Raw genomic sequence first — 55,159 nt, forward strand, 5'->3', positions numbered from 1 at the left:
ATACAGGCTCCACCTTCTCAGGAGTTGGAGCCTCCGACAAACCCGGGGCGGTTCAGTGCGATCTGTCGATCAAGCCCGTGAAGCGGCCGGGGGACGCGAAGCGAGCCGTAAATAGCCGGGCCAATCTCGTGTTCTACCTACCCGTATTCATAGCCTGCGCGCTGTTCATCTGCTATGGTGTCGTCCACGACTGGTACTCGCCCCCCAAATTACCTGGAGGAGCTAGCTCGCGCGCTGGCGGAGCAGTATCCGGCTAGTCCGCCGGAGCGGCCGTACAAGGGCCTGTTCTCGCCACCCCCGCCGCCGGCTCTGCCGCCCATGGGGTTGTTCGGCAGGACGCCGCCAGCTCGGCCCGCGTTGGGGCTGTTCGGCGGGAGGTCACCCCAGACGCAAATGGGTCTGCTGTCCGGCCTGGCGTTCCCGTCGCTGCCCAACCCAACGCGCTATCGCCGGAGGTCGCTAGACCGGCGGCACTCGCCCTCAAGGAGCGGCGGGTGTTCTACTCGTTTCACTATGCGGACGTGAATCGGGTCAACCAGGTGCGGAAGTCGGGGCAGATCAGGCCCAAGGACCGCGAGCGCCGCAAGACGGTGCAGGACCGCAGCCTGTGGGAGAACGTCCGCAGCACCAATGAGCGCTACCTCAAAGACTCGATTAACAGGAACATCTTCGGCACGTCGGCGACATGCGTTCTCACCGGGCGGGACACCTGGGCGCGTCCTTGGGTCAGGTATGAGATCGCGCGCAGCCTCCTCAACGGCAACGGCATCTTCGCCGTTCGCATTCACGGCGGGATCAGTCTCGACAATCAGAAGGACCGGCTCGGCGAGCATTACCGCCGCCTGGGGATCGAGTTGGTCGACATATATCGCGATGGCGGCCTGTCTGGCACGACCGTACACGGCCCGGCTTGCAGGCGCTGTTCGAACATGCCTTGCGGCCCGGTGCCGGCATCACCGAGATCGGCTGCTACAGCTTTTCGCGGCTTTTCCGTGACCATTATCTACTCGAGCATTACCGCCGGAAGCTGAAGCGCGCCGGCGTACGCATCGTAGCGATCACCCAAGAGGTCGGTCAGGATGCCGAGGGCGACCTAGTTCGCTCTGTGCTGTCGAACTTCGACGAGTACCAGTCTCGTCAGACCGCCAAGTTCACCCGCGACACCATGAAGCGCAATGCCGAAGCGGGATTCTGGAACGGCGCCGTGCCGCCGTTCGGCTACACCGCTGAGGTTGCCGAGATGCGCGGTCCCAAGGCCAAGAAGCGGCTCGCGATCGAGCCGTCGGAAGCGCTCATGGTGCAGCAGATCTATCGCGTGAAGCGGATCGGCATCGGCCAGGGACCGATGGGCTACAAGAAGATCGTCTGCCATCTCAATGCCGGCGGCGCGACATTACGTGGTCGGAAATGGCACGTCTCCAACCTCCGCGACATCCTGACGCGGTCGACCTATCGTGGCATCCATCTCTACGGCGTCCATGACATCAGGAACGGCGTCAAGCGGCCAGAGAACGAGTGGCAGAAGGTCGCCGTACCGGCCATCATCTCCGAAGCTGAATGGCTCGAGGTGCAGGCCGGGATCGCCCGCAACGCCCGGCACATCACGGCACCTACGTTCGTCTCCGGCCCAACCATGCTTGCCGGCATTGCCAAGTGCGGCCACCCCGAATGCGGTCATGCGTTGACGATCGCAACCGGCAAGCGCGGCCGCTACCGCTATTACCGCTGCTCGCGCAATCGACGTCGCGGCGAGACCGCTTGCCAGGGCACCAGCATCCGCGACGAGAAGCTCGAGACCATCGTCATCAATGCCATGGCCGAGCGGCTTCTTCGACCCGAGCGGCTGCAGCGGTTGCTGACCAATCTGCTCGACGAAAGCTCCTCGGCAATCCGCGAGCGGCAGGCGCATCTCAAGGCGTTGCGGACCGAGCGGACGCGCGTCGAGGGCACGATCCAGAATATATTCGACTTCATCGAACAGGGCGTGGTCAGCCCTCGCGACACCGACTTTACCACCCGCCTCGCCGCCCAGCGCACTCGCCGCGCCGATTTGGAACAGGAGATCGTGCTGGTCGAGCGGCAGTTGTCAGCCACCGATCGCAGCGTCACGCCGGAGGCGATCGGGCGGCTCGGCGACGTCATTATCCGCAGCTGCGATCGGATGACCCCGTACTCCGGCAGGGCTACGCTCGTCGATTCATCGACAAGGTGGTGCTCGCGCCGGACATCATCACAATCAGCGGACCGATCAAGCCGCTCGAAATCGCCGCCAGCGGCAATCCCGAGTACCAGGCACCCACGGTGCCCTCTCTTGACCGGAAGTGGTGCCCCCGAGAGGACTCGAACCTCCGACCTGCGGTTTAGGAAACCGTCGCTCTATCCGGCTGAGCTACGGGGGCTTGGGCCGATTGCTAAAGGGCTGCCCGGCGGCGGTCAACACGGCCGGCCGGCGGATGGCCGGGCTCCCGAGCGGGATCAGCCCTTCTTGAGGGCGTCCGCCTTGTGCGCTGCCTTGCCGCCCTTATCGCTCTTCACGATGTATTGCGGGTCGTCCTTCGACGCGCGCACGGTGTGGCTCTTGATCTTGGTGTCGCTCGTCTGCTTTTCCTCGACCTCGCCATGCGCGGTGCCGCCATGCGAGCTCCAGCTGACCTTGTCGCCCTTCTTCAGTTCCTTGGCCACCGCGTATTCTCCGTTCGGAGAAACCGAATCGCACGCTCAAGAAAAAGGCTCCCGGCCTGAGCCGGGAGCCTGATTACCTAGATTGCGCTTGGGTCAGAAGCGGAAGCCGGCGCCGATCCCGTAGCGCCGCGGCTCCAGCGTGAAGGCATTGGTGAACAGGCCCGCGGACTGATCGGTAACGTACAGGCCGGTGATTGCATTGTTGTCGAACAGGTTCTGCACGAAGCCGCGGACGTAGAACCGATCGTTCGGCGCGTTGAGCTGCACCTGGGCATTCACCACCGCGAAGCCCTCGATGCGGTTCACCTGACGGTTGAACACGCTCGCAAAGTAATCGCCGGTGTAGGTCAGGTCCACGCGCGGCACGAGCGTGTAGCGGCCGATGTCGGCGGTGTACTGCGCGCCCGCGCCAAACTTGTATTTGGGCGATTGCGGCAGCTGGTTGCCGAGGATGCTGACCGGCACGCCGATGAAGTTGACGGTGACGGGAAATGCGCCGGTAGGCACGCCGAACGCGCCACGCAGCCCCGTCTGTAACGCGAACAACGGATTTGCCGTCCCGTTCGCGAGGGCGGCGGGCACCGTGCCCGTGGCGAGCTGGTTCAGCGTGCTGCAGATCGAGAACGCGCCCGTGTTGTTCGTGCCCGGGATCGGGGTGGGCGCCCGGAGGCCGAGCCCGAGCGTGTTCACTGCGCCGACGAATGCGTTGCTCAATGCCGCGCTGCCATTGTTGGCGGTCACCGCGCAGTTGCTGCCGTTCTGCAGGTCCTTGACGACGACGGCATCGGCGCGGCCGGCGCCGGGATCCTGCGGATCGACGAAGGGCGTGTCGGTCTTGATCTTCGTGTGCAGGTAGCTGAAGTTCAGATTGATGAGCACCTGCCGCGCCGGCTTGATCACCGCCTCGGCCTCGGCACCGTAGATTTCGGCGTTGATGTTGTCGTCGACCGCCGTCTTGTCGATGATCCGGCTGATCTGCAGGTCCTTGTACTTGTAGTAGAAGCCGGTGAGGTTGAGGCGCAGCGTGCCGTCCAGGAACGTGTTCTTGCTGCCGATCTCGAACGCATCGACCTGCTCCGGGCGGAACGCCGTGGGCACGGTGGAGCCGGGCAGCAGCGGCGGGTTGATGCCACCCGACTTGTAGCCCCGCGAGTAGGATGCGTAGAGCAGGTTGCGGTTGGTGATCTGCCAGTCGAGCACTGCGCGGCCGGTCACTTTGCTGAACGACGCCGAGGCCAAGGCATAGGGCTGGACGCCGGCCACCGACGGGTCGGCATCGAATGTCGCCAGGAAGGCGGGTGCCGTATAGGCGTTGGTCGTGTTCAGCGGCACCGGCGAGCTCAGGATCGACGTCTTCTGCTGCGTGAACTTATCGTCGTGATTGTATCGCGCGCCGAGCGTCAGTTTCAGATTGGACGCGAAGTTGACATAGCCCTCACCGAAGAAGCCATATGACTTCAGATGATAATAGGCGCCGTCATTCTGATAAAACGGCGAGGCGAGATAGGCGCCCGCCGTATTGCCGGCGCCCAGCGCCGTGGCCGAACCGAGAATGCCCGACGCATAATCGAGGCCGAAGGAGTTGACGTAGTATTCCGTGTTGCGGACCCTATAGTCCAGATAAATGCCGCCGAGCAGGAAGTTGAACGGCCCGTCGAGCTTCGAGGTGATGATGCCCTCCGCCGTCCACTGCTTGCCTTGGGCCTGCGAGCGGTCGAAATCGAGGCTGTTCGGCGCGCAGATCGAGTGGCCGCCGTAGACGCCCGTGCCGGTGGGTTCGGAAGTCGATTGACAGACGCTGCTGGTGTTGCCGTTGGGCAGCAAGTCTTTGCGAACCGTCGCGAAGCCCGGCCCGAGCGCGCCCGACCCGGCCACTACATTGAACGTGTTCAGGCCGACGTTGCCGGCGAGCGAATTCTCGACGCTGATATTGTAATCGTTGGTCGAGTCGGTCGCTCCCTCGGTATAGCCGCCGTCGATCTTCAGCGTGAAATGGCTGCCGAGCTCCTGGTTCAGCGAGCCGAGGATCTGCTTCTCGTCGGTCTTGAATCGCGGCAGCGAGTCGACGCTGACGGTGCGCAGGTCGGTCGGGTTGACCACGCCGGCATAGCCGTCCGGTCCATAGACGCTCTGCAGCCCGAACGAGGCGATCGTCGCGTTGCCGGTAGCGATGCGAAGGAACTCGTTCGACGACAGCGTGGAAGCGAAGCTGGCATTGCCGTTCGTTGTCTCCGTCGCCAGCCGGTCGGGCAGGCAGCCCAGCACGCCGGTGGGGTCGCGGTGGCAGAGCTGCTTCTGGATGCGCGAGCGGTCGTCGTCTTCCTTGAAGTAATGGCCGACGATGTCGATCGTGGTCGACGACGTCGGCTCGAAGCGCAGCGAGCCGCGCACGTCGAACTGGTTGCGGCCGTCGATCTGGCTGTCGGTGAAGTTGTTGTGCGTGAACCCGTCGCGATTCAGGTAATAGCCGGCGATGCGGACGCCGAGCTTGTCGCCGAGCGGGATGTTCAGCATCCCCTTCACGCGAATGCTGTTGTAATTCCCGTACTCGACATCGCCCGAGGCATGGATGCCGGACAGGTCGGGCTTGGCGGTGATGAAGTTGACGACGCCACCGGTCGCGTTGCGGCCATACAGCGTGCCCTGCGGCCCGCGCAGCACCTCGATGCGCTCGATGTCGAAATACTCGTTCTGGAAGATCGGCGAGCCCAGCACCGGCACGTCGTTGACGTGCACCGCGGTCACCGAGTCGCACGTCGCGCCGACGCACAGCTCGCCGACGCCGCGGATGGTGAACACCGACGACGACGTGAAGTTCGACTTGGTGAAGGTGACGTTCGGCAGGTTGAGCTGGAGGTCGCTGGTGGTGTTGATCTGCTGCGCCTGGAGCGCCTGCGCGTTGAACGCGGTGACCGCGATCGGCACCTGCTGCAGCGTTTCGGCCTGGCGCTGCGCGGTGACGACGATGTCGGCGATGCCGGTGTTGCCCTGGCCGGCGGGATTGTCGGCGGCGTTTTGTCCGCCCTGCGTGCTCGCCTCGGCGCCCGGCGAGGTCTGGGCGGGAACGGTGCCGGGGGTCGTCTGCGGCGCCGACGCTTGCGCGTAGGCCGGGGCGCTCGCCAGCAGCGCGAGCGTGGACGTCGTGAGCAGCGCAACGGTCTTCATATGCATCCTCTTCTGGGTCGCGCCGGTCTTGCACGCCGGCGTCGCGGCAACCATGGTTCGAGCACGGGGCCTAGCGCCGCGCCGAATCATGCGTCAACGGGCTTTTCTCAAGCACGATCGCCCTAGCGACGGGATGTTGCGCGAATGAAACAGTTGCAGATCAGAACTGACCCTATGACCGGCGCGTGCCGTAGCGTCACCGGCGCCGGGCGATGAGCGATCTGGTCGAGCCCGCGCCGGCGCAACCGATCCCGGCCGACGTGACGGAGGCGATCAGGACGCTGATCCGCTGGGCCGGCGACGATCCGACTCGGGAGGGCCTGATCGACACGCCGCGCCGCGTCGCCAAGGCCTGGAAGGAATATTGTGCCGGTTACGCCGACGATCCCGCGCGCCATCTGGAACGGGTGTTCGAGGAGGTCGGCGGCTATGACGAGATCGTGCTGCTGAAGGACATCCCGTTCCAGTCGCATTGCGAACACCACATGGCGCCGATCATCGGCAGGGCGCACATCGCCTATCTGCCGCGCGATCACGTCGTCGGCATTTCCAAGCTGGCGCGCGTGCTGCACGGGTTCGCGCGTCGCTTGCAGGTGCAGGAACGGCTGACGGCGGAGGTCGCGGACTGCATCTGGACCGCGTTGCGGCCGATCGGCGTCGCGGTGGTGATCGAGGCGACGCACGCCTGCATGACCGCGCGCGGCGTCCGCACGCCCGGCGTGGCGATGACGACCAGCCGCATGATGGGCGTGTTCCGCGACGACGAGCGCAGCCGCCGCGAAGTGCTGGCGCTGATGGGCTGCTGACCGTTGCGCGTGCTCGTCACCGGCGGGGCCAGGCGGCTCGGCGCCGCGATCGTGCGGCGGCTGGCGGCGGACGGGCACCGGGTGGTGGTCCATCATGGCCGCTCGGGCGAGGCGGCAGCCGCGCTCGCGGCGGAGGTCGGCGCGGCGGGTACGGTGGGCGGCGACCTGGCGGCGGTGGAAGCGATCGGCGACCTCTGGGCGCGCGCGTGCGAGGTGGGCGGCGGTCCGATCGAGGGGCTCGTCAACTCCGCGTCGCAGTTCGAGGAGGACCGGCCCGAGACCATCGACGTCGCGCTCGCCGCGAGGTTGTATGCGGTGAACTGCACCGCGCCGGCGCTGCTGACCGCGGCGCTGGCCGGGCAGGGCAGGGGCGGCGCGGTCGTCAACCTGCTCGATCAGAAACTCGCCAATCCCAATCCGGACTTCTTCTCCTACACGCTCGCCAAGGCGGCGCTGGCGCAGGCGACGGTGCTGATGGCGCAGGCGTTCGCGCCGGCGGTGCGCGTGAACGCCGTCGCGCCCGGGCTGGCGCTGCCGAGCGGCGACCAGAGCGCGGCCGAGTTCGACGCGGTCGCGCGCCGCAACCTGCTGCAGCGGCCGGTGGGCGCTCCGGCGATCGCGGACGCGGTGGCGTGGCTGCTTGCGGCCGACAGCGTCACCGGCCAGACGGTCTATGTCGACAGCGGCCAGCGGTTCGTGAAGAGCGGGCGCGACGTGATGTTCGAAGGACGCGGCCTTGGCTGAATACACCACCATGCTGGAGGGGCTGGAGGTGTTGATGCGGCTCGGCATCCATCCGCAGGAGGCCACACCCCAGCGTGTGCGATTGTCGGTGTGGCTGACCGCCGCCTATCCGGCGCCGCCCACGGCCGACCGGATCGACGAGGTGCTCGATTATGATTTCGTGCGCGCCGGCATCCAGCGGCTCGCGGCGGGGAAGGGTTTCGCGCTGCAGGAGACGCTGTGCGAGGCCGTGGCGGCGCTGTGCCTGGCCGATCCGCGCGTGATCCGCGTCCGCGTGCGCTCGGTGAAGCCGGACGTCTATCCCGACGCGGCCGTCGGCTGCGAGATCGAGCGGCCGTGAGCGCAACCGTTGCCGAGCCGTTATGATCGAGGTTGTCTTCCGGCAGCGCAACGTCATCTATGCTGACGTAATGCGGCAGATCATCTACGAAAGCGTCGCTACCGATCGGTCTGCCGAGGACATCGCGCCAGACATCCTGCGCTTCGCGCGGCCGGAAAACGGCTTGAACGGCGTCACCGGGCTGTTGCTGTTCGCCAACGGACGCTTCCTCCAGGTGCTCGAAGGGCCGGAGGAGAGCGTCAGCCTCACCATGGACCGCATCCGCGCGGACCCTCGCCACCGCGACATCGCGATCCTGGCGGACCGGCCGATCGAGAAGCGCGCCTTTGCCGACTGGGGGATGGCCTATCGCGACGAAGGCCACCCGGCCGACCTGCTCGACGACCGGCTGCGGTTGATGGTGTCCGGCGCGCCGCCTGAGATCGGCGATCACTTCAGGCGCTTCCTGCACGCGTAGCGGGCGATTCTGCCAAACTGCCTCGGCCCAGTCGCGATGACTGTCGAGCACTGTAGTGTTGGCCGACGCCGCCCGATACCGGGCCCGGTCTCCGCCGGGGAAGCAGTGGGAGAGACCGCTGGCTATTGCCGCTCGAACGCGGCGTTGATCACCAGCACCGTGTCGTCGGACACCATCGGCACATATTTGCTCACGCCGAAGTCGGAGCGCTTGAACTGCAGGCGGCCAAGAAAGCCGATCGACGCCTTCTTGCTCATCGGGTTGGTCGCCACGCCGAACAGGCGGGCGCGGATGATGGCCGGCTTGCTGACGCCGTGGAGGGTCAGCGTGCCGTCCACCTGCACGGTGTCGGCCGTCAGCGCGGTGACCCTGGTCGACCGGAAGGTGGCGGTCGGGAACTTGCCCGCATCGAGCCAGTCGCCGCTCTTGAGCTCGTCCGTCAGCTTGGCGCTGGTGGTCTGGACGCTGGCGACGGGGATCGAGACGCTGAGCGTCGTCGCGGCGAAATTGGCCGGATCGGCGGTCAGCGTGCCGCTCGCGCCGGAGAAGGTGCCGGCGAACGGCGAGATGCCGAGATGGCTGACGCTGAACGTCACCTGCGTGTGGTTGGGCTCGACGGCGTAGGTGCCGGCCTTGACGTCGGCAGGGCCGCCGGCGCCGTGCAGCGGCTGGTCCATCTGCGCGAGCGCCGGGGCGGCGAGGAGCAGGGCGGCGGCGAGCATGGGGCGCATGGGCGAAGGTCTCCTGATAATGCACGCGTTCTGGCCCGTGCGCCGGCCGGCGTCAAACGCCCGGGCGGCAACGCTGGGTTGCCGTTTACCGCCTGAGCCGTTCGATCAGGTCGGGCGCGCCCGGGTCGACCCGCGGCCAATCGGCGGGAGGCTGATGGCGAAACCAGGTATATTGGCGCTTGGCATATTGCCGCGTCTGGCGCTGGGCTCGCGCCAGCGCTTCGGCGCGGGTGATCTCGCCGGCGAGCATGGCCGCGATCGGCGCGACGCCGATGGCGCGGCGGATCGGTGCGGCGGGCGGCAGGTCGGGCCGCGCGAGCAATGCCGCCACCTCCTCGACCGCGCCGCCCGCGAACATCGCGTCGAGCCGGGCGTCGATCCGCGCGAACAGCGCCGCTCGATCGGGCAGGAGGATCACCGGCCGCAGATCGACGGTGGCGGCGATCCCGCCTGCCCGTTCGGATTGCCAGGCGGCGAGCGGTCGGCCGGTCGAGCGCACCACCTCCAGCGCGCGGGCGATGCGCGCGCTGTCGGCCGGCGCGAGGCGGGCGGCCGCGGCCGGGTCCTCGCGGGTCAGCGCGGCAAAGGCGTCGGCGACCGGCAGCGCGCGCACGGCGGCGCGGGCGGCGGGGTCGATGGGCGGCACCGGCGCGATCCCGTCGAGCAGCGTGCGCAGATAAAGGCCGGTGCCGCCGACCAGGATCGGCCGCCGGCCCTGCGCCGTCGCGGCCGCGATCGCGTCCGTCGCCTCCGCCGCCCAGCGCGCGGCGGAATATTCCCCGTCCGCGCCGTCGACGTGACCGAACAGCAGGTGCGGCGTGCGCGCCTCGTCCGCTGGCGAAGGCCGCGCCGTCAGGATGCGCAGGTCGCGGTAGACCTGCGCCGAGTCCGCATTGATGACGACCCCATCGCTCGACTCCGCGACGTCCAGCGCGCACGCCGACTTGCCGCTGGCAGTTGGCCCTGCGATGAGCGCGACGGTCGGGAGGGCCATGTTCACAGCAACGCTCATAGCAGCCGGCGCGCTCTCCGCAGCCGATCTCGATGACGCGGGGAAACGGCTGACGGCTGCCGGCTGCGCGCCCGGTCGGTTCGCTTGGCTCGACGAAGGCGGCGCGGCCGACCTCCCTTTCGCGGCCGAGCCGGCTGCGGCTCGCGCAGCGCTGGCCGGTGTGGTCGCGGCCGATGTGGTCGTCCAGCCCGCCGCCGGGCGCGAGAAGCGGCTGCTCGTTGCCGACATGGATTCGACCATGATCGGCGTCGAGTGCATCGACGAGCTCGCCGACTATGCCGGGCTGAAGCCGGCAATCGCCGCGATCACGGACGCGGCGATGCGCGGCGAGCTGGATTTCGAGGGCGCGCTCGATGCGCGGGTGGCGCTGCTGCGAGGCCTCGACGCGGGTGTGATTGAGCGGTGCCTTGCCGAGCGTGTCCACTTGACGCCAGGGGCTCGGACGCTGGTCGGGACGATGCGGGCGCGGGGCGCGCGGTGCGTGCTGGTATCGGGCGGCTTCACCCGCTTCGCCGAGCCGGTGGCGCGCGCGATCGGTTTCGATCGGGCGGTCGCCAACGAGCTGCTGATCGAGGACGGCCGGCTCACGGGCGCGGTCCGCAAGCCGATCGTCGGCGCGGCGGCCAAGCTGGAGACGCTCCGCGCGGAGGCCGCCGCGCTGGGTATCGGCCTGGCCGAGACGCTCGCGGTCGGGGACGGCGCGAACGACCTGCCGATGATCGCGGCGGCGGGACTCGGCATCGCCTATCATGCCAAGCCGATCGTCGCCGCGGCGGCGGGCGCGCTGATCGACCGGGGCGACCTGACGACGCTGCTCTGGGCGCAGGGCATCGCGCGCAGGGATTGGGTGACCGGCTAGGGGCCGGTGACGATGCAGGTCAGGCGCGCGCGGGTGCACGCGGACTGGGCCGCGGCCTTGCTGGGGAACCCGGTCGCGACCAGCCGGGTGATGCCCCCCGCGTCGGGATAGCTCGGCGTCGCCGCGCCGAGCTTGCCGCCGACGCGGTTCCACAGCGCCTCCGCATTGCCGCGGTCCCGGAACGCGCCGAGCTGCGCCTTCCAGCCGCCTGCGGCGGCGCCGGCCGCGAGCGGCTTGGGTGTCGTCGGCGCGGGAGCGACGGACGTGGCGGCGACGGCCTTGACCGGCGCGGCGGGCGGCCGGGCGGCGGTTCCTGCCCTCGGCGTCGGCAGAGGATGCGACGGCCGCCCGGGTCCCTCGCCCGGCGGCGTGGCGGCCACGGTCGCGCCGCCTGGCCGCAGCGGCGCGCGCGCGGCATATTGGCGAGCGAGCGCCGTCCCGTGCTCGCGATCCGCGGCGGTGACATAGCCGTCCATCTGCGTCAGCGTCTCGGACGCGGACGGCAGCCCCTGCTGCGAGGCGCGCGTCACCAGCGCATAGGCGCGGGGATAGTCGCGCGCGGCCCCGCCATCGCCGTTGAACAGCATCGTGCCGAGCACCAGCTCCGCCCGGCGCTCGTCGCGCGCCGCCGATTTCTCCAGCCAGGGCATCGCCTCCTGCCGGCGGCCCTCCTGGAACAGCGCCAGGCCGTAATTGTCCTGCGCCTGCTCATGTCCCTGCAGCGCCGCCTTGCGGAACCAGCTCTCCGCCAGCGCGGGGTCGACCGGCACGCCGCGCCCGAGCTTGTAGGCCTGGCCGAGATTGAACTGGGCGTCGGGATCGCCGGCGATGGCGGGCCCGCGCCATTCCTCCACCGCCTTCCTGAAGTCGCCGCGCGTCCAGGCGTCGACCCCCGCCTTCACGTCGGCGCCGGCCGACGCGGCCACCACCGCCGCTACGGCGCTCGCGATCAGCAGCCCGTATCGCATCGCCGTTCCCTTCCTGCCCTCGGCGCGATCATGCCGCTGGGACGCCGCCGGGCGCAAGCCGTTAACCTGTCTTTAGCCTCGGGCGTGGCAGGCCGCAGCGGCAGAGAAGGGGAGTTCGGGCGGCACATGCGCGTTTTGGCGTTGGCATCGCAAAAGGGGGGCTCCGGCAAGACGACCTTGTCCGGCCACCTCGCCGTGCAGGCGCACCTCGCGGGCCAGGGCCCGGTGGTGCTGATCGACATCGACCCCCAGGGCTCGCTCGCCGACTGGTGGAACGAGCGGGAGGACGAGCAGCCGGCCTTCGCGCAGACCACCGTCGCGCGGCTCGCGGCCGACCTGGAGGCGCTGCGGCAGCAGGGATTCAAGCTGGCCGTCATCGACACGCCGCCCGCGATCACCATGGCGATCCAGAGCGTGATCCAGGTCGCCGAGCTGATCGTCGTCCCGACCCGCCCGTCGCCGCACGATCTGCGCGCCGTGGGCGCCACCGTCGACCTGTGCGACCGCGCCGGCAAGCCGCTGATCTTCGTGGTCAACGCCGCGACCCCCAAGGCGCGGATCACCAGCGAGGCCGCCGTCGCGCTGTCGCAGCACGGCACCGTCGCGCCCGTGACGTTGCACCAGCGCACCGATTATGCCGCGTCGATGATCGACGGCCGCACTGTCATGGAGGCCGACCCGAACGGCAAGTCCGCGGCCGAGGTGGTGGCGCTGTGGGGCTATATCTCCGACCGGCTGGAGAAGAACTTCCGCCGGACCGTCTTTTCCGTGCCGCAGGCGCCACAGGCGGGCTTCGGTCAGCGCGCGGCCGGCCCGATGGGCGGCGGCTTCGGTCGCCGGGTGGTGGGCTGACGATGCTGGGCCAGGCCAAGCCGTTCGCGTCGCTGTCGTCGACGCTGCTGGCGCGCAAGGGCCAGGCGCGTCCGGCGATGCGGCCGCAGGGGTTCGCCAGTCTCGCGCCTTCGCCCGAGCGGCTGGATGATCTGGGCTGGAACGACATGGGCTCGGAGACTTCCGCGCCGACGCCGATCGCGCCCGCCGTCGCCCCCGCGATCGAGCCCGCCGCGCCGCCCGTGGTGGCGCAGCAGGAAGCGTTGCGCGAGGAGTTCGAGAGCCCGGTGGCGCCGGCGGCGGCGGAGGCGCCCGGCGTCGTGCAGAGCGTCTCGGTCGCCACTGCCAGCCGCCTTCAGCGCGAGACCGCGCACAAGGGCCGGGCCGCCTTCACCCTGCGGCTCGATGCCGACCGCCACTTGCGGCTCCGGCTCGCGAGCGCGCTGGCGCACCGCTCGGCGCAGCAGCTGGTCGCGCATGCGCTGGACCGCTTCCTGACCACGCTGCCGGAGGTGGAGGCGCTGGTCGCGCAGCTGCCGCCCACGCCTTCGCCCAAGGGGAAACGCTGATGAAGGGCAACATCGCCTCGCTGGGCGCGATCGCGCTCGCTTATGGCGGCATCCTGCTGATGTCCGCCGCCGAGACGCCCGACCGCCCGCAGACGGCCGAGATGAAGGCGGCGACCAGGGCGGCCGGCAAGGCGGCCAAGGCGCTGCGGGCGCATGACGTCGCCGCGGCGGTAGCGGCGGCGGAGACCGCGGTCGGGCTGGCGCCGACCCGTGCCGACTTCCGCATGATCCTCGGCCAGAGCTATCTCCGGGCCGGCCGCTTCCCGTCGGCGCGCCAGGCGTTCGCCGACGCGCTGCATCTCGACGGCGGCAACGGCCGCGCGGCGCTCGACCTCGCGCTGACCGAGATCGCGGCGGGGGACTGGCAGCGCGCGCGCGGCACGCTGGCCCAGCACGCCGAGACGATCCCCGCGGGCGACCGCGGGCTCGCGATGGCGCTGGCGGGCGACACCGCCGGCGGGGTCGCGGTGCTGACGGAGGTCGCGAAATCGTCCGCGGCATCCGTGCAGGTCCGACAGAATCTGGCGCTCGCCTATGCGCTGGGCGGACAATGGGGGGTGGCGCGGATGATCGTCGCCGCGGACCTGTCGCCCGCCGACGTCGACGCGCGCCTGGAGCAATGGGCCGCCTTCGCGCAGCCCAAGGCGGCGTCCGACCAGGTCGCCAGCCTGCTCGGGGTGCATCCGGTCGCCGATGATGCCGGGCAGCCCGCCGCGCTGGCGCTCGTCGCCCCCGTCGCAACGCCGGCCGTAGCGGTCGCCGCGGCCATCCCGGTCCATCCGCCCGCGCCCACTGTGGTCGAAGCCGTTCCGGCCGCGCCCGTCACGGCCATCGCGCCGGCCAAGCCGCCAATCGTGTTCGGCGCGCGCCGCGAGGTGGTGCAACCGCTCGCCGCGCCGGTGATCCAGCAGGCGGCGAACGGCTACAAGGTGAAGGTGCAGGCCACGCGCGTGGCGGCCGCCAGGGTCGTGACGACCGGACCCGCGATCGCGTCGGGCACGTGGTTCGTCCAGATCGGCGCGTTCGACAGCGCCGGCGTCGCCAAGGACGCCTGGAGCCGCGCGCAGCACCGCTACGCCGCGTTCAAGGGTCACCAGCCCAATGGCGCGACCTTTCGCAGCGGTTCGGCGACATTCTTCCGTCTGTCGGTCGGCGGCTTCAGCCGCACTGCGGCCGATCAGGCCTGCCGTCAGTATCGCGCACGCGGCGGCGTCTGCTTCGTCCGCTCGACCGCCGGCGACCAGATCGCCGCCTGGGCGAAGCCGACGAACGCCCGCCTGGCGGTGGCCGCTCAGGCCGTCACCGCAGCCGCGCCGCGCGGGCGTTCCTGACGCCTAGACTTCGCGGCCGCCCTTCCACAGCCGCAGCACCTTGCCCTGAACGGGCAACCCGTCGAACGGCGTGTTGCCGGCCAGACCCGGCAGGCTATCCGCCGCGATCCGCCAGGGCGCGTCGGGATCGAACAGCAGCAGGTCGGCGGGCTGACCGGGCGCGAGCACGCCCGCGTTCACGCCCAGCACCCGCGCCGGCTGGGCCGCGAGCAGCTGGAACAGCCGCGCCATCGTCACCACGCCGTCGCGCACCAGCGTGAGCCCCAACGCCAGCAGCGTCGCCGCGCCGGCGGCGCCGGGCGCCGCATCGGCGAAGGGCAGCCGCTTCGCCTCCGGCCCCTGCGGCGCATGGCCCGACGCGAGCACGTCGACCGTGCCGTCCGCCACCGCGGTGAGCGCCGCCTGCCGGTCCGCCTCGCTGCGCAGCGGCGGCGACAGGCGCGCGAAGGTGCGGAAATCGCTCATCGCGATGTCGGACAGCAGCAAGTGGGGCGGGGTGATCCCGCATGTCACCGGCAGCCCGCGCCGCTTGGCCGCCCGGATCAGGTCGAAGCCGGCCGCGGTCGTCACCTGCCGAAGGTGCAGCCGCGCGCCGGTCTCCTCGGCCAGCAGCAGGTCGCGCGCGATCGCCAGCGGCTCGGCGGCGGCCGGCGCGGCGGGGAGCCCCAGTCGCGTCGCGGTCTCGCCGGCGGTGGCGACGGCGTGGGCGGCGAGCCCGCCATCCTCGGCATGGGCGATAACCGCGAGGTCGAGGTCGCGTGCGTAGCTCATCACCCGCGCCATGACGCCGGCATCGGCGATCCACCCCGCGCCGGTGCCGATGGCGCGTGCCCCGGCGGCGCGGCAGGTCGCCATCTCCGCCAGCTCGCGCCCCGCCAGCCCGCGCGTTGCCGCGGCGATCGGGTGGATCCACAGATCCGGCTTGCCGATCAGCGCGAGGCGCTGGACCGCACCCGGCTCGTCGAGCGGCGGCGCCTGATCCGGCATCGGCGCCACCCGCACGATGCCGCCGGCGCGGCACGCGGCGCGGTCGACGGCGAACACGCCCAGATCGACGATCGCCGGCGCCAGATGCCGGGCGCGCGCGTCGATCGCGTCGGCGGGCAGATCGATCGCGCCGACCGCCGCGATGACACCGTCCTCGACCAGCACGCCGCCGGTCACGACGCCGTCGGGCGTGACCAGCCGGGCGTTGCCGATCGCCAGCCTCACGCCCAGCCCGCCACGCGGCGCGTCCGGCGCGTCAGCACGTCGAGGCACGCCATCCTGACCGCGACGCCCATCGCCACCTGCTCGGTGATCGCCGATTGCAGGTGATCGGCAACGTCCGAGTCGATCTCCACACCGCGGTTCATCGGCCCGGGGTGCATCACCAGCGCGTCCGGCAGGCGGGCGAGGCGCTCGCGCGTCAACCCCCAGCCGAGCCGGTATTCGCGTGGCGAGGGCACATAGCCGCCGTCCATCCGCTCGGTCTGCAGCCGCAGCATCATTACCACGTCCGCGCCGTCGAGCGCGCGATCGAAGTCGGTGAAGGCGCTGACCCCCATCGCCTCGATCGCGGTGGGCAGCAGCGTTCGTGGCGCGCAGACCCGCACCTCGGCGGCGAGCGCGGTCAGCGCCAGGATGTTGGATCGCGCGACCCGGCTGTGAAGCAGGTCGCCGCAGATCACCACGCGCTGCCCGGCAATGGCGCCGCGCCGCCGGCGGATGGTCAGCGCATCGAGCAGCGCCTGGGTCGGGTGCTCGTGCCGCCCGTCGCCGGCGTTGAGCACCGCGCCGTCCACCTTGTCCGCGATCAACCGCACCGCGCCGGAGCTCGCGTGCCGGATCACCAGCACGTCCGCCTGCATCGCATTCAGCGTCTGGGCGGTGTCGATCAGCGTTTCGCCCTTCGTCACGCTCGATTGCGCGGCATGCATGTTGACGACGTCGGCGCCGAGCCGCTTGCCGGCGATCTCGAACGACAGCAGCGTCCGCGTGGAGTTCTCGAAGAAGGCGTTGATCTGCGTCAGCCCGGCGAGCCGCTGATCGGCGGCAGCATGCGGGCGCGCGGCCCAGCCCTCCGCCTCATCGAGCAGGAAGGCGATCTCGTGCGGCTGGAGGCCGTCGATGCCGAGCAGGTGCCGGTGCGGGAAAACGGCGGCGCCCGAGATCATGGCGGACGGGCGGTGATCCGACAGCGGCATCAAGGCCGCGGCGTAGCGGCGCGACGAGGCCTGCGCAACCGGCGCGCCTCCGGACGGTTGTGGCCGTGAAAATCCAGGGAGTTGGGTCATGGCGGAAGGCAATCGGCGGCAGGTTTTGGCGGGGGCGGCGGCGCTGGGGGCGGCGGGACTGGCGAGCGCGGCGGCGGCCGGGCAACGGCCCGCCGACGCCCGCACCGCCGGCCCGATCGCCCCCGGTCGGGATACCAAGCTCGCCGGCAAGGTCGCTTTCGTCACCGGCGCGGCGCGCGGGATTGGTCGTGCGATCGCGGTGGAGCTGGCGGCGAACGGCGCCGACGTCGCGATCTTCGACATCGCCGGCCCGGTCAGCCCCGCCTCGAACGCGAAGCCCGCCACCCCCGCCGATCTCGCCGAGACGCAGCGGCAGATCGAGGCGACCGGCCGCCGCTGCCTTTCCATCAAGGGCGACATCCGCAAGATCGCGCAACTCCGCGCCGCGCACGACCGGGTGCTGAAGGAGCTCGGGCGCATCGACATCGTCGTCGCCGACGCCGCCATCCAGCGCTGGAAGGAGCTGCTGGAGATGGAGGATGCCGACTGGTACGACACGATCGACAACAATGTGAACGGCACCGCCAACACCGTCCGCGCGTTCGCGCCGACGCTGTGCGGGCAGAAGAGCGGCCGGTTCATCCTGCTCTCGTCGATGCAGGGCAAGCACGGCACCGGCGGCGCTTCGTCCTACTCCGCTTCCAAGCACGCCATCGTCGGCTTGATGAAGTCCGCCGCCGAGGAGTTCGGCAAATACGGCGTGACGGTGAACTGCATCCTGCCCGGCCTCGTCGACACCGCGCTGACCCGCTACCCCGCGCGCTGGAGCCACCTCCTGGGCGAGACGCAGGACAATCCGCCCAAGAACCCGAGCGAGGCGGAGACCTGGAACAATCGTGCGCCGCGCGTGCCGCTGAAGGTCGCGTGGCTGCAGCCGGAGGACATTTCGCCGATGGCCGTGTTCCTGGCCTCCGACGCCAGCGCGATGTGCTCGGGCGCCAATTTCGAGGTGACGGGCGGCGACAGCGCGCAGGACGTCTAGGCGTTCACCAGCGCGTCGATCGCCGCCTGCAGGATGTGGGCGGCGGCGTGGCTGTCGATCCGCTCGGCGCGCTTGGCGCGGCTCATGTCCTGCGCGATCAGGGCGCGCTCCGCGGCGACGGTGGACCAGCGCTCGTCCCACAGCAGCACCGGGCCCAGGTCCGCGACCTCGCGCGCGAAGGCGCGGGCGGATTGCGAGCGCGGGCTCGCCGAGCCGTCGAGGTTCAGCGGCAGGCCGATCACCAGGCCCGCGACGTGCTGACGCGCGACGAGGGCGGCAAGATGCTGCCGGTCGCGCGTGAACTTGGTCCGGCGGATCAGCTCGGCCGGCGAGGCGAAATGCCATCCCGCGTCGCACAGCGCCGTGCCGATCGTCCTGGTGCCGAGGTCGAGTCCCAGCAGCCGACCGCCCTCCGGCAGCGCGGCGCGGTAATCGGCCGCGGAAAGCGTGATCATCTCTCGATCCTCCCCGGCACGGGGAGGGGAACGGCGGCGCGAAACGGCGTGGTGGAGGGGGGCCCGATCTGGCCGATCCCCTCGTGACCGGACCCTCTCCACCACCGGCCTCCGGCCGGCGATCCCCTTCCCCGGGCCGGGGAGGAGCTAGCGCGTATCATACGCCGCCAGCCGCCGCGCGGCATCGGCGCGGATGTTCGCCCAGAACAGGCTGTAGTCGTAAACGTGGTAGTTGTTGCCCGGCAGCACATACTGGCCAAGGTCGGGCGGCGCGCCGATCAGCAGGAAGCCGCGCGCATCGCACCGCGCCGGCACCCTGCCGGGCGCGATCTCGGCCGTGCTCAGGTCCGCCGACGGAAACAGCGTGCCGAGGTTCGCGGAGGCCGGTGCGCCCCCGCCCGCCGTGCCGGTGAGCGGGTTGGTGCACAGGATCGGCGTACCCATCCTGCTCGCGCCGGTGAAGCCGGTCGTCGCATCGAAGGTGTCGACGATCAGCGATGGGTCCGCCGGCTCGGCGAAGCTCTCCCAGGAAAGGACGCACCCGGCCTGGTCGGGTCGCGTGCAGGCGGGCAGCCCGAGCCGCGGCAGGTCGGCCGGGATGGAGATCGGCCAGCCGACGACATAGGCGGCGACCACGCGGCCGAGCAGCGGCGTGCCGGCGATGCGCTCGCGCAGCAGCCGCTCCAGGTGCAGCGCGCCTTGGCTGTGCCCGGCGAGGATGATCGGCCGGTCCGGGCCGATCGCCTTCAGGAACGTCTCGAACGCGATCACGACGTCGCCATAGGCGACGTCCAACGCGCGCCCGCCGTCGGCGCGGTTGGTCAGGAATGCGCCGAAGCTCGCCTGGCGGTAGCGCGGCGCCCAGACCTCGCCGACGTCGTTGAACACGCTCGCCTGCCCGCGCAGGAACACGCCGGCGCGCCAGTTGGTCGTCGCATCGTCGAGCGGCGCGTTCCAGTGCTGGCCGCCGATATAGCTGGTGGGGTGGATGAAGAAGACCGCCGCGCGCGGCTTCGCGCCGGGCTTGTAGCCGGCCGGCGCCCAGCGGCTCGGATCGTTCGCCACGCCAGGCCGCGCCAGCCACATCTTGGGATCGTCGTAGGCGGAACGCGCGAGCCCCGGCTGCGCCTGAAACGCCTCCTTCGGCACCAGCCAGTACCGTACCAGATCGTTGCCCCAGATCCGGTAGACGAAGGCGGCCGCGATCACGAGGACGATCAGGACGGCGATAGCGTAGAGGAACTTGCGGGCCACGCCCGGGCCCCTACACGGCGCAGCGCCGGGGCAAAAGCGTTGCACCGCGCCGACCCGCTCTGCTAGCCGCTCGGACATGTCCGTCAACACCGACACCGTGAACAAGGTCGCGCGGCTCGCCCGCATCGCGCTCGCGCCCGGCGACGCCGAGCGGCTGGCGCCCGAGCTGTCCAACATCCTGGGCTGGATCGAGCAGCTGGGCGAGGTGGATACCGCCGGGGTGGAGCCGATGACCGCCGTCATCGCCAACCAGCTGCGGCTGCGCGACGATGTGGTGAACGCCGACCCGCTGACCGGCGGCGGCATCCGCGACGAGCTGATGGCCAACGCCCCCCAGGCCGAGCACGGCTTCTTCACCGTGCCCAAGGTGATCGAGTGATGACCGCAGGTCGGTATGCCATCATCCCCGCACCGGCGGGCATCCAGGAGCGGACAGCGTGACCGATCCGACCGATCTGGGCGTGGCCGCGATCCGCGACGGGGTGCGGGCGGGCGAGTTCTCCGCGCGCGAGATCGCCGACGCGTTCATCGTGAAGGTAAGCCGCGCCAAGGCCCTGAACGCGTTCCTGGTGGAAACGCCCGAGCACGCGCTCGCCGCCGCCCGCGCCGCCGACGCCGCCCGCGCTGCGGGCGAGCCGCTGAAGCCGCTGGCCGGCGTGCCGATCGGCATGAAGGACCTGTTCTGCACGCAGGGCGTCCCGACCACCGCGGCGAGCCACATCCTGGAGGGCTTCACCCCGCCCTATGAATCGACGGTGTCGCAGAAGCTGTGGGATGCCGGCGCCGGCATGCTGGGCAAGCTGAACATGGACCAGTTCGCGATGGGCTCGTCCAACGAGACCAGCGCGTTCGGCAACGTCGTCTCGCCGTGGCAGCGCAACGACGGCAGCAACGCCCCGCTCGCGCCCGGCGGCTCGTCGGGCGGCTCGTCGGCGGCGGTGGCGGCGCGGCTGTGCCCCGGCGCGACGGGGACGGACACCGGCGGCTCGATCCGCCAGCCTGCCGCCTTCACCGGCATCAGCGGCATCAAGCCGACCTACGGCCGCTGCTCGCGCTGGGGCGTGATCGCCTTCGCCTCGTCGCTCGACCAGCCGGGGCCGATGGCGCGCGACGTGCGCGACTGTGCGATCCTGCTGGAGGCGATGGCGGGATTCGACGCCAAGGACGCGACCTCGCTCCAGCTGGAGGTGCCGCGCTGGGAACGGGGCTTGTCGGGCAATCTCAACGGTGTGCGCGTCGGTATTCCCAGGGAGTATCGGGTCGACGGCATGCCTGCCGAGATCGAGGCCCTGTGGCAACAGGGTATTGACTGGGTCCGTGACGCGGGCGCTGAAGTGGTCGAGGTCTCACTCCCGCACACCCGCTACGCATTGCCCGCCTATTACATCATCGCGCCCGCCGAGGCTTCATCCAACCTCGCGCGCTATGACGGCGTGCGCTACGGCCTGCGCGACCTGCCCGACGGCGCGGGGCTGCAGGACATGTATGCCGCCACCCGCGCCGACGGCTTCGGCGCGGAGGTGAAGCGGCGCATCCTGATCGGCACCTATGTGCTGTCGGCGGGCTTCTACGACGCCTATTACACCCAGGCGCAGAAGGTGCGGGCGCTGATCGCGCGCGATTTCGAGCAGGCGTGGGACGAGTGCGACGTGCTCCTCACACCGACCGCGCCGTCCGCGGCCTTCGCGCTCGGCGAGAAATCGGCCGATCCGATCGCGATGTATCTCAACGACGTATTCACGGTGCCGTCGTCCCTTGCCGGCCTGCCGGCGATGAGCGTGCCCGGCGGCCTCGACGCGGCGGGCCTGCCGCTGGGCCTGCAGATCATCGGCAGGCCGCTCGACGAACAGGCGGTGCTGAACGCCGGACTGGCGATCGAGGAGCGAGCCGGGTTCACGGCACGGCCGGAGGCGTGGTGGTAGACGTTGGTTTCGGCAAGTGTTACCACCGGTAACACCCTGGAGGGCTATATGAACGCGCCGGTTCGCTGGACCACGACCAACATGACGAGCAAGGGCCAAGTGCTTATTCCCAAGGACGTGCGCGACGCGCTCGGGCTCGTGCCTGGCAGACCCGTGCAGGTCGGGGTCGAAGAGGGCGGCTCGGCCGTATTGGTACGCAGCGGCGAACCCGCAAAAGAAACGTCGGAGGAGCGCAGCGCTCGCATCATGGCGGCGTTTGCGCGCGCGTCTTTGCGGCATCGCACTGGTCGGTCGACAGAGGAGATCATGCGTGAGCTACGTGGCGACGAACTGCTCCCGTGATCTTCCTCGATACAAACGTGCTCGTTGATCTGCTCGAGCCGCAAGATAATCCTGAGGCTCTCTGGTCCAAGAAGGCCGTCGCTGATCAGGCAGGCGTTGACCGCCTGGCAACCAACCTGATCGTGCTGGCGGAACTCGCAGGCGAGCTGGCCTAGCCCGATGAAGTGGAGGAAGCACTGGTAGCCGCCGACGTAAGCCTGGTGGAGATGGACGTCGCGGCCGCTTTGCGCGCCGCCGCCGCGTTTCGGGAATATCGGCGTCGTGGGGGTTCCCGGCGTACGATTCTGCCCGATTTCTTGATCGCCGGTCACGCGGTCGCGCTCGGCGCAACCTTTGTCACGCGGGATCGTCGCCTCGGCTCCTATTTTCCCGATCTGACCCTCATCACGCCCGAGACGCAGCCATGACCGAGACCAGCTATCGCATCGACGGCGCCACTGGCGCGTGGGAGGTGGTGATCGGGCTGGAGGTCCACGCCCAGGTCACATCCCAGGCCAAGCTGTTTTCCGGCGCGGCGACGGCGTTCGGGGCGGAGCCGAATACGCAGGTGTCGCTGGTCGACGCCGCGATGCCCGGCATGCTGCCCGTGCCCAACCGCGAGTGCATCCGCCAGGCGGTGCGCACCGGCATGGCGATCGACGCGCAGATCAATCGGTGGTCGCGGTTCGACCGCAAGAACTACTTCTATGCCGACCTGCCGCAGGGCTATCAGATCAGCCAGCTCTACCATCCGCTGGTCGGCGAGGGGCATGTGGACGTCGCGCCCGACGAGAAGCAACCCGACGGGATCAAGCGCATCGGCGTCGAACGCATCCATGTCGAGCAGGATGCGGGCAAGCTGATGCACGATCAGCACCCGACCCGTTCCTATGTCGATCTCAACCGCTCAGGCGTTGCGCTGATGGAGATCGTCAGCCGGCCGGACATGCGTTCTCCTGCCGAAGCAGGAGCTTACCTCCGCAAGTTGAGATCGCTGCTGCGCTATGTCGGCAGCTGCGACGGCAACATGGAGGAGGGCTCGATGCGCGCCGACGTCAACGTCAGCGTGCGCAGGCCGGGGGGCGAGCTGGGCACGCGGACCGAGACCAAGAACGTCAATTCGGTCCGCTTCGTGATGGCGGCAATCGAACATGAGGCGCGCCGCCAGGTCGACCTGATCGAGGGCGGCGGCCGGGTGGAGCAGGAGACGCGACTGTTCGATCCGGACCGCGGCGTCACCCGCTCGATGCGTTCGAAGGAGGACGCGCACGACTATCGCTACTTCCCCGATCCCGACCTCCTGCCGCTGGAACTCGACGAGGCGTTCCTCGCCGATTGCCGCGCCAGCCTGCCCGAGCTGCCCGATGCCAAGCGGCGGCGATACGAGGCGGCGGGGGTGACGCCCTACAATGCCGGCGTGCTGACTGCCGAGGTCGAGACGGCGCGCTGGTTCGACGCGCTGCTGGCGGCGGGTGCGCCGGCGGGGCCGGCGTCGAACTGGGTCACGGGCGAGCTGTTCGGCGCGTTGAACCGGTCGGGCAAGGGGATCGAGGAATCGCCGGTAAGCCCTGCGCAAGCCGCGGAATTGCTGGCGCTCGTCGTGGACGGCACGCTCTCCGGCAGCCTGGCCAAGCAGGTGTTCGAGCTGATGCTGGAAACGGGGGAGGGCGCCGTCGCGCTGGTCGAGGCGCGCGGCCTGAAGCAGACCAGCGACACCGGCGCGATCGAGGCGGTGATCGCCGACGTGCTGGCCAAGAACCCCGGCCAGCTGGAGCAATACCGCGCCGGCAAGCAGGCGCTGTTCGGCTTCTTCGTCGGCCAGACGATGAAGGCGATGGGGGGGAAGGCCAATCCGGCGGTGGTGAACGAGCTGCTGCGGACCGCGCTGGGGTGAGGCGCGCAGCGACCGGCGCTGGTCTTCTCGCCATTCTGGCGGCGGCGCAGCCCACATCCGCTCAGCTATATCAGATCACCCCCGTCAGCTTCGACCTGAGCGCGGGCGACACGATTGGCGCTAAACGCTCGGGTAGCTTGTGCCTGCCGGCCGGGGCGGTCGCATGGCGTGAGGCCAAGCCGGACACGGTCGACGCGCGGGAGGCGGTGACGCAGGCGGCGCGGAGCGCCGGCCTGAGCGTCGGCGCCGTGGACAATCCGTTCGAGGAGGGGGTGACCGGCTTCGACCGGGCGATCCGGGTGCGCGTGCGCGGGTTGCACGTCACCGCTTGCGTGCCGCCGGGCGGGATGGGTCGGCTGATGAACCGTTCGCACGTGATCAAGGGCGATGGCGTGATCGCGATCGAATGGCGCGTCTATGTGCGTGGAACGGACGATCCCACCATTACGCGCCGCACCTGCACGGCTTTCGCTTACCGCGGCGATCCGGGCGCACTGACGGACATGACGCTGCTGGCGCTGCGGTCAGCCACGGCAAAGTTCGCCGTCAGCCTTGCGGCGGGAGGGAGCGGCCCGCCGGTGATCGAGGATGACGCCTGTGCCCGCTTGCGGGAGAAGGATGGAATGTCGTCGCAGCTGTCGAAGGATTGAGCATCGACAGAGGAACGGCTGCGGGCCAGGCCCGTGCCGTCGGTCGGTCAGGCCCTGCCGAGCAGCTGGCCGGCTCCGCCTTACTGCGCGTCGACGTCCTGATTCTTGACCTCGCCGCCGGTGCCGGCGTTGCCGCTATAATCGCCCGTGGCGGTCATCGGCTCCGGTTCGGTGCCGCCTTCGCCGCGGGTGACCGCGTCGCTGCGCGCCTTCACCGCCTGCTCGATGTCGCTGCGGGCGTCGTCCTCCTGCGTGGCGGGCGGGCTGTCGGGGGTCTGGTCCATGCGGTCCTCGGGAATGGAGTCGGGGTGCGGGTCGCCCATGATTCAGATCTCCGCCGGCTGGGCGGTGCCGGGATCGCCGGCGGGTATGCCCGGTGAGGGCTGGTCGACATCGGGACTTGGCGGGCTGATTTCCGGCAGCGGACTGGTCGTCGGCGCCGGGTTGGGATCGATGGCCGGGCTTTCGGGCTGGGGCTGCGTCGCCATGGGAAGCTCTCCTTTGCGCCCCCTCAACGCGCCGCCCACGCGCGCGGTTGCCTCGCCCGCCCGCTCTCGCCTATAGGCGCGCGTTCACGGCGGGTCCGTTCTCTCGCGGGCGTGGCGGAATTGGTAGACGCAGCAGGTTTAGGTCCTGCCATCGCAAGATGTGGGGGTTCGAGTCCCTTCGCCCGCACCAGTCCCGCCGCGGCGGCGGGAACGTCCGGTATCAATCACAGGATCACACCACGCCCATGCAGACGGTAGAAACGGTGAACGAGGGGCTGAAGCGGGCCTACCAGCTGACCATTCCCGCGCGCGAGATCGAGGCGCGGGTCGAGGGCGAGCTGAAGCGGTTCGCACCACAGGTGCGCATGCCCGGCTTCCGCCCCGGCAAGGTTCCGGCGAACCTGGTGCGCAAGATGCACGGCCCCGCGCTGATGCAGGATGCGCTGAACAGCTCGATCCAGCAGGGCGTGCAGTCGCTCATCACCGACAACCAGCTGCGCCCGGCCACCCAGCCGGCGGTCGAGCTGGGCGAAGGCTATGAGCCGGGCCAGGACGCGGCGGTGACGGTGACGCTGGAGGTGCTGCCGCAGGTCCCCGCGCCCGCGATCGACGCGCTGAAGCTGGAGCGGCTGACCATCCCCGTCGACGAGGCGGCGGTGGACGCGCAGCTCAGGAAGTTCGCCGACGCGCAGAAGAGCTGGGACGATGCGGGCGACAAGGCCGCGGCCCAGGGCGACCTCGTCACCATGGATTTCGCCGGCAAGGCCGGTGGCGTCGCCTTCGAGGGCGGCACGGGCACCGACATGGCGGTCGAGATCGGCTCGGGCCGCCTGATCCCCGGTTTCGAGGATCAACTCGTCGGCGTGCGCGCGGGCGAGGCGAAGCAGATCGCGGTCACCTTTCCGACCGACTATCCGGCCAAGGAGCTGGCGGGCAAGGACGCGACGTTCGATCTGACGATCAAGTCGGTGCAGACCGCCGGCGAGAGCCGCATCGACGAGCAGCTGGCGAAGAACCTTGGGCTGGAGAGCCTCGACCAGCTGCGCAACCTCGTCCGCGGCCAGGTGGAGCAGGAGGGCAGCGGCCTCACCCGCACCTACATGAAGCGCAAGCTGCTCGACCAGCTCGCCGCCGGGCACGATTTCGAGGTGCCGCCGTCGATGGTGGAGGCCGAGTTCAACCAGATCTGGGCGCAGCTGGAGCATGAAGCGACCCATGAGGCCGATCCCGACGCCGCCCGCGCCGAGATGGAGACCGAGCGCGAGGATTACCGCCGCATCGCCGAGCGCCGCGTCCGCCTGGGCCTGCTGCTGTCCGAGATCGGTCAGGCGAACGGCATCGAGGTGACGAGCCAGGAGATGAACCGGCTGATCGCCCAGGCGTCGCAGCAATACGGCCCCGAGGAACGGCAGCGTTTCGTCCAATATATCCAGCAGGAGCCGATGGCCGCGGCCCAGCTGCGCGCCCCGCTCTACGAGGACAAGGTCGTCGACTTCCTGTTCGGCAAGGCCGAGATCACGGACCGCGAAGCGACGCGCGAGGAGCTGGAGGCGGCGATCGAGAGCGAGGACGGCTTCTCGACCGGCACGCACGTGCACGACCACGATCACGATCACGATCACGATCACGCGCCCAAGCCCGAGCGTTCGGCCGAGGCAGCGGCGACGGCGGATACCGAAGCGGCTTCGGACGAGGTGACCCCGGAAGCGGCTGCCAAGTCCGCGCGCGGCAAGAAGGGCGCCGCCGCGACCGAGGGCGACGTGGAGCAGCCGGCGGCCGATGTCGCCCCGCCCAAGCCGAAGCGCGCGACCAAGCCGATTGCCAAGGGCGCCAACGCCAGCGTTCAGACCACGCCGGCCGACGAGACCCCGGTCGAACCGGGCTCGAGCGAATCGGAGCCGAGGCCGCGCAGTCGCAAGGGCGCGCCGGTCACTGCCGAGACGCAGGTGCTGGAAAGCTCTCCCGTCGCAGCTGAGGCGGCAGCAGGAGCCGAGGCGGTCGGTGCGCCGGTGAAGAAGCCGCGGCCCAAGAAGGCCTAGGCTGACGTGGGGCGGTGACCCAGGCCGAAGCTGCCGTCCCGCGCTGCCGCTCCGCGTTATACTCCCGGTGATCGCCGTCCCAGGCGCACTGCCGTCTGCGCCGGCCCGCGCCGCGTCAGCGCGATGGTGAGGGCCCCGAACGCGAGCACCCAGATGGCACGCGCCTGGTAGCGATCGTGGGGCGTGGACAAGGCGCCGCATATCGCCACGTCCAACAGCCAGCCCGCGATCAGGACGACCCCGTATTGGCTGACGGTCGCCAGTCTGGTGTCCTTCACCAGCCAGATGATGCTGATCAGGCCCGCCAAGCTCCAGAACGGGATCAACAGCTCCGTCCATCCTGTCGGCATCGTTCCGCGCGCGAAGCGGCTGCTGAGCAGGCCGGCCTTTTCTGCGGCAGGTAACTTCGCGGCACCCTCCTGAGCATCTTGTCGGTCGTCATTGTTGAATTCAGGTAGGCGCCATGAGGCGAACTGGCGCAGGATCGCGGCCCCGGAGCTCTGCACGACCACCAGCGGCCGATCGATGACCACCGCGCCAACGAAGGCCGCTTGCTCGCCGGCCAAGGCGCGCTGCTCGCGCGTGGCTACCGCGCCGAACACGCCGGTGGCCCGATCCTTGCTCCACAGGAACGAGTCGCTCGGCAGGGGCAGGCGATCGCGGTAGCGGCAGAGATGGAATTGTGCGTGTCCGCAATGTGACGCCAGGAAATCGAGACCCGGCCCGTCTTCCACCAGTCGCGCCGTGATGAACGGCGGTCGGATGGGGGAGGCGCCGGTGGTGCTGGTCACGACCGCGGCGAACGCGACCTCGCCCAGCAAACCGACCATCGCCGACGCCGCAACCGCCATGGCGCCGGGTCGCCAGCGCCGCAGCCCGAACAGGCTGAGAACGAATGCCGCAACAGCAAGTCCGAGCAGCATCAAGGCGTGGCTGCTGTGCGCGAGGGCGGCAAACGCGGCGATCGCAATCCAGAACGCGCGCCCGATCTTGGTCTCCCGGCCCCAGCCGACGATCAGGGCGGTCGCGGCGACGATGAGGGCGCCGGTCAGGAAGTCAGGCATCACCATGCTCACGAACCAGGACAGCGGCGTCAAGGCCAGACCTGCTGTCGAGATCGCCGCGGCGGCGGCGAAGCGGCGCTCCTCCCGAGGATCGACGAAATGGCGGATGAAGCCGATGATGACCGCTCCCGCGAGCAACGCCTGCAACGCGATCGTCAGCCAGAAGGAGCCGGTGAGCGCGCCGGTATAGGCGATCGCTCCGTAGAACACGGATCGACCGAGCAGCACGGGCTTCGGCTGACCTGCCGCTGATGCCGGGCCGGGAGGAGATCGCGTCGGTGCCCCCGTCGCCGCATCGCTCGGGCGCCGTGCGATCGACAGGACGTCGGCATTGCTCCAGCTGGTTCGGTGGTCGGTCAGCCGAACTACCGCCGCGTCAACGCCGCGGACGTAGGCACCGGTGTCGGGAAAGAAGAAGGGATAACCGTTGACGATCGCCGGCCACAGCAGCACCAGCCCGAGCAGCGCCAGCGTGAATTGCCTTGGCCGAAGCGGCGCGATCGCACTCTGCCCCACGTTTACCCCCGCCAAAGGCTTGGTTGAGTATAGCCGCTGAGCCAAAGGCACGATAGCACCCTCGATCGCGCCGTCCCTGTCCGAACCATCGGCTCGGCATGTTCCGGCCAGCTAATCCTAAACAGTGGAGGAAAGATCAATGGCGGCGGCCCGTCTTGGTGAAGCAGCGAATCTCCTGGACGGCTTGTCGATCGCCGTGCTGCTGCCCTGCTACAACGAGGAAGCCGCGATCGGGCAGACCGTAGCCGGGTTCCGCGCCGCGCTGCCGAACGCGTCGATCTATGTCTACGACAACAACTCGCGCGACGCGACCGCCGCGCGCGCGCGGGACGCAGGGGCGATCGTGCGGGCCGAGCGCGTGCAGGGCAAGGGCGCGGTGGTGCGGCGCATGTTCGCGGACGTCGACGCCGATATCTACGTGATGGCCGACGGCGACGCGACCTATGACGCCGCCTCCGCGCCGGCCCTCGTCGCGCGCCTCCTCGACGAGCGGCTCGACATGGTGGTCGGCGCGCGGGTGACGGAGGCGGACGCTGCCTACCGGCGGGGGCACCGGTTCGGCAACGCCCTGCTCACCGGCATGTTGGCGCGATTGTTCGGGCGCAGCTTCACCGACATCCTGAGCGGCTACCGCGTCTTCTCGCGCCGCTTCGTGAAGAGCTATCCGGCGCTCTCCACCGGGTTCGAGATCGAGACCGACATCTCGGTCCATGCGCTGGAGTTGCGCATGCCGGTGGCGGAGGTGGAGACCCCCTATTTCGAACGGCCCGAGGGCTCGGCGTCCAAGCTCTCCACCTATCGCGACGGCTGGCGCATCATGCGCACGATCATGACGCTCTACCGGATCGAGCGGCCGCTCTTGTTCTTCGGGGCGATCGGGGCGGCGCTGGCGCTTCTCGCGGTCGCGCTCGGCATCCCGCTCGCCATCACCTATGCCCGCACCGGCCTGGTGCCGCGGCTGCCGACCGCCGTGCTCGCGACCGGCCTGGGGATCGTCGCGGTGCTGTGCGGGTTCGCCGGCCTGATCCTCGACACGGTGGTGCGCGGCCGGCGCGAACTCCGGCGGCTACTGTATCTTCACCATCCCGCGTCAGGACGGGATGGGACATGACCGACACGATGGTGATGATGAAGGAGCCGCAATCCGAGCGCGTGTCGGCGCGGCGCAACGCGGACCGGCCCGCGCCCGCCGAGCTCGTGGTCGTCGTCCCCACCTTCAACGAGATTGCCAATGTCGAGCGGCTGGCCGACGCTTTGGATGGGGTGCTTGCGGGGATCGCCTGGGAGCTGATCTTCGTCGACGACAATTCGCCCGACGGCACGGCGGAGCGCGTGCGCGAGGTCGCGCGGCGCGATCCTCGCATCCGCATCGTCCACCGCTACGGTCGTCGCGGCCTGTCGAGCGCGTGCGTGGAAGGGATCATGGCGTCCGCCGCGCCTTACGCTGTGGTGATGGACGCCGACTTCCAGCATGACGAGACGATCATCCCCGCGATGCTGCGCCTGCTGCGCGGTGGTACGGCCGATCTCGTGGTCGGCAGTCGCTATGCCGACGGCGGCAGCCTGGGTGACTGGTCGAAGGGCCGCGCCGCCGCCAGCCGCACCGCGACCTGGATGGCGAACCGGCTGACCGGCACGCCGATCAGCGATCCGATGAGCGGCTTCTTCGCCGTCCGGCGCGATGCCTTCATGCGATCGCTGCCGCGGCTTTCCGCGATCGGCTTCAAGATCCTCCTCGACATCGCCGCCAGCGCGCCCGCCCCGCTCAACGTGGCGGAACTGCCCTATGTCTTTCGCAACCGCCAGCATGGCGAGAGCAAGCTCGATACGCTGGTGCTGTGGGAATATCTGGAGCTGCTGCTCGACAAGCTGGCCGGGCGCTGGGTGCCGGCGCGGTTCATCAGTTTCATGCTGGTCGGCGGCTTCGGCGTGCTGGTGCATTTCAGCGTGCTCCTGCTGGCGTTCAAGGGGCTCGGGATCGGTTTCGCGGAGGCGCAGGGCGCCGCGACGGTGGTCGCGATCTCGAACAACTTCTTCCTCAACAACCTGCTGACCTATCGCGACCGCCGGCTGCGGGGCATGCGGCTGTTCTGGGGCTGGGTCAGCTTCAACCTGGTCTGCGCGACCGGCGCCGCGGCGAATATCGGTATCGCCGACTGGCTGTTCGAGCGGCCGGTGAACTGGATCGTCTCCGCCTCGGCGGGTGCCCTGATCAGCGTGGTGTGGAATTACGCGATGTCCAGCCTGTTTACCTGGCGCAAGAGCTAGGCGCCGGCGGGCGCGGCGCCGATGCCGGCCCGGCCTTGAAAGCCCGTGCGGGACAGGCGATGTAGCGACCCTAAGCAAGGACGCCCTTACATGCCCATGGACCACCTCGATATCGTCAACGGCCTGGTGCCGATCGTCATCGAACAATCGAACCGCGGCGAGCGCTCGTTCGATATCTTCTCGCGTCTGCTGCGCGAGCGCATCGTGTTCGTCACCGGCGGGGTCGAGGACGGCATGGCCAGCCTCATCACCGCGCAGCTGCTATTCCTCGAGTCCGAGAACCCGAAGAAGGACATCTTCATGTACATCAACTCGCCGGGCGGCGTCGTCACGGCGGGCATGGCGATCCACGACACCATGCAGTATATCCGGCCGCGGGTCGGCACGGTCTGCATCGGTCAGGCGGCGTCGATGGGCAGCTTCCTCATGTCGGCAGGCGAACCGGGCATGCGCGTGGCGCTGACCAACAGCCGCATCATGATCCACCAACCCTCCGGCGGGGCGCAGGGCATGGCGGCGGATATCGAGATCCAGGCGCGCGAGATCCTGCGGATGCGCCACGATCTGAACACGCTCTATTCCAAATACACCGGCAAGCCGCTCGAGGAGATCGAACGGGCGATGGACCGGGACAAGTTCATGAGCGCGCACGAGGCGAAGGATTTCGGGCTGATCGACGAGGTGTTCGACAAGCGACCGGCCCCGACCGACGAGCTGGCGCAGGCGGCTTAACGGCTATCTTCGCTTTGCGACCTGCTAAGGCGCGCGCCGCCGCCGGCGAGCAGGTCGGCCGCGGCGAATACCAAGATGGGATAAACCAGATAGGTATAGCGCTTCACCGGTTGGAAGGGGGCGCTGAGGATCAGCATGGCGCCGATCATCACGGCTGGATAGAGCCAGTGCGGTCGTCGCCGCACTATCGCGAGGATGATGGCGAAAGTGCCGGTAAACCCCACCAGCTGGGCCAGAAAGGCACGGCCCGCGGCAAAGCTGCTCCTGCCGAAAACCGTGAATTGCCATTCTTCGGGCAGCAACGTCTGGCGGATGTGGAGCAGGAAAAGATATAGGGTATCTAGTGGATGTGCCGCCATCCAGGCGCGCGTTTCGTCGCGCAACTGGTTGGCGTAGGCAATCTCTCCACCTGCCTGCATCATGGCGCGATAGGCGCCCGCACCGACTGAGGGGTGGACCGCTTCCAATCGCGCCATGAATTCGGTCGCGCGATCCGCAGGGGCCAGGGCTCCCGGGTATTCAGCGATTGCGAGCTCCAGGCCGGCATTGCTACGCAGTAGTACCGGCGCGTGCATCACCCGCTCGTTGCGGATGGACCAGGGAATGAGCAGTGCTGCCATGGTCATGCCGCCGCTCACGGCGGGCACCCAAAAATTTTGCCATGCCAGATGCTGCAGGCAAAGAAGTGCGATCGCGGCGAGGCTTGCGAGTCCCAGCGCCGGATTGACGCAGAACAGCGCCCCCCCGAGAGCCCCGAGACGGCCGAATGCCCCACGCGTCGCCGCGGCCGCCCTGATCGCGAGTAGCTGGTCGAGGACGAGTGCCGCCAGGCAGGCCGCAAGACCCCCCTCCCATACGCGAAAGTCGACGCTTTCCTGGGCAATATAAGTGGGAGCGAGGCAGCCAAATGCGAGCCCGGCGACGCGGGCCCAGCGCGGTGTCCCGAGCCGGCCGAAGCGCGGTACAGAAGGAGATAGGTGGCCATGGCGAGTCCGACCGCCCACACCGCCAGGATCGCTTCGGCTACCGGCGAGCCGATCCCCAGCAGGCGATAGATGCCTCCCGCCAGGAGGGGCATTGTCGGCAGGAGGTGTGCCGTTGGTCCCTGACCAAGACGGTAAGCGTCGGCGAAGCCACGACCGGCGCCGACTGCGGAGGCGACACGCATGGCTTCGCCCGTGGCGCCGCTGGTCGCACGGCTAGCAGCGAAGGCGATTCGCTCCACAGCTCCGGCAAGCACCAGCGCTGCGACGAGCCAATATTTCCTCTCGCCCCTTATGATGCGCATTGCCACGCCCCCCTTTGGCGCACCCAATCCAGTTCTCCACCCCATTCCAGGACATCGCATACGACCGAGTTTAACCGACCAGCCGCGTCGCGGCCCGTCAAGAGCGTGCCGCGACGATCGGTGACCTGGCAACGGTCGTCGGTCGAGCGTTTACCCGCTAGTGGCTTGTTTAAGGGTCTGTGCCACGACATATTGCGCATGGAACCAGTGGCTGCGGCAATGCCGAAGCGGCCGAATGATCGGATTGAAGGTGATCACTGTATGACCAAGCTGACTGGCGGCGATTCGAAGAGCACCCTCTATTGCTCGTTCTGCGGCAAGTCGCAGCATGAGGTACGCAAGCTCATCGCCGGGCCGACCGTCTTCATCTGCGACGAGTGCGTCGAGCTCTGCAACGACATCATCCGTGAGGAGACCAAATCCGCGCTGGTATCCAAGAAGGACGGCGGCGTGCCGACCCCGCAGGAGATCTGCAGCGTGCTCGACGATTACGTGATCGGGCAGAAGCAGGCCAAGCGCGTGCTGTCGGTGGCTGTCCACAACCACTACAAGCGGCTCAACCACGGCGCGAAGGGCGCGGACGTCGAGCTTGCCAAGTCGAACATCCTGCTGGTCGGGCCGACCGGCTGCGGCAAGACGCTGCTTGCCCAAACCCTTGCCAGAATCCTCGACGTGCCGTTCACCATGGCCGACGCGACCACGCTGACCGAGGCCGGCTATGTCGGCGAGGACGTCGAGAACATCATCCTCAAGCTGCTCCAGGCGTCCGACTACAATGTCGAGCGCGCTCAGCGCGGCATCGTCTACATCGACGAGATCGACAAGATCAGCCGCAAGGCCGAAAATCCCTCGATCACGCGCGACGTGTCGGGCGAGGGCGTGCAGCAAGCGCTGCTCAAGCTGATGGAGGGCACCACCGCCTCCGTGCCGCCGCAGGGGGGGCGCAAGCATCCGCAGCAGGAGTTCCTGCAGGTCGACACCACCAACATCCTGTTCATCTGCGGCGGCGCGTTCAGCGGGCTGGAGAAGATCATCGGCGATCGGCTGCAAGGCAAGTCGATCGGCTTCGGCGCCTATGTCGCCGCGCCCGAGGAGCGCCGGACGGGCGAGCTGCTCCGCCAGACCGAGCCTGAAGATCTGTTGAAGTTCGGGCTGATCCCCGAGTTCGTCGGCCGTCTGCCGGTGATCGCGACGCTGGAGGACCTGGACGTCGAGGCGCTGGTCAAGATCCTTTCCCAGCCCAAGAACGCGCTGGTCAAACAATATCAGAAGCTGTTCGAGATGGAGGACGTTGAGCTCGGCTTCACGGATGACGCGCTGGTGACGGTCGCGCGCAAGGCCATCGACCGCAAGACCGGCGCGCGAGGGCTGCGCTCGATCCTGGAGAACGTGCTGCTCGACACCATGTTCGACCTGCCCGGGATGGATGGAGTGGACGAGGTGATGATCGACAAGGACGTGATCGAGGGCCGCAAGGAGCCGATCCGCGTCTATGCCGAGAAAAAGACCGAAAGCGCCGCCTGACCTGACGCTCCGGCCGGCGACGGGCGTCGACCGGGACGCGATCGCGCGCATCTGGCGTGACGGCTGTCGAACGGCATCCGGCTCGCCGACGAGCCGACCCATGCGGCATTGCGCGCGCGGGTCGATGACGAGCTGGCCGACGGCTGGCGGGTGACGGTCGCCGCAGCGGACGGCGCGGTGATCGGCTTCGTCGCGCTCCGGCCCGACCGGGCGGATCTTCGTCGCGCGCCGACCGGCACGGACAGGGCGTCGGGCAGGCGCTGTTCGCGGCCGGGCGCGCTGCCATGCCGGCCCGATCGCTTCTACAGTGCGCTCGGTCCGGTGCGGCACGAGCCGGGGCTGCACCCGCGCGCCGGACATCCGATCGTCACCTACTGGTTCTGACGTCGGCGACGGAACCCTGCCTCCTCCCTCTCATTGGGGAAGGACACGAACGGGAGCTTGCCGGTGGACGACGAACGCATCTGGGCTTTCGAGGAAAGCCTGTGGCTCGGCGACGCCGACCATTACCGCGCGTCGATCGACACGGAGTGCGTGATGGTGCTGCCGTCCGAGCCGCACGTGCTCACCGCCGAGGCGGCGATCGCCGCGGTGGCGGCGACGCCGCGCTGGTCCACGGTGCGGTTCAGCGAGCAGAAGGTGCAGCGGCCCGAGGAGGGCCTGATCGTCATCGCCTACCGCGCCGAGGCCTCGCGCGAAGGGATTACCGGCTATTCGGCCTGGAGCACGACCACCATGCGGCGCCGCGGCCACGAGGATTGGGTGGTGGTGCAGCACTCTCAACTGCCGTTGCTCGCCGCTGGTGGCTGAGGCGGTCCGGACGGTCGGGCGCGCCGATCGGGCGGCGGTGACCGGCCTGCTCGCGCGCGCCTTTCAGGACGACCCGGCGTTCGGCTGGATCTTCCCCGACTCCGCCGATCGGGCACGTCGGTTGCCGCGGCTGTTCCGCATCCTGTTCGACAGCGACGCGATCGGCATGCGCCTGCTCACCGCGCACGGCGCGGCGGCGACGCTGTGGCGCCCGCCCGGCCGTATCCACACGAGCCGGTGGGACATGATCCGGCACGGCCCGGCGCTGTTATGGGCGCTGGGGCCGGCGCTGCGCCGCGCGCTGGCGGTCGCGGACGCGATCGACGCGCACATGCCGAACGGCGATTTCTGGTATCTTCACGTCGCCGGCTGCGACCCGGCGCACCAGGGTCGCGGCCATGGAGCGGCGGCGGTGCGCGGCGGCCTCACCCGCGCGGCGGGGCGGTTGCCCGCTTATCTGGAGACGCCGACCGAGCGGAACCTCGGCTTCTATCGCGGGCTCGGCTTCGAGGTGACGGGCGAGTGGACGGTGCCCGGCGGCGGGCCCCGCTTCTGGTCGATGCTGCGGCCGGCCGACGGTCAGAACAGCCCCGGCACGAACCGCTTCACGCGCGCGGCATAGCCGTCATACTCCGCGCCGAACTGCTGCCGCAGGAGCGCTTCCTCGATCCGCACCCGCCACCAGGTGCCAAGCGCGAACAGCGGACCGGCCAGCAGTAGCTGGCGCGTGTGCCCGAAGGCGATCGCCAGGCCGACCATGAACAGTGCCATCGCCACGTAGATCGGGTGGCGGACGAAGGCGAACGGCCCCGCTTCGACGAGCGCATGGCCGGCGCGGGTGCGCGCGACGATGCTCCAGTTGCGGCCCATCGTGCGCGCGGCCCAGACGAAGAGCGCCACGCACCCGGCCATCAGCAACGTCACCGCCGCGGCCTCCGCCAGCGCCTCGGCGCCGAGCGGATCGAGCTCGACGCGCTGCCGCCCGAAGCCGGCGACGCCGATTCCGAACCCCTGCAGGATCACGCCCGTCAGCGACGCGCGCGACCGCTTCGCATCGGCCTCGCCGGCATCCCGCGCCCGACCGCTGCGCGCGGCGAGCACCGCCACGACGAAGCCGAGCGCGCCGAGCAGGAACGCCGCGATGCCGGGCAGGCCGATCGGATCGAAAGCGAACATCGGCGCATCATGCCCGCGGCGGGGCACGCGGCCAAGCGTCAGGCGTCCGCCTTGCGACGGAGCTGCGCCGAGAGCGCGATGCCCGCGGCGATCTGGAGCAGACCATAAGCGCGCCGTCGCCCTGGACGCCCGCCGAACGGCCGCACCAGCAGATCGACCGCGGTCACGTCGGAGCGCCACAGGCCGACATGCCGCTCTGGCTGCAACAGGCCCATCAGCCCATCGCCGATCATGAACACCGCCGCCATCTCGGCCGCACGCTTTACCGCCAGTTCCATGCAGCCCCTACGAGCGGCGCTCCCCGCGGTTCCTCAATTCGGCCGACGGACACCCTGCACTGGCTGCGCGGCGCGCCAGACCTGGGCGTCCTCGATCGCGACGCTCCGCTTCAGGATGCGCGACCAGGGATCGACGACGACATGCGCGCCCGCCGGCACCGTGAGAGCGTCCGTCCCATTCGTCATCGGCAGTTTCTCGATCCGGTCGCCGACCTGTACCTCGACCGGCATGGGGAAGGGAAGCCCGGCAGGCACCCGCCAGCGCAGCGTCAGCCGGTCGCCCACCTGGCTCTGCACCAGCTCGGGCAGTGCGGCCTGGCGGAAATAGACGTCGAAGAACCAGTCGTAATCCTTGCCCGTCACCTGCCGCACGAAGCCCTGATACTCGCGCGTGGAGCCGTAGCGCGGTTCGAAATTGCCCGGCTTGGGATCGCGCCGGCCATAGACCAGCAGCCGCGTGGCGTCGAAGAAGGCCTGGTCGCCGATCAGGTTGCGCAACGTGTGCAGTGCCCAGCTGCCCTTATAGTAGATGTCCTGCCCCGGGCCGCCGCGCTCGTCCTCGTAGACGTCGCCGCCCGAGAAGACGCGATCGCGCACCATCGGCACCTTGTTGCGGATCGACGTGCGCTCGCCCGCCATCATCGCCGCATAGCGCGCCTCGCCCTCGCGCCAGCGGCCGTAGAGCGGCTGCATGTAGGTGCCGTAGCCCTCGTGGATCCAGTAATCGTCCCAGTTGGCCGCCGTCACCTGGTTGCCGAACCATTCGTGGCTGAACTCGTGCTGGAACAGCCAGTCGAAGCCCTCCGGCGCCTTGGCATAGGCATTGCCATACGCGTTGATCGTCTGGTGCTCCATGCCGAGATGCGGCGTTTCGACCACGCCCACTTTCTCGTCGCCGAAGGGGTAGGGGCCGATCAGCCCCTCGAAGAAATCGAGCGTCGGCGCGAACTCGGCGAACAGCTGCTCGGCCTTGTCGCGCTCGCCGGGCAGATACCAGTAGAACATCGGGATCGCGTTGCCGAAGCGGCTGCGGTAGGTGCCGCTGATCTCCTCATACGGCCCGACGTTGAGCGCGACGCCGTAGGTATTGGGGTGCTTGATGCGCCAGTTCCAGGTGGTGCGCCCGTCGGGCAGCTGGTCGACGCCGGTGAGCACGCCGTTGGACGGTGCCTTCAGGCCCCTGGGCACGGTGATGTGGAGCGTGACGACGCCCGGCTCGCCGGTCGGGAAGTCGAGGCAGGGCCAGAACAGATCGCAGCCATAGCCCTCGGCGGTGGTGGCGAACCAGGTCTGGCCCGCCGGCGTTTTCGACCAGACCACGCCGTCGTCCCACGGCGCGCGCACCGCGACGTGCGGGGTGCCGCCATAGGTTATCTGCGCCGTGACCCGCTGGCCGACGGGCACGGGGTGAGGCAGGGTGATGAACAGGCGGCCCTCGGGATCGGACCATTCGCCCGAATGGAGCGCCACGCCATCCACCGCAATCGCACTGACCGGCAGGTTCCTGTCGAGGTCGATCAGCAGCCGGGTCAGCGGCTGCTTCGCGGTAAAGACCAGCGTGGCGATGCCGTTCAGCCGCTCGATGTCGGGCAGCAACTCGAAGCGCAGATCGGCCGAATCGAAGCGCACCGCCAGCTGCTCCGCCGGCCGCTCGCCGCCCGACAGCATGGTGAGCTTGGTCAAGGGCGGCTCGCCTTTTTTCGGCAGGGCGGCGACGGCCGGCGCGGCGAGCAGGGTGAGCAGCAGCGCGAGACCCTCCATGAAATCTCCGTCACCCGGCCGTGGCGCCGGGTCCACTGAATTACGATCAGCCGCAAGGCGTGAACGATCGTCGACGTCGGGACAAGCCGACATGACGACCGACATCGGCGCCAGCTTCCCGCATGGCGTGCGGTGTAACGGGATCGCCGCTGACTCATAGCCGCGCCGATGGGAGCGAACCTCCCCGGCACGGCCGGGGGGGACGCGTCGATCTTAGAACTTCGCCGCCACCTCAAGGCCGAACGTGCGAGGCGGGTTGAAGTTGGCGTAATCGCCCAGGATGCCGCCATAGTTGTTCGAGATGAGCGCGTTCGCCGTGCAAGGCGTGGTGCCGTTCAGTCCATTGGCCCCGCAGTAATTCTGCACAGGCGACGAGTTCGCGTTCGAACGTCGATAGATGTACTGCTCGTCGAACATATTCCGGACCCAGGCCGACAGCGTCACGCGATCGTTATCGTTGACCTTGATATCGGCCAGCGCGAGACGGCCGTTGACGACGAAGCTGGAGTCGGTCTTGGTTGGCTCCAGCTCGAACGAGTAGTAGCTGCTCGAATAATTGGCGTCCAAGTGCAGCCGCACCTTGGCGAAGTCGGTCTGGATCGGCAGCGCCCAGTCAATCGAGCCCGACGCGGCGTTGGTCGGCGTATAGACGATGTAGAGCTGCTGGGGCGGGCCGCCGAAGATCGGGTTGACCGCCTGTGGGGCGGTCCAGTGAGTGTAGGCGTAAGAGCCGCCGAGCGTCAGCGACGGCGCCGGCTTCACCGTCAGGTCCGCCTCGATGCCCTTGATGTGGCTGGTGCCGGCATTGATCGCCTCCTCCAGGTGGCTGTTGAAGGTCGGACTTGTCGAGCTGGTGTCGTAATAGTCGAAGTCGAACTGCGTATTCTTGCGGTCCATGATGTAGCCGGCGAGGTTCAGGCGGGCCATGTGGTCGAAGAAGTCCATCTTGGCGCCGATCTCGTACGACTTTACCGACTCCGGCCCGAACGCCCGGAACGTGTCCGAGCGGTCGTCGGCACCGCCCGCGCGGAAGCCGGTGGCGTATTTGGCGTAGAGGTGGACCGTCGGCGCCGCGTCGACCGCCAGGGTCACGAGCGGATCGAAACGGCTGATACTGTTCTGGAACAGGAAGGGTGTCCGAACGCTGTTGGCGACCGCCGCGATCGGGTTCAGGTCGGTTCTGTTGTTGATGATGAACAGGGCGCCGTGCCGGTCGTCCTTGGTCCAGCGGCCGCCAGCGGTGATGTGCACGAGGTCAAGACCGGCGGGCGTGTAGGTGGCTTGGCCGAACACCGAATAATTGTGATCGTGCGCGGTGCTGTCGCGCGTCACGAATTGACACAGGCCCGCAATGGCCCCGTTGATGCAGGTCGGCGTGAAGCCCGGCTGCCAGCCCTGATTGGTCGACGAGATCGGGGCCGTGGCGCCCGTCAGCGTGGTCGCCGGCGGGATGGGGCTCAGAATCGTGTAGGCGGTGCCGGTCGCGTTCCACAGGTTGCTTGACGGCGTCGCCGCATATTCCTGCGCGGACTCGGTATAATAATAGGCGCCGAGCACGTAATCGAGGTGCGGGACACTGCCGACCGCCTGCAGTTCCTGGCTGAACTGGTGCTGGCGTAGGAACGACAGGCTGTAGCGGCTGAACTTGCCGCTGTTGCTGGTCGTGATGTCTTCGCCGGGGAAGGAAGGCGAGAAGGTGACGCGCTCGGGTCCGCCGGAATTGTCCCACTGATCGGTCGACACGCCGCGCCAGGCGGTGATCGAGCGGAACTCCACCCATGGCGCGGCGCGGAACCTGATCTGCGACGAGATGCCGTGCGTCAGGTCGACGCTGGGCTGCTGCGGCACGCCGACATCGGCGACGTCCTGGCGGTTCGGGTGGATGCCCACCAGTGGCGCCCGCGGCGCGATGCAGATTGGCGTCGTGCTGGTCGTGCTGATCGTCCCGCCGCACGGCGTCGACGTGCCGGGTAGATAGAGCCGGGGGGTCAGGTTGGTGGCGCTGGTCGGGCCATAGGCGCCGACGGTGTAGCCGCGCGGGTTGTAGTCGATCAGCTGGCTGTACTGCGGCGTGTTGTCGTCGCGCGCCTTGTCGACCGCGACGTCCCAGGTGAAGCCGTCGAACGGCTTCCACCGCACCTGCGCGCGCCCGCCGATCCGGTCGTAGTAATTCCAGCCCAGTGCGCCGGCGAGTGGGTTCTTCACCGTCGCGTCCTGGTGTTCGTAGACGCCGTCGAACTTGAACGACAGATTGGCGTATTCGGGCAGGTCGAGGTGGATCTCGCCGTTGCGGCTGCCGTAGTTGCCGACGCCCGCGACGACGCGGCCATCGAATACGCCGGACGGCGCCCTCGTCACCAGCGACAGCGCGCCGCCCTCGGTGTTGCGGCCGAACAGCGTGCCCTGCGGCCCTTTCAGCACCTCGATGCGGTCGATGTCGAACAGCGCCGCGTTGAGCCCCTGCGTCTTGCCGAGCGCGACGCCGTCCAGATAGACGCTGACGCCGTTGTCGCGCGCCGTCTGGTTCTGGTCATAGGGCACGATGCCGCGGATGCCGATCGTCAGCGCCGACTGGCGCGCCTCGAAGGTGGCGACGCGCAGCGACGGCACCGACCCGTCCGCGAGGCTGAACAGCGTCAGCGCATGGCGATCGGTCAATGCCTGGCTGTTGATCACGCTGATCGCGATCGGCGTGGACTGGAGATTGGTCTCGCGCTTGGTCGCGGTGACGACGATGTCCTGCAGCCCCCTGCCCTGGGCCGCGGCGGCATCGTCCGCCGGCGAGGTCGCGGTCGCGTTCGGCTGGGCGGTGTTGGTGGTGGAGGTCTGCGACTGCGGCGCGTTGGTCGCGCCCGTGCCGCTATTCTGCACATCCTGCGCGATCGCGGGCGACGCGAGCGCCCACAGAGCTCCGCCGAGCAGCAGGCGCTGCCTGTAGGCTGAGGTAATCATCGATATTCTCCCCGAAGCGGTGCGCGCGCCGGCTCGACACGCCATTGATCCGGGTCGCGGCTGGTGTCCCCCGCCCACGCCCCGATCGTCGTTGTGATTAGGGACGAGTTGTGACAGCCGCGTTCCGATCGCGTGACGGTTCGGCGGCGATTCGGTGACTCAAAGATGACAATCGGCAGTGCGGCGCGCGCGCATCAGCCGCTCCAGGGTCGCTCCCGATACCATTTGGTGATGACGTATTTGACGCCCGCGCGCACCTTCATGCCCTGGTGCAGCGTCGCGGGATTGAGGCTGCCGTCGGGGCGACGGTTGTTCCAGCACACCAGCTTGCCGGCTTCGGGCTGAATGATCTTGTCCACCGCCTTGAAGCGCGTCGCGCCGCCGGCCTCGGGCATGTTGAGATAGGCCATCGCGGTCCAGGTCCGGTTGCCGCTGGCGCCGCAAAAGGCGTGGAAATCAACGCCGGTCGGCTCGAAATAGTCGGTGTGGTTCTTGAACTCCTGGCCGACCGCATAGCGCTGGCCCTGCAGCGGCTCGCCATGCGCGGCATCGAGGCCGGTGAGCGCGGCGATCCGCGCCTCCACCGCCTGCACGATCGGCAGCGCCGCCGAGAGATCGCCGGTCTCGCTGGTGCGATAGGCGGCGTCGCCGTTCGAGTCGGCGATGGTCGACGGCCGCCGGACCGCGTCGATCGCCTCGACCAGCGCCGAACATTCCTCCGGGGAGAGGAAGCCGCGCACGACGAACAGCGTCAGCTTGGGGCTGGGCAGCCGCTGCACGCCGGGCTGCGCGACAATGCGCGCGACCACCGGGTCCGCGTAGCCGCCAGCACCGGGGAAGGGGAGTGAAGCCATGACGCCATTCTGCCACCGCCCGGCGCGCTCCGGAAGCCGAACGTCGTCAGGTCCTTGACGCGGAGCCCGATAAGGGGCTTGCTCGTGGCGAGCGGGCACGGGCAAGGACGGGCATGCGGTTGTTCATGGACGGGCGTGCGCGCCGCCTGCTGCGGCGGGTGCCGGTCGTCACCTTCTACTCCGGGCTGGAGCTGCTGCTGCTCGCCGTCCTGGCGGTGCAGACGGCGCGGCTGGTCTGGACCGTGGTCACCCCGGTCGGGCCGCTGGGCGACTGGCGGCCCGCCGCGCCGGTCGTCGCCGGGGTGGCCGCGGACGCGCTCGCCTCCTTCGATCCCTTCTTCCGGCTGGAGGGCGACGCGGACGCGCCCGCCACCGTCACCTCGCTCCAGCTGACGCTGTTCGGCACGCGGATGGACGAGGCCCAGGGCGGCGGTTCGGCCATCGTCGCGGGGCCGGACGGCCTGCAGAAAAGCGTGGCGGTCGGTGAGGAGCTCGCGCCCGGCGTGCGGCTGAAGGCGGTCGCGTTCGATCATATCACGCTTGATCGCGGCGGCGCCGAGGAGGACCTGTTCATCGACCAATCCAAGGGGGCGCCCTCGGCCATACCCGGCGTGCCGCCTTCGCCCGGCACTTCCCTCCCGCCCGTGCCCGGCGCGCCCGCCCCCGTCGCGCCGCCGGCCGGAACCGCCACGGGCGGCGTCGGCATCGGCCAGATCCGCCAGGAGATCGGCTTCATCCCCCGGATTGACGGCGGCCGCGTCTCGGGTCTGGTCGTCCGCTCGCAGGGTTCGGGCGCGCTGTTCCGCCAGGCGGGGCTGCGCGAGGGCGACGTGGTCACCTCGATCGCCGGCCGGCCGGTAACGGGCGCCGACGACGTCGATCGCATCGCCGCCGATTTCCGGGCCGGCGGCAACATCCCGCTGGTCGTCGAGCGCGGCGGCCAGACGGTGCCGCTCGCGCTGACCGTCGCGCCCGGCCGATGAGGAAGCTCCTCGTCCTGCCGCTCGCCGCGCTGCTCGCGTCGGCCGCGCTCGCTCAGACGACGCTCAACGTTCGCGATGCCGATATCCGCGCCTTCATCGCCGATGCGGCGAAGGTGACGGGGCGGACCTTCATCATCGACAGCCGTGTGCAGGGCAAGGTGACGGTCGTGACCGATCACCCGCTGTCGCAATCTCAATATTTCGAGATATTCCTCTCCACGTTGCGATCGAACGGCCTCGTCGCGGTGCCGACCGGCAACGGCGCGTTTCGCGTCCAGCCGATCGACAACGCCGCGCAGCAGCCGAGCCGGGTCGGGTCGGCGGGCGCCAACCGCAACAGCTTCGTGACCGAGATCGTGCGGCTGCGCCAGGTCGACGCGCAGTCGGCGCTGGACACGGTGCGGCCGCTCGTCTCGCAACAGGGCTCGGTCAGCGCCAACCGGGCGGGCAACAGCCTGGTGATCGTCGACTTCGCCGACAATGTCCGCCGCGTCCGCGAGGTGCTGCGCCGCGTCGATCTGGACAGCGCCTCCACCCGCGTCGTGCCGCTGCGCAACGCCAGCGCGCGCGAGGTCGCCGCCGCGCTGCAGTCGCTGAGCGGGGCCGGCACGGCGGGTGGCGGCGGCGTGACGCCCGGCGCGGGTGTCTCGGTCGTCGCGGTCGAGGGCTCCAACTCGGTCGCGATCCGCGGCGATCCCGCCACCGTCTCGCGGCTTGCCGAGATCGCGCAGCGGCTCGACACGCAGGCGAAGAACGGCACCGAGATCAAGGTGGTGTTCCTGGAGAATGCGGACGCCGAGCAGCTGCTGCCGGTGCTCCAGCAGCTCGTCGGCCAGACGCCGGACCAGCCGAGCCGAACGCCGCTCAGCCGCGCCAATTTCGGCAGCACGTCGTCCGGCGCCGGCAACTCGTCCGGCGGCGGCGGCCAGATCGCGTCCGCGCCGATCCAGACCGTCACGCCGGCGTCGACCGGCGGCGGCGGCTCCGGGCAGGCCGCGCTCACGACCCAGGGCGGCCGCACCGCGGCGGTGGTGACGCGCTTCACCGGCGCCAACGCGATCGTCATCGCCGCTCCGGCCGAGATCCAGCGCCAGCTCGCGGAGGTCGTGCGCCAGCTCGACACCCGCCGCGAGCAGGTGGTGGTGGAGGCGATCGTCGCCGAGGTCTCGGACGCCACCGTCAACCGGCTCGGCGCGCAGTTCCTGCTCGCCAACCCGTCGGGCGGGGCGTTCGCGGCGTCTACCTTCACCAATTCCGCGCCCAACATCCTCCAGATCGCGGGCGCAATCGGGGCGCGCCAGCTGGCGACCACGACGACCACCGTCAGCAACGGCGTGGTCACCACCGGCTCCGACCTGACCGTGTCCAACCAGCTCGCGCAATCCGCGATCAGCTCGATCCTGGGCACGTCCGGCGGCATCGCGGGCTTCGGCGGCAAGATCGGCGACACCATCTTCGCGTCGATCATCAACGCGGTGAAGAGCGACACCACCTCCAACCTGCTGCAGGTCCCGCACATCGTCACGCTGGACAATCAGGAGGCGCACAGCCTGGTCGGGCAGGAGGTGCCGATCACCACCGGTCAGGCGCTGTCGACCAATTTCGACAACGCCTTCCGCACCACCCAGCGCGAGAATGTCGGCATCGGGCTGGACGTGAAGCCGCAGGTGAACTCGTCGGGCACGATCAAGCTCAACCTGCACCTCCAGGTCAGCTCCATCGCCGGGCCGGTGGCGAGCGACAATTCGGACCTGATCCTCAACAAGCGCGAGGTCGAGACCACGCTGACGCTCGACGACGGCGCGATCGGCGTCATCGGCGGCCTGCTTTCCGACGAGGAGCGGCGGACGATCGAGAAGATCCCGCTGCTGGGCGACCTTCCACTGATCGGTAACTTCTTCAAGTCCAAGGCGCGGACCCGCAACAAGACCAACCTGATGATCTTCATCCGCCCCACCATCCTGCGCACCGCCGAGGACGGCCGCCGGCTGGCCGAGCGGCGCTACGGCTATCTGCGCCTTCAGGATGCGCAGCAGAATCCGGGCGAGGAGCCGACCGTCGATCAGCTGGTGCGCGACTATCTCGGCGCCGCGCCGCCGATCCCGCCCGCGCCGCTGCCCGGCAACATCGACGACCCGCGCGTCGGCGTGCCGACCCAGCGGGCGCTGCCGGGCAAGAAGCGGTGAGCGGGGCCGAGCTGTTCCCCGCCCGCGCTCCGGCAGGGCTGGGGGAGGGGGTGCTCCACCAGGTGCTGTCGCTCACCTCGCCGCCTCCGCCCCTTCCCGCAAGCGCGAGGGGAGAGGCGGGCCCCATCGTTCCGCTGCCCTACGCCTTCGCGCGCAAATACGGCGTCCTCGTCGATCCCGGCGCAGCCGAGCATCTCACCGTCGTGCTGCGCGACGGGGCCGATCCCAAGGCGCTGATCGAAGTGCGCCGGGTGCTCGGCCGGCCTTTCGACATCACCGTGGTCGCGCCGCCCGCCTTCGATCGGCTGCTCTCCGACGCCTATGCCATGGACGGGCAGGCGACGGCGATGGCAGCGGTCGGCATGGGCGACGAGCTCGACAGCCTGGCCGAGGGGTTGCCCACCGCCGAGGACCTGCTCGACACCGCCGACGACGCGCCCGCCATCCGCCTCATCAACGGCATCATCGCGGACGCCGCGCGCAACGGCGTGTCCGACATCCATATCGAGCCATACGATACCGGCCTCATCGTCCGCATGCGGATCGACGGGGTGCTGCGCGAGACGCTCAGGATGCCGCCCCACGTCGCACCCGTGGTGGTCAGCCGCATCAAGGTCATGGCCCGGCTCGACATCGCCGAGCGGCGCGTGCCGCAGGACGGGCGCATGGGGCTGACGCTGGGCGGCAAGCTCCTCGACGTGCGCGTCTCGACCTTGCCCAGCCGCGCCGGCGAGCGCGTGGTGCTGCGCATCCTCGACAAGGACAATGCTGGCATCGATCTGCCCGCGCTGGGCATGGCGCCCGCCATGCTGCGGCTGCTGACCGAGGCACTGGCGGAGCCCAACGGCATCCTCCTCGTCACCGGCCCGACCGGTTCGGGCAAGACGACGACGCTCTACGCGGCGCTGCGTGGTCTGAACGACGGCTCGCGCAACATCCTGACGGTGGAGGACCCGGTCGAATATGCGGTCGACGGGGTCGGGCAGACGCAGGTCAATCCGAAGGTCGGGCTGACCTTTGCCGCCGGGCTGCGCGCCATCCTGCGCCAGGACCCGGACACCGTGATGGTCGGCGAGATCCGCGACCGCGAGACCGCCGAGATCGCGGTGCAGGCGTCGTTGACCGGCCATCTGGTGCTCTCCACTGTCCACACCAACGATGCGGTCGGCGCGATCACGCGGATGCGCGACATGCGCGTCGAGCCGTTCCTGCTCGCCTCCACCCTGCGCGCGGTGATCGCGCAGCGGCTGGTGCGCCGGCTGTGCCCCACCTGCCGCCGTCCGGTGCGCGCCGGCGACACCCCCGCGCCGCTGCTCGGCATCGCGGCCGACGCGCGGGTATGGGAGCCGGTCGGCTGCGACCGATGCAACCACACCGGCTACAAGGGCCGCGTCGGGGTGTTCGAGGCAGTGCGGGTGGACGAGACGATCCGCCGCCTCATCAACGAGGGTGCCGACGAAACCGCGATCACCGCCCACGCCTTCCAGCGCGGCGACACGCTGGCGAGCGCGGCGCGCCGGCTGGTGGCAGACGGCGTGACGACCCCGGAGGAAGCCGTGCGGGTGTCGCGGCGGGATGCGGTGGATGAGGCGGTCTCCAATCCTCCCCGGGACGGGGAGGGGGACCGCTCGCCCCCCTGGGCGAGTGGTGGAGGGAGCCTCGAACCGGGTTCACCACGTTGATCGGGGCCCCCTCCGTCACGCGCTTCGCGCGCGCCACCTCCCCGTCCCGGGGAGGATTCAGGTATGCCTGACTTCGACTATCTCGCCATCGACACCCGCGGCGCCGAGCGGCGCGGGCATGTCGCCGCCGACAGCCTCGACGCCGCGCGCGCCCGGCTCGACCGGCAGCGGCTCTACATCGTGCGTCTCGAGCCCGGGTCCGCGCCGCCGCCCGCCGCGCGCCCTGCGCTGTTCGGCCTCCAGCTCGGGCGGCCGCGGATGCGCACCAAGCAGCTGACGCTCTTCACCCGCCAGCTCGCGACGCTCAACCGCGTCTCGCCGCTGGAGGAGTCGCTGCGCACCATCACCCGCCAGACCGAGCAGGAGGGCGTGCGCCAGATCGTCGCCGTCGTTCATGCGGGCGTCGTCGAGGGCCGCCGCCTCGCCGACGCGATGGCGCGCGAGCCGAAGAGCTTCCCGCTGCTCTATCGCGCGATGGTGTCGGCCGGCGAGAGTTCGGGCTCGCTGCCGACGATCCTCGACCGGCTCGCGGCGCTGCTGGAACGACAGGCGGAGATTCGCGGCAAGCTGCTGACCGCGCTCGCCTATCCGATCATCCTCGCCGGGGTCGCGATGGTGGTGGTGACGGCGCTGATGATGTTCGTCGTGCCGCAGGTGGTCGAGCAGTTCGATACGGTGGGGCAGCAGCTGCCCTTCCTCACCCGCGCGGTGATCGGCCTGTCGAGCTTCCTGGTCGGCTATTGGTGGCTGCTGCTGGCGATCGTCGTGGCGGTGGTAGCGGGGTCGTGGCAGGCGCTGAAGAACCCCGCGTTGCGGCTCGCGGCGGATACGCGGCTGCTGCGCCTGCCGCTGCTCGGGCGGCTGCTGCGCGACCTCCACGCCGCGCGCATGGCGCGCACCCTCTCGACCATGGTGGCGAGCCGGCTGCCGCTGCTCGAAGGACTGCAGCTGACCGCGGGGACGATCCACAACCGCCGGCTGCGCGTCGCGTCGGACGAGATCACCGACGCGATCCGCAAGGGCGGCTCGCTGTCCGCCGCGATGCGTCGCGCCGGCGTGTTCCCGCCGCTGCTAACCTATCTCGCCGCCTCGGGCGAGGCCGCGGGGCGGCTGGACGAGATGCTGGAGCGGGCCGCGGATTATCTGGAGCGCGAGTTCGATCGCTTCACCGCCACCGCCTTGTCGCTGCTGGAACCGGCGATCATCGTGCTGATGGGCGGTATCGTCGCGACGATCGTGCTATCTATCCTGCTGCCGATCCTTCAGCTCGATACGCTGGCAGGGCAATGAGGTCGTTCATGCGTCTCGAAGTAAAAAACAAGCGCCGCGCCGAACACGGCTTCACGCTGGTGGAGCTGATGGTCGTGATCGTCATCATCGGCCTGCTCGCGACGATCGTCGTCATCAACGTGCTGCCGTCGGGCGACAAGGCGAAGCAGGTGCGCGCCAAAGCCGACATCTCGACGATCGAGGGGGCGCTGGAAACCTATCGCCTCCAGCTCGACAGCTATCCGACCACTGCGCAGGGGCTCGAGGCGCTCCGCACCGCACCGCAGGGCGTCGACGCCGCCCGCTACCAGCCGGGCGGCTACATCAAGAAGCTGGAGAACGACCCCTGGAGCCGGCCCTATCTCTATGCCTCGCCGGGCCGCCACGGCGAGTTCGACGTGTGGAGCTATGGCCGCGACGGCAAGGAAGGCGGCGTGGGTCCGGATGCCGACATCACCTCCTGGCAATAAGGGCGGCTCGCCCGCGCCCGAACACGGCTTCACGCTCGTCGAGCTGATGGTGACGATCACGATCATCGCGCTGATGTCCGCGGCGGTGGTGTGGGCGATGCCGGACCCGCGCGGCAAGGTACGTGACGACGCGCTGCGCTTCGCCGCCCGCGTCAAGGCGGCGCGCGACGAGGCGGTGGTGGCGGCGCAGCCGATGAGCGTGTGGGTGACGCCCGGCGGCTATGGTTTCGACCGGCGGGTCGCCGGCCGCTGGACGCCCGAAGCCGACAAGCCGTTTCGGGTCGAGCGATGGACGGCAGGCGCGCGCGCTGCGGTCGACGCGCCGGCCGGACGGGTGCGCGTCACCTACGATCCCACCGGGCTGCCGGACCGACCCGCCGACATCCGCCTCGCGCTCGGCGATCGGGCGATGCTGGTCCGGATCGGCGCCGACGGGAGCGTGCGCGCCGATGCGCAATGACGCCGCACGGGCCCCGGCCTTCGCCGGGGCGCCCTCCCGCACGGGGGACGTGCGGGAAGGCGGCTTCACGCTCCTGGAGATCCTCGTCGCGCTGGCCGTGTTCAGCCTCGCGGCGCTGGCGCTGATCCGGCTGGAGAGCGCCAGCGTCCGCGGCGCGGCGGTGCTCGATCGCACGCTGGTCGCCAGCATGGTCGCGCGCAACGTCGCGCTCGACGCCGTGACGCAGGCGCGCGCCCCCGCCGCCGGCCAGACCGCCGGCGCCGAGGCGAATGGCGGTCGCGTCTGGCGCTGGACGCGGGCGGTGACGCCGACCGGCGACGTGCGGATCGTGCGCATCGATGTCGCGGTGCAGGGGCCGGACGGCCAGGTGCTGGGCCGGGCGACGATGGTCCGTCCGGCGACCCCCGAGCCGCGGTCGTGAACCGCGCCGACATCGACCGGACGGAGGCCGGCTTCACGCTGGTCGAGGTGCTCGTCGCCCTCATGATCTTCGCCATCCTGGCGAGCGCCGGCGTCGCGCTGCTCTCGTTCAGCGTGCGCGCGCAGGCGGCGTCCGGCAGGAAGCTGGACGATCTGGCGGCGCTCGATCGCACGCTCGCCATCCTCGCCGCCGATCTCGCGCAGGCGCAGGCGCGCGCCACCCGCGACGAGGCGGGAGCGCCCCTCCCGGCCTTTGTCGGCGAGGCGGGCGGCGAGGCGCAGCCGCTGCTCCGCTTCGTGCGCGGCGGCTGGACCAATCTCGATGCCGAGCCCCGGCCGGGTGCGCAGAAGGTCGCGTATCGCCTGAACGGCGCAACCTTGGAGCGGCTCAGCTGGCCGCGGCTGGACGGCGCCGAGGCGCTGCCGCCCGCGCCGCTGCTCGATCATGTCCGCCGGATCGCGCTGCGCTACCGGTTCCGCGGCGCGTGGAGCGCGCGGTGGGACGGCGGCGGCGGCATCGCGCTCCCGCAGGCGCTGGAGCTGCGCGTGCAGCGCGACACGGGCGTCGAATACCGCCAGCTGTTCCTGGTCGGCAGCGGCTATGCGCCGCTGCCCGTCCCCACGCCCACGCCGGGCGCGGCGCCCACGTCGGCGGCGACCCGTGCGACCGGCTGAGCGCGAGCGCGGCGCGGCGCTGCTCACCGTGCTGCTGCTGGTCGCCGCGATCGCGGTGATGGCCGCGGCGTCGCTGGAGAAGCTGCGGCTCGCCACGCGCCTGTCGGGCAACGCCGTGCAGGCCGAACAGGCGCGCAGCTATGCGGAGGCCGCGGAGGCGCTGGCGCTCGCCAAGGTCGATCAGCTGCTTGGCCCCAACCCGCCGCGCGTGACGCTGGCCGGCGACTGGAGCGGTCATCCCTTCCCCCTGCCGCTGCCGGGCGGTGAAGCGGTGGCGCGGGTGACGGACGGGGCCAACTGCTTCAATCTCAACGGGCTGGTGACCCAGGTGGCGCCCGGCGTCTACGCCAGTCAGGGATCGCAGCGCTTCATCTTCGCGCGGCTGATGCGGCTGCTCGGCGTGCCTGCCGCGGTGGCGGAGCAGGTGGCGGCGGGTGCGTCCGACTGGATCGACACCGACCAGGACGTGCAGGCGAACGGCGCGGAGGACGCAGCCTATCTCGGTCAGCAACCCGCCTACCGCACTGCCGGCACGCTGATGACGGACCCGAGCGAGCTGCGCGCGGTCGCCGGCATGACGCCGGAGCTGTATGCGCGGCTGCGCCCCTGGCTGTGCGCGCTGCCGGTCGCCGCGCCTGCGCCGATCAACATCGATACGCTCGCGCCCGAACAGGCGCCGCTGCTGGCCGCGCTCGGCCCGGAGACGCTGACGGTCGATGCCGCGCAGGTCGCCCTGCGCAAGCGCCCGGCGGAGGGGTGGGCGGACGCCGGCGGCTTCTGGACGGCGGCGAACAGCAGCGGCGGCGGCGGCGCGGGCGTGCTCTCCCGATGGTTCACGCTGCGCATCGACGTGACGGTCGGGCGCACGGTGGTGACCGAACGCGCATTGATCGACGCGACGGCCCTTCCCGCGCGGCTCGTGGCGCGGCAATGGGGCGAGGACCTGTGACCACGCTCCTGTTCCTGCCCGGCCATGACGCCCGTTACCGCTGGGTGCGGGTGGATGGCGACACCGTGCAGTCCGAGGGCGATGGCCTGCCGCCGCCGGACGACCAGCCGGTGGTGGCGGTGCCGCCCGCGGACGCGGTGACGCTGCACTGGGCGACGCTGCCCGCGCGCAGCCCGGCGCAGGCGGTGGCCGCCGCGCGCATCCTGGTCGCCGAGGCGAGCGCCGCGCCCGGCGGCGAGCTGCACGTCGCGGTCGGTGACGAGGGCGACGAGGAGCGGCCGATCGCGGTGGTGGGCGCGGAGGCGATGCGCGGCTGGCTGGCCACGCTGGCGGCGGTGGGGGTCGATCCCGATGCGATCGTGCCCGAGCCGCTGCTGCTGCCGCGGCCGGCGGAGGGCTATGTCCGCGCCGAGCTGGCGGGGGCAGGGGTGGTGCGCGGCACGACGAGCGGCTTCGCCGACGAGGCGCGGCTGACCGAGCTGGTGACCGGCGGCGCCGCGCCGCGGACGCTGGCGCGCGACGAGGTGGATCGCGCGCTCGTCGCCGCCGTCGCCGCGCCGGCGCTCGACCTGCGGCAGGGACCGTTCGCGCGGCGTCGGCGCGCGGGGCTGGACTGGGCGCTGATCCGCCGGCTGGCCGTGCTGGCGCTGCTCGTGCTCGGCGTCACGCTGGCGATCAATCTGGTCCGCATCGCCCGCTACGCGCTCGCCGCCGACGGGCTGGAGCGCCGTGCCGCCGAGCTCGCCGCCACCGGGCTGCCGCATGGCGAGACGGTCACCGATGCGGATCGCCAGCTCGTCGAGCGGCTGGGCGCGGTGCGCGGGCCCGGGCTGGGCTTCACCGGCATGGCTGCCGCGGTCTTCGCGGCGGTGCAGGCGACGCCGGGCACCGAGGTGACCGCGCTCGATTTCACGCCGACCGGCGATCTGCGCCTGTCGGTCGCCGCCGCGCGCGAATCGCTGCCGACCGACCTGAAACGCGCGATCGAGCGCGCCGGCTTCACCGTCACCGCGGGCGTGTTCACCGCCGTGGGCGGCCGGGTCACGGGCGAGATGACGGTGAAGGCCCCGTGAGCTCGATCCGCGCCTGGTTCGACGGCCGCGCCTTGCGCGAGAAGCGGCTGATCCTGGTCATGCTCGCGTTGCTGGCGCTGACGCTGGTCTGGTACGGCGTCATCAACCCGGTCGGCGATGCGCTGTCGGGCGAACGCAGCCGCTATGCCGACGCGGTCGAGCGGCTGGGCGCGACCGAGGCGCAGGTCGCCGCGATCCGGGGGGCAGAGCGGGACCGGCCACCGCCGCTCACCGGCCGCTTCGCCGACGCCGTGCGCGCGCGCGCCGCCGACGCGGGCTTCACGGTCGCCAGCCTGACCGAGGAAGGCGCCGATCGGGTGCGGGTCGGCATCGCATCGGCCAAGCCGGCGGCGCTGCTCCGCTGGCTGGCCCGGCTGGAGCTCGCCGGTATCCTGGTCGACGGCGCGACGCTGACCGACAATGGCGATCGCACGGTGGGCGTGCAGGTGACGCTGAAGGCGCGGGGCGCATGATCCGGCTCGCCACCGGCCGGCGGGCGCTGTTCGGGGCGCTGCTCGCGGCGGCGCTGCTGCTGTTCGTGCCGCTGCGCGCGGCGCTGGGCCTCACCGGGCTGGACGATGCGGGGCTGACCGCGCGACAGGTGGAGGGCAGCCTGTGGGGCGGGCGGCTGGTGGAGGCGCGGTTCGGCGCAGTGGCGCTGGGCGATGTCGGCGCGCGGCTCGCCTTCTGGCCGCTGCTGCTGGGCCGCGCGCGGCTGGAGCTGGCCGGCGGCGGCGAGCGGCCGCTGCACGGCGCGGTGACGGTCAGCCGTCACGGGATGGGGATCGACGGCATGACCGCGAGCCTGCTGACCGGCCAGCTGTTCGCGCCGCTGCCCGTCACCGCACTCGATCTCGACGCGGCGACCGTCCGTTTCCGCGACGGTCAGTGCGAGCGCGCGGAGGGCCGGGTGCGCGCGACGCTGGCGGGGGCGGCCGGCGGCGTGACGCTGCCGCCGACGCTGAGCGGCCCCGCGCGCTGCGATGCGGGGGCGCTGCTGCTGCCGCTCACCAGCCAGGCGGGGACGGAAGCCGCGACCCTGCGGGTGACCGGCGACGGCCGCTACCGGGTCGAGTTCGCGCTGCGCAACCCGGACCCGGCGACGGTGCCGAAGCTGGAGGCGGCCGGGTTCATCGGCGGCGCCGACGGTTATCGGCTCGGGGTGGAAGGTCGCTTCTGACGCCAGCGGCCTCGCGCCCCGACAGGGCAGCGCCGCGGCAAAGCCGCGTCGTCGGTCGTCGGCGCGCCGACGCCGGCCGCGCTTGCCGGTCTTGTGTGCAGCTGCTCTGCACACATGTCGTCTGCGCCTTGCGCGCTATCCGTCGCGCCTGTAGGGCCAGCATCCATCGCGGCGATCGTAGCTCAGTTGGTTAGAGCATCGGTTTGTGGTACCGAGGGTCGCGGGTTCAAGTCCCGTCGGTCGCCCCATTTCCTACAGCGAGAGAATCGATGACCGCCGGTTGGGGCCTTCCCGATTTCGACGACCACGAGGGCGTGCACCTCTTCACCGATCCGGCCTCGGGCCTGCGCGCCGTGATCGCGATCCACTCGACCGCGCTCGGGCCGGCGGCGGGCGGCGTGCGCTTCTGGCATTATGCGAGCGGCGAGGGCGCGATCACGGACGCGCTGCGCCTGTCGCGCGGCATGAGCTTCAAGAACGCGATGGCCGGACTGGCGCTCGGCGGCGGCAAGGGCGTGGTGCTCGCCGACCGGCCCGGTGCGACGATCGACGACGCGCAGCTGCGCGCGTTCGGCCGCGCCGTGGAGGCGCTGGGCGGGCGCTACGTGACGGCCGAGGATGTCGGCATGTCCGAGGCACGGATGAAGGTCATCGCCGGCCAGACGCGCTATGTTTCCGGCCTGCCGGTCGCGGAGGGCGCGGCGGGCGGTGATCCCGGGCCGTATACCTCGCTCGGCGTGTATCTGGGCGTCAGGGCGGCGGCGAAGCGCGCACTCGGGACCGACGCGATGCGCGGCGTGCGGGTCGCGATCCAGGGCGTCGGATCGGTCGGCGGCGGCCTGGCGCGGCTGCTCGCGGCCGACGGCGCGGTGCTGACGCTGGCCGATGTCGATGCGGGCCGGGCGGCCGCCCTGGCCGACGAACTCGGCGCCACCGCGATCAGCGCCGACGCGATCCTGGGCGTCGAGGCTGACATCGTCAGCCCCAATGCGCTCGGCGCGATCCTGACCGAGCGGTCGATCGGCGCGCTGAAGGCGAAGGCGGTGGCCGGCGGTGCCAACAACCAGCTCGCCACCACGGAGGACGGCTGGCGGCTCCACGCCAAAGGCATTGTCTACGCGCCGGACTATGTCATCAACGCGGGCGGCATCATCAATGTCGGGCTGGAGTATCTGGGGCAGGGCGACGAGGCCGAGGTGAAGGCGCGCATCGCCCGCATCCCGGCGCGCCTCGACGAGATCTGGGACGAGAGCGCGCGCACCGGGGAGCCGGCCTCGACCGTCGCGGACGCGATCGCCAAAAGGTTGATTGGGCGCGGCTGAGCGCGAGGGCCGCAACCTCCGGCTTCCGGCGCGCCAGCCCGGCTCGCTTGGCGCCGCTGCGACCGGCGCGGCGTCGCTCTCCCGTCCTCACCTGTAAGCGAGGATGACGGGGAAGGGGCCACCCGCTAACAGCGCCATATGCCTCCGATCTCAACCTGATGGGCTATCTGGCTCTCGCCCTGATCGGCCTCGCAGCCTTCGCAGCGCTGGCGCGGTTCGGCGTCGCGCGGCCGCTCTGGTCGCTGATCGGCGCGGCGCTGATGCTGGGCGCGATCGGCTATACGCTGCAGGGACGACCGGCACTCGCTGGCCAGGCGGCCCGGCCCGAGGCGACCGTGGCGCCGGTCGACCTCGGCCTCATCGATCTGCGCGACCGGATGCTCGGTCGGTTCACGCTCGACTGGGCGTATCTCGCCGCCGCCGACGCGATGCAACGCGCGGGCGAGCCGCGGCTGCAGGTGCAGGCGATCCTGGGCGGCATCCGCAAGGTC

Annotated in this window: 55 protein-coding genes, 3 tRNA genes and 2 pseudogenes (1 of these 60 cut by a window edge); 41 read left to right on the forward strand and 19 right to left on the reverse strand. The window is 70.0% G+C overall.

Going from position 1 to position 55,159, the window contains the following annotated elements; translation table 11 throughout:
• Positions 1–494 precede the first annotated feature (494 nt).
• Together ACFE64_RS03460 and ACFE64_RS03465 are read left to right on the forward strand one after the other, a co-directional pair.
• A complete protein-coding gene (locus ACFE64_RS03460) occupies positions 495–1,031 on the forward strand; it encodes a TIR domain-containing protein (RefSeq protein ID WP_375391063.1) in 537 nt (178 codons plus the stop codon).
• A pseudogene (locus tag ACFE64_RS03465) lies at positions 935–1,756 on the forward strand (recombinase family protein); the annotation flags it as partial. The gene ACFE64_RS03460 and the pseudogene ACFE64_RS03465, both read left to right, overlap by 97 nt.
• Positions 1,757–2,322: 566 nt before the next feature.
• Here the strand turns inward: ACFE64_RS03465 and ACFE64_RS03470 are convergent.
• The 3 genes from ACFE64_RS03470 to ACFE64_RS03480 form a co-directional block, all read right to left on the reverse strand.
• Positions 2,323–2,399 (reverse strand) — tRNA-Arg (locus ACFE64_RS03470).
• A 76-nt stretch (positions 2,400–2,475) separates the two neighbouring features.
• Positions 2,476–2,682, reverse strand: a complete 207-nt coding sequence (locus ACFE64_RS03475; protein ID WP_375391064.1) for a DUF2945 domain-containing protein — start codon at positions 2,680–2,682, stop codon at positions 2,476–2,478.
• Positions 2,683–2,775: 93 nt separating this feature from the next.
• Entirely contained in the window at positions 2,776–5,847 is a 3,072-nt protein-coding gene (locus ACFE64_RS03480) for a TonB-dependent receptor (RefSeq protein WP_375391065.1), read from the reverse strand.
• A 212-nt stretch (positions 5,848–6,059) separates the two neighbouring features.
• Between ACFE64_RS03480 and folE the strand changes: the two genes are divergently transcribed.
• From folE to ACFE64_RS03500, 4 genes are read left to right on the forward strand one after another with little or no spacing between them, the layout of a single operon-like run.
• Positions 6,060–6,653 carry a GTP cyclohydrolase I FolE gene (gene folE, locus ACFE64_RS03485; RefSeq protein ID WP_375391066.1) on the forward strand — a complete coding sequence of 198 codons (594 nt, stop codon included), beginning with the start codon at positions 6,060–6,062 and terminating at the stop codon, positions 6,651–6,653.
• A 3-nt stretch (positions 6,654–6,656) separates the two neighbouring features.
• Positions 6,657–7,397, forward strand: a complete 741-nt coding sequence (locus ACFE64_RS03490) for an SDR family NAD(P)-dependent oxidoreductase (protein WP_375391067.1) — start codon at positions 6,657–6,659, stop codon at positions 7,395–7,397.
• 10 nt (positions 7,398–7,407) lie between these two features.
• Positions 7,408–7,737: a dihydroneopterin aldolase gene (locus ACFE64_RS03495; RefSeq protein WP_375391117.1), complete on the forward strand. Its 330-nt coding sequence runs from the start codon at positions 7,408–7,410 to the stop codon at positions 7,735–7,737.
• Between the two features lie 22 nt (positions 7,738–7,759).
• The gene (locus ACFE64_RS03500) at positions 7,760–8,194 is read left to right on the forward strand and encodes a BLUF domain-containing protein (protein ID WP_375391068.1); all 435 of its coding nucleotides are present in this window, start codon (positions 7,760–7,762) and stop codon (positions 8,192–8,194) included.
• 122 nt (positions 8,195–8,316) lie between these two features.
• Here the strand turns inward: ACFE64_RS03500 and ACFE64_RS03505 are convergent, their stop codons facing one another.
• Complete coding sequence (locus ACFE64_RS03505; protein WP_375391069.1) at positions 8,317–8,925, reverse strand: YceI family protein; 609 nt, start codon at positions 8,923–8,925, stop codon at positions 8,317–8,319.
• A gap of 85 nt (positions 8,926–9,010) precedes the next feature.
• Positions 9,011–9,919 carry a tRNA (adenosine(37)-N6)-dimethylallyltransferase MiaA gene (gene miaA, locus ACFE64_RS03510; protein ID WP_375391118.1) on the reverse strand — a complete coding sequence of 303 codons (909 nt, stop codon included), beginning with the start codon at positions 9,917–9,919 and terminating at the stop codon, positions 9,011–9,013.
• Here miaA and serB point away from each other — a divergent pair.
• Positions 9,918–10,796 carry a phosphoserine phosphatase SerB gene (gene serB, locus ACFE64_RS03515; RefSeq protein WP_375391070.1) on the forward strand — a complete coding sequence of 293 codons (879 nt, stop codon included), beginning with the start codon at positions 9,918–9,920 and terminating at the stop codon, positions 10,794–10,796. The two genes, miaA and serB, sit on opposite strands and share 2 nt — an antisense overlap.
• Here the strand turns inward: serB and ACFE64_RS03520 are convergent.
• The gene (locus ACFE64_RS03520) at positions 10,793–11,764 is read right to left on the reverse strand and encodes an SPOR domain-containing protein (protein ID WP_375391071.1); all 972 of its coding nucleotides are present in this window, start codon (positions 11,762–11,764) and stop codon (positions 10,793–10,795) included. The genes serB and ACFE64_RS03520 overlap by 4 nt on opposite strands.
• Positions 11,765–11,890: 126 nt before the next feature.
• Here ACFE64_RS03520 and ACFE64_RS03525 point away from each other — a divergent pair, with 126 nt between their 5' ends.
• The 3 genes from ACFE64_RS03525 to ACFE64_RS03535 are packed head-to-tail and all read left to right on the forward strand — an operon-like array spanning position 11,891 to position 14,495.
• Positions 11,891–12,616 carry an AAA family ATPase gene (locus ACFE64_RS03525; RefSeq protein ID WP_375391072.1) on the forward strand — a complete coding sequence of 242 codons (726 nt, stop codon included), beginning with the start codon at positions 11,891–11,893 and terminating at the stop codon, positions 12,614–12,616.
• 2 nt (positions 12,617–12,618) lie between these two features.
• Positions 12,619–13,164 (forward strand): hypothetical protein, encoded by a 546-nt coding sequence (locus tag ACFE64_RS03530; protein WP_375391073.1) that lies wholly within the window; start codon positions 12,619–12,621, stop codon positions 13,162–13,164.
• The gene (locus ACFE64_RS03535; protein ID WP_375391074.1) at positions 13,164–14,495 is read left to right on the forward strand and encodes a tetratricopeptide repeat protein; all 1,332 of its coding nucleotides are present in this window, start codon (positions 13,164–13,166) and stop codon (positions 14,493–14,495) included. The genes ACFE64_RS03530 and ACFE64_RS03535 overlap by 1 nt, the downstream gene beginning before the upstream one ends.
• A 3-nt stretch (positions 14,496–14,498) precedes the next feature.
• On the opposite strand, the gene ACFE64_RS03540 is transcribed toward ACFE64_RS03535, so the two are convergent.
• Positions 14,499–15,707, reverse strand: coding sequence for a dihydroorotase family protein (locus ACFE64_RS03540; RefSeq protein ID WP_375391119.1), 1,209 nt, complete (start codon positions 15,705–15,707; stop codon positions 14,499–14,501).
• Positions 15,704–16,681, reverse strand: a complete 978-nt coding sequence (locus ACFE64_RS03545; protein WP_375391120.1) for an aspartate carbamoyltransferase catalytic subunit — start codon at positions 16,679–16,681, stop codon at positions 15,704–15,706. The genes ACFE64_RS03540 and ACFE64_RS03545 overlap by 4 nt, the downstream gene beginning before the upstream one ends.
• An 88-nt stretch (positions 16,682–16,769) precedes the next feature.
• On the opposite strand from ACFE64_RS03545, the gene ACFE64_RS03550 reads away from it, so the two are divergent.
• A complete protein-coding gene (locus ACFE64_RS03550; protein WP_375391075.1) occupies positions 16,770–17,753 on the forward strand; it encodes an SDR family NAD(P)-dependent oxidoreductase in 984 nt (327 codons plus the stop codon).
• Here ACFE64_RS03550 and ruvX read toward each other — a convergent pair.
• Both ruvX and ACFE64_RS03560 read right to left on the reverse strand, forming a co-directional pair.
• Positions 17,750–18,208 carry a Holliday junction resolvase RuvX gene (ruvX, locus tag ACFE64_RS03555; protein WP_375391076.1) on the reverse strand — a complete coding sequence of 153 codons (459 nt, stop codon included), beginning with the start codon at positions 18,206–18,208 and terminating at the stop codon, positions 17,750–17,752. The genes ACFE64_RS03550 and ruvX overlap by 4 nt on opposite strands.
• 147 nt (positions 18,209–18,355) lie before the next feature.
• Positions 18,356–19,462, reverse strand: a complete 1,107-nt coding sequence (locus ACFE64_RS03560) for a DUF3089 domain-containing protein (protein ID WP_375391077.1) — start codon at positions 19,460–19,462, stop codon at positions 18,356–18,358.
• A gap of 76 nt (positions 19,463–19,538) precedes the next feature.
• Here ACFE64_RS03560 and gatC point away from each other — a divergent pair, with 76 nt between their 5' ends.
• From gatC to ACFE64_RS03590, 6 genes and pseudogenes are all read left to right on the forward strand, one after another.
• On the forward strand, positions 19,539–19,841 hold the full coding sequence (gene gatC, locus ACFE64_RS03565) for an Asp-tRNA(Asn)/Glu-tRNA(Gln) amidotransferase subunit GatC (RefSeq protein ID WP_375391078.1): 303 nt from the start codon (positions 19,539–19,541) through the stop codon (positions 19,839–19,841).
• A 58-nt stretch (positions 19,842–19,899) separates the two neighbouring features.
• The gene (gene gatA / locus ACFE64_RS03570) at positions 19,900–21,384 is read left to right on the forward strand and encodes an Asp-tRNA(Asn)/Glu-tRNA(Gln) amidotransferase subunit GatA (protein WP_375391079.1); all 1,485 of its coding nucleotides are present in this window, start codon (positions 19,900–19,902) and stop codon (positions 21,382–21,384) included.
• 48 nt (positions 21,385–21,432) lie between these two features.
• On the forward strand, positions 21,433–21,726 hold the full coding sequence (locus ACFE64_RS03575; RefSeq protein ID WP_375391080.1) for an AbrB/MazE/SpoVT family DNA-binding domain-containing protein: 294 nt from the start codon (positions 21,433–21,435) through the stop codon (positions 21,724–21,726).
• A pseudogene (locus tag ACFE64_RS03580) lies at positions 21,723–22,133 on the forward strand (type II toxin-antitoxin system VapC family toxin). Before ACFE64_RS03575 ends, ACFE64_RS03580 begins: the two are co-directional and overlap by 4 nt.
• A complete protein-coding gene (gatB, locus tag ACFE64_RS03585) occupies positions 22,130–23,599 on the forward strand; it encodes an Asp-tRNA(Asn)/Glu-tRNA(Gln) amidotransferase subunit GatB (RefSeq protein WP_375391081.1) in 1,470 nt (489 codons plus the stop codon). Before ACFE64_RS03580 ends, gatB begins: the two are co-directional and overlap by 4 nt.
• Positions 23,596–24,249: a hypothetical protein gene (locus ACFE64_RS03590; RefSeq protein ID WP_375391082.1), complete on the forward strand. Its 654-nt coding sequence runs from the start codon at positions 23,596–23,598 to the stop codon at positions 24,247–24,249. The genes gatB and ACFE64_RS03590 overlap by 4 nt, the downstream gene beginning before the upstream one ends.
• Positions 24,250–24,329: 80 nt before the next feature.
• Here the strand turns inward: ACFE64_RS03590 and ACFE64_RS03595 are convergent, their stop codons facing one another.
• Entirely contained in the window at positions 24,330–24,572 is a 243-nt protein-coding gene (locus ACFE64_RS03595; protein ID WP_375391083.1) for a hypothetical protein, read from the reverse strand.
• Between the two features lie 3 nt (positions 24,573–24,575).
• Positions 24,576–24,737: a hypothetical protein gene (locus ACFE64_RS03600; RefSeq protein WP_375391084.1), complete on the reverse strand. Its 162-nt coding sequence runs from the start codon at positions 24,735–24,737 to the stop codon at positions 24,576–24,578.
• Positions 24,738–24,842: 105 nt separating this feature from the next.
• On the opposite strand from ACFE64_RS03600, the gene ACFE64_RS03605 reads away from it, so the two are divergent.
• Positions 24,843–24,927 (forward strand) — tRNA-Leu (locus ACFE64_RS03605).
• 55 nt (positions 24,928–24,982) lie between these two features.
• Positions 24,983–26,776, forward strand: coding sequence for a trigger factor (gene tig / locus ACFE64_RS03610; RefSeq protein ID WP_375391085.1), 1,794 nt, complete (start codon positions 24,983–24,985; stop codon positions 26,774–26,776).
• A 56-nt stretch (positions 26,777–26,832) separates the two neighbouring features.
• Here tig and ACFE64_RS03615 read toward each other — a convergent pair whose 3' ends face one another.
• Entirely contained in the window at positions 26,833–28,407 is a 1,575-nt protein-coding gene (locus ACFE64_RS03615; RefSeq protein ID WP_375391086.1) for a hypothetical protein, read from the reverse strand.
• A gap of 88 nt (positions 28,408–28,495) precedes the next feature.
• Here ACFE64_RS03615 and ACFE64_RS03620 point away from each other — a divergent pair, with 88 nt between their 5' ends.
• From ACFE64_RS03620 to ACFE64_RS03630, 3 genes are all read left to right on the forward strand, one after another.
• Positions 28,496–29,467 carry a glycosyltransferase family 2 protein gene (locus tag ACFE64_RS03620; protein WP_375391087.1) on the forward strand — a complete coding sequence of 324 codons (972 nt, stop codon included), beginning with the start codon at positions 28,496–28,498 and terminating at the stop codon, positions 29,465–29,467.
• Positions 29,464–30,624, forward strand: a complete 1,161-nt coding sequence (locus ACFE64_RS03625) for a glycosyltransferase family 2 protein (RefSeq protein WP_375391088.1) — start codon at positions 29,464–29,466, stop codon at positions 30,622–30,624. Before ACFE64_RS03620 ends, ACFE64_RS03625 begins: the two co-directional genes overlap by 4 nt.
• A 90-nt stretch (positions 30,625–30,714) precedes the next feature.
• Entirely contained in the window at positions 30,715–31,356 is a 642-nt protein-coding gene (locus ACFE64_RS03630; RefSeq protein WP_375391089.1) for an ATP-dependent Clp protease proteolytic subunit, read from the forward strand.
• Here the strand turns inward: ACFE64_RS03630 and ACFE64_RS03635 are convergent.
• Positions 31,353–32,360 carry a hypothetical protein gene (locus tag ACFE64_RS03635; protein ID WP_375391090.1) on the reverse strand — a complete coding sequence of 336 codons (1,008 nt, stop codon included), beginning with the start codon at positions 32,358–32,360 and terminating at the stop codon, positions 31,353–31,355. The two genes, ACFE64_RS03630 and ACFE64_RS03635, sit on opposite strands and share 4 nt — an antisense overlap.
• Before the next feature lie 545 nt (positions 32,361–32,905).
• Here ACFE64_RS03635 and clpX point away from each other — a divergent pair.
• The 4 genes from clpX (at position 32,906) to ACFE64_RS03655 (ending at position 35,600) form a co-directional block, all read left to right on the forward strand.
• A complete protein-coding gene (gene clpX / locus ACFE64_RS03640) occupies positions 32,906–34,168 on the forward strand; it encodes an ATP-dependent Clp protease ATP-binding subunit ClpX (RefSeq protein WP_375391091.1) in 1,263 nt (420 codons plus the stop codon).
• A gap of 108 nt (positions 34,169–34,276) precedes the next feature.
• On the forward strand, positions 34,277–34,552 hold the full coding sequence (locus ACFE64_RS03645) for a hypothetical protein (protein ID WP_375391092.1): 276 nt from the start codon (positions 34,277–34,279) through the stop codon (positions 34,550–34,552).
• A gap of 63 nt (positions 34,553–34,615) precedes the next feature.
• Positions 34,616–34,978 carry a DUF4440 domain-containing protein gene (locus tag ACFE64_RS03650; protein WP_375391093.1) on the forward strand — a complete coding sequence of 121 codons (363 nt, stop codon included), beginning with the start codon at positions 34,616–34,618 and terminating at the stop codon, positions 34,976–34,978.
• A complete protein-coding gene (locus ACFE64_RS03655) occupies positions 34,971–35,600 on the forward strand; it encodes a GNAT family N-acetyltransferase (RefSeq protein WP_375391094.1) in 630 nt (209 codons plus the stop codon). Before ACFE64_RS03650 ends, ACFE64_RS03655 begins: the two co-directional genes overlap by 8 nt.
• Here the strand turns inward: ACFE64_RS03655 and ACFE64_RS03660 are convergent.
• The 5 genes from ACFE64_RS03660 to ACFE64_RS03680 form a co-directional block, all read right to left on the reverse strand.
• Positions 35,558–36,154, reverse strand: a complete 597-nt coding sequence (locus ACFE64_RS03660) for a methyltransferase family protein (RefSeq protein ID WP_375391095.1) — start codon at positions 36,152–36,154, stop codon at positions 35,558–35,560. The genes ACFE64_RS03655 and ACFE64_RS03660 overlap by 43 nt on opposite strands.
• Positions 36,155–36,192: 38 nt before the next feature.
• Positions 36,193–36,432 (reverse strand): hypothetical protein, encoded by a 240-nt coding sequence (locus tag ACFE64_RS03665; RefSeq protein WP_375391096.1) that lies wholly within the window; start codon positions 36,430–36,432, stop codon positions 36,193–36,195.
• Positions 36,433–36,465: 33 nt separating this feature from the next.
• The gene (locus tag ACFE64_RS03670; protein ID WP_375391097.1) at positions 36,466–38,193 is read right to left on the reverse strand and encodes a M1 family metallopeptidase; all 1,728 of its coding nucleotides are present in this window, start codon (positions 38,191–38,193) and stop codon (positions 36,466–36,468) included.
• Between the two features lie 213 nt (positions 38,194–38,406).
• The gene (locus ACFE64_RS03675) at positions 38,407–41,145 is read right to left on the reverse strand and encodes a TonB-dependent receptor (RefSeq protein ID WP_375391098.1); all 2,739 of its coding nucleotides are present in this window, start codon (positions 41,143–41,145) and stop codon (positions 38,407–38,409) included.
• A gap of 194 nt (positions 41,146–41,339) precedes the next feature.
• Positions 41,340–41,999 (reverse strand): prolyl hydroxylase family protein, encoded by a 660-nt coding sequence (locus ACFE64_RS03680; RefSeq protein ID WP_375391099.1) that lies wholly within the window; start codon positions 41,997–41,999, stop codon positions 41,340–41,342.
• A gap of 113 nt (positions 42,000–42,112) precedes the next feature.
• On the opposite strand from ACFE64_RS03680, the gene ACFE64_RS03685 reads away from it, so the two are divergent.
• From ACFE64_RS03685 to ACFE64_RS03755, 15 genes are all read left to right on the forward strand, one after another.
• Complete coding sequence (locus ACFE64_RS03685) at positions 42,113–42,982, forward strand: type II secretion system protein N (protein WP_375391100.1); 870 nt, start codon at positions 42,113–42,115, stop codon at positions 42,980–42,982.
• On the forward strand, positions 42,979–45,168 hold the full coding sequence (gspD, locus tag ACFE64_RS03690) for a type II secretion system secretin GspD (protein ID WP_375391101.1): 2,190 nt from the start codon (positions 42,979–42,981) through the stop codon (positions 45,166–45,168). Before ACFE64_RS03685 ends, gspD begins: the two co-directional genes overlap by 4 nt.
• Before the next feature lie 134 nt (positions 45,169–45,302).
• The gene (gene gspE / locus ACFE64_RS03695) at positions 45,303–46,850 is read left to right on the forward strand and encodes a type II secretion system ATPase GspE (RefSeq protein ID WP_375391121.1); all 1,548 of its coding nucleotides are present in this window, start codon (positions 45,303–45,305) and stop codon (positions 46,848–46,850) included.
• A gap of 63 nt (positions 46,851–46,913) precedes the next feature.
• The gene (gene gspF / locus ACFE64_RS03700; RefSeq protein ID WP_375391102.1) at positions 46,914–48,140 is read left to right on the forward strand and encodes a type II secretion system inner membrane protein GspF; all 1,227 of its coding nucleotides are present in this window, start codon (positions 46,914–46,916) and stop codon (positions 48,138–48,140) included.
• 8 nt (positions 48,141–48,148) lie between these two features.
• Positions 48,149–48,589 carry a type II secretion system major pseudopilin GspG gene (gene gspG / locus ACFE64_RS03705; protein WP_375391103.1) on the forward strand — a complete coding sequence of 147 codons (441 nt, stop codon included), beginning with the start codon at positions 48,149–48,151 and terminating at the stop codon, positions 48,587–48,589.
• Positions 48,564–49,049, forward strand: a complete 486-nt coding sequence (locus tag ACFE64_RS03710) for a GspH/FimT family pseudopilin (protein WP_375391104.1) — start codon at positions 48,564–48,566, stop codon at positions 49,047–49,049. Before gspG ends, ACFE64_RS03710 begins: the two co-directional genes overlap by 26 nt.
• Positions 49,039–49,470: a type II secretion system minor pseudopilin GspI gene (gene gspI / locus ACFE64_RS03715; RefSeq protein ID WP_375391105.1), complete on the forward strand. Its 432-nt coding sequence runs from the start codon at positions 49,039–49,041 to the stop codon at positions 49,468–49,470. Before ACFE64_RS03710 ends, gspI begins: the two co-directional genes overlap by 11 nt.
• Complete coding sequence (gene gspJ, locus ACFE64_RS03720; RefSeq protein ID WP_375391106.1) at positions 49,467–50,144, forward strand: type II secretion system minor pseudopilin GspJ; 678 nt, start codon at positions 49,467–49,469, stop codon at positions 50,142–50,144. Before gspI ends, gspJ begins: the two co-directional genes overlap by 4 nt.
• The gene (gspK, locus tag ACFE64_RS03725) at positions 50,131–51,093 is read left to right on the forward strand and encodes a type II secretion system minor pseudopilin GspK (protein WP_375391107.1); all 963 of its coding nucleotides are present in this window, start codon (positions 50,131–50,133) and stop codon (positions 51,091–51,093) included. The genes gspJ and gspK overlap by 14 nt, the downstream gene beginning before the upstream one ends.
• On the forward strand, positions 51,090–52,166 hold the full coding sequence (gene gspL / locus ACFE64_RS03730) for a type II secretion system protein GspL (RefSeq protein WP_375391108.1): 1,077 nt from the start codon (positions 51,090–51,092) through the stop codon (positions 52,164–52,166). Before gspK ends, gspL begins: the two co-directional genes overlap by 4 nt.
• Positions 52,163–52,639, forward strand: a complete 477-nt coding sequence (gene gspM / locus ACFE64_RS03735; protein WP_375391109.1) for a type II secretion system protein GspM — start codon at positions 52,163–52,165, stop codon at positions 52,637–52,639. Before gspL ends, gspM begins: the two co-directional genes overlap by 4 nt.
• The gene (gene gspN / locus ACFE64_RS03740) at positions 52,636–53,346 is read left to right on the forward strand and encodes a type II secretion system protein N (protein ID WP_375391110.1); all 711 of its coding nucleotides are present in this window, start codon (positions 52,636–52,638) and stop codon (positions 53,344–53,346) included. Before gspM ends, gspN begins: the two co-directional genes overlap by 4 nt.
• Positions 53,347–53,517: 171 nt before the next feature.
• Positions 53,518–53,594, forward strand: a tRNA-His gene (locus tag ACFE64_RS03745).
• 21 nt (positions 53,595–53,615) lie between these two features.
• Complete coding sequence (locus ACFE64_RS03750; RefSeq protein ID WP_375391111.1) at positions 53,616–54,668, forward strand: Glu/Leu/Phe/Val dehydrogenase dimerization domain-containing protein; 1,053 nt, start codon at positions 53,616–53,618, stop codon at positions 54,666–54,668.
• Positions 54,669–54,826: 158 nt separating this feature from the next.
• Positions 54,827–55,159, forward strand: the 5' portion of a protein-coding gene (locus ACFE64_RS03755; protein WP_375391112.1) for a tetratricopeptide repeat protein. 306 nt of this gene lie beyond the right edge of the window; 333 of the gene's 639 nt are visible here — the first part of the coding sequence; the start codon lies at positions 54,827–54,829; its stop codon lies beyond the right edge, outside the window.

Origin of the sequence: uncultured Sphingomonas sp. (assembly GCF_964250165.1) — a bacterium.
Classification (GTDB): domain Bacteria; phylum Pseudomonadota; class Alphaproteobacteria; order Sphingomonadales; family Sphingomonadaceae; genus Sphingomonas.

Excerpts from the sequence above, each read along its gene's own strand:
- ACFE64_RS03480 (WP_375391065.1), bottom strand. The coding sequence starts at position 5,847 with ATGAAGACCGTTGCGCTGCTCACGACGTCCACGCTCGCGCTGCTGGCG.
- folE (WP_375391066.1), top strand. The coding sequence starts at position 6,060 with ATGAGCGATCTGGTCGAGCCCGCGCCGGCGCAACCGATCCCGGCCGAC.
- ACFE64_RS03495 (WP_375391117.1), top strand. The coding sequence starts at position 7,408 with ATGCTGGAGGGGCTGGAGGTGTTGATGCGGCTCGGCATCCATCCGCAG.
- ACFE64_RS03500 (WP_375391068.1), top strand. The coding sequence starts at position 7,760 with ATGATCGAGGTTGTCTTCCGGCAGCGCAACGTCATCTATGCTGACGTA.
- ACFE64_RS03505 (WP_375391069.1), bottom strand. The coding sequence starts at position 8,925 with ATGCGCCCCATGCTCGCCGCCGCCCTGCTCCTCGCCGCCCCGGCGCTC.
- serB (WP_375391070.1), top strand. The coding sequence starts at position 9,918 with ATGTTCACAGCAACGCTCATAGCAGCCGGCGCGCTCTCCGCAGCCGAT.
- miaA (WP_375391118.1), bottom strand. The coding sequence starts at position 9,919 with ATGGCCCTCCCGACCGTCGCGCTCATCGCAGGGCCAACTGCCAGCGGC.
- ACFE64_RS03520 (WP_375391071.1), bottom strand. The coding sequence starts at position 11,764 with ATGCGATACGGGCTGCTGATCGCGAGCGCCGTAGCGGCGGTGGTGGCC.
- ACFE64_RS03525 (WP_375391072.1), top strand. The coding sequence starts at position 11,891 with ATGCGCGTTTTGGCGTTGGCATCGCAAAAGGGGGGCTCCGGCAAGACG.
- ACFE64_RS03530 (WP_375391073.1), top strand. The coding sequence starts at position 12,619 with ATGCTGGGCCAGGCCAAGCCGTTCGCGTCGCTGTCGTCGACGCTGCTG.
- ACFE64_RS03535 (WP_375391074.1), top strand. The coding sequence starts at position 13,164 with ATGAAGGGCAACATCGCCTCGCTGGGCGCGATCGCGCTCGCTTATGGC.
- ACFE64_RS03545 (WP_375391120.1), bottom strand. The coding sequence starts at position 16,681 with ATGCCGCTGTCGGATCACCGCCCGTCCGCCATGATCTCGGGCGCCGCC.
- ACFE64_RS03550 (WP_375391075.1), top strand. The coding sequence starts at position 16,770 with ATGGCGGAAGGCAATCGGCGGCAGGTTTTGGCGGGGGCGGCGGCGCTG.
- ruvX (WP_375391076.1), bottom strand. The coding sequence starts at position 18,208 with ATGATCACGCTTTCCGCGGCCGATTACCGCGCCGCGCTGCCGGAGGGC.
- gatC (WP_375391078.1), top strand. The coding sequence starts at position 19,539 with ATGTCCGTCAACACCGACACCGTGAACAAGGTCGCGCGGCTCGCCCGC.
- ACFE64_RS03575 (WP_375391080.1), top strand. The coding sequence starts at position 21,433 with ATGAACGCGCCGGTTCGCTGGACCACGACCAACATGACGAGCAAGGGC.
- gatB (WP_375391081.1), top strand. The coding sequence starts at position 22,130 with ATGACCGAGACCAGCTATCGCATCGACGGCGCCACTGGCGCGTGGGAG.
- ACFE64_RS03595 (WP_375391083.1), bottom strand. The coding sequence starts at position 24,572 with ATGGGCGACCCGCACCCCGACTCCATTCCCGAGGACCGCATGGACCAG.
- ACFE64_RS03600 (WP_375391084.1), bottom strand. The coding sequence starts at position 24,737 with ATGGCGACGCAGCCCCAGCCCGAAAGCCCGGCCATCGATCCCAACCCG.
- tig (WP_375391085.1), top strand. The coding sequence starts at position 24,983 with ATGCAGACGGTAGAAACGGTGAACGAGGGGCTGAAGCGGGCCTACCAG.
- ACFE64_RS03620 (WP_375391087.1), top strand. The coding sequence starts at position 28,496 with ATGGCGGCGGCCCGTCTTGGTGAAGCAGCGAATCTCCTGGACGGCTTG.
- ACFE64_RS03625 (WP_375391088.1), top strand. The coding sequence starts at position 29,464 with ATGACCGACACGATGGTGATGATGAAGGAGCCGCAATCCGAGCGCGTG.
- ACFE64_RS03630 (WP_375391089.1), top strand. The coding sequence starts at position 30,715 with ATGCCCATGGACCACCTCGATATCGTCAACGGCCTGGTGCCGATCGTC.
- clpX (WP_375391091.1), top strand. The coding sequence starts at position 32,906 with ATGACCAAGCTGACTGGCGGCGATTCGAAGAGCACCCTCTATTGCTCG.
- ACFE64_RS03660 (WP_375391095.1), bottom strand. The coding sequence starts at position 36,154 with ATGTTCGCTTTCGATCCGATCGGCCTGCCCGGCATCGCGGCGTTCCTG.
- ACFE64_RS03665 (WP_375391096.1), bottom strand. The coding sequence starts at position 36,432 with ATGGAACTGGCGGTAAAGCGTGCGGCCGAGATGGCGGCGGTGTTCATG.
- ACFE64_RS03670 (WP_375391097.1), bottom strand. The coding sequence starts at position 38,193 with ATGGAGGGTCTCGCGCTGCTGCTCACCCTGCTCGCCGCGCCGGCCGTC.
- ACFE64_RS03675 (WP_375391098.1), bottom strand. The coding sequence starts at position 41,145 with ATGATTACCTCAGCCTACAGGCAGCGCCTGCTGCTCGGCGGAGCTCTG.
- ACFE64_RS03680 (WP_375391099.1), bottom strand. The coding sequence starts at position 41,999 with ATGGCTTCACTCCCCTTCCCCGGTGCTGGCGGCTACGCGGACCCGGTG.
- ACFE64_RS03685 (WP_375391100.1), top strand. The coding sequence starts at position 42,113 with ATGCGGTTGTTCATGGACGGGCGTGCGCGCCGCCTGCTGCGGCGGGTG.
- gspD (WP_375391101.1), top strand. The coding sequence starts at position 42,979 with ATGAGGAAGCTCCTCGTCCTGCCGCTCGCCGCGCTGCTCGCGTCGGCC.
- gspF (WP_375391102.1), top strand. The coding sequence starts at position 46,914 with ATGCCTGACTTCGACTATCTCGCCATCGACACCCGCGGCGCCGAGCGG.
- gspG (WP_375391103.1), top strand. The coding sequence starts at position 48,149 with ATGCGTCTCGAAGTAAAAAACAAGCGCCGCGCCGAACACGGCTTCACG.
- ACFE64_RS03710 (WP_375391104.1), top strand. The coding sequence starts at position 48,564 with ATGCCGACATCACCTCCTGGCAATAAGGGCGGCTCGCCCGCGCCCGAA.
- gspI (WP_375391105.1), top strand. The coding sequence starts at position 49,039 with ATGCGCAATGACGCCGCACGGGCCCCGGCCTTCGCCGGGGCGCCCTCC.
- gspN (WP_375391110.1), top strand. The coding sequence starts at position 52,636 with ATGATCCGGCTCGCCACCGGCCGGCGGGCGCTGTTCGGGGCGCTGCTC.
- ACFE64_RS03750 (WP_375391111.1), top strand. The coding sequence starts at position 53,616 with ATGACCGCCGGTTGGGGCCTTCCCGATTTCGACGACCACGAGGGCGTG.